The sequence below is a fragment of the Methanobacteriaceae archaeon genome (genome assembly GCA_029219465.1).
GTDB lineage: Archaea > Methanobacteriota > Methanobacteria > Methanobacteriales > Methanobacteriaceae > Methanocatella.
Genome location: JAQXTL010000005.1, coordinates 1 through 57,671, shown reverse-complemented (window position 1 = coordinate 57,671; position 57,671 = coordinate 1). Strand labels below are relative to the sequence as shown.

The window sequence follows — 57,671 nt, the reverse complement described above, 5'->3', positions numbered from 1 at the left end:
AATGATTATTTCAATTATTATTTTGCTTTTAATGATTTCAACATTTATTGGAGCAGCTAACTTTGATCATGGTGTGTTATCAATTGAACCTAACTCACGTAATTTAATTATTTATGCTGATAACTCTCCAAGAGACAGTGCAATTTCTGTTAGAGGCCCATACACTGTTGATGCAGCTATTGAAAATGAAACTAATCAGATACGTATGCCTTCGGATGCTATGATGACGTTAGGTGTAGATGTAAATGATACAATTAAAATCTATAACAGTACTTATGACATTAATGAGTCCAGATTTGGTGAACAGGATATTATAAGATTGCCTCTTGAGGTTAAAAAGAATCTACATCTTGAAGATGGTAATGTAATTCAAAATAGTCGCCTAAAAGAGATATTTGAAAACTCTATTGTTACTCATAATCAGGACCTAAAAAATAATTCCACTATTAAAGAGAAATTTATTGTTACTACTGGTAAAAATTCATCTACCTATGAGATATTTTTAGATAATGAGTCAATTGGAAGTTCATTTGGAGTATTTAAAGACAATGAAGATTACTCAATTTCACTTAATGGAAATTATTTAACTTCCTTTAATTATAAAAATAATTTAAATAAATCCTTTAATTATGAAGGACATAATGTAACAATTGTATTTGAAGATACTAATTCTACTTCAATTAAACAGTTTACTAATAATTTCTTAGATATTAGTTTTAAAAAATAGTATAAATCTAAAAAGAAAAATTTCTTTTAGATTTATTTATCATATGCTTTTACTGCTTCTTCAACATCATCGTAAAGACCTAATGCAGCAAGAGCACCAACTTTTCCTTGTTCGCCAGTAACAGCGATCAATTCAATGTCTAATTCTTTTGCAACAGATTCTGCTGTTTCAACATCCATCATTCCGGATTTTGTAGCAATTGAATATTCTCTTAATTTTTCAGGAATGCTTAATCCTTCTAAAATAGCAATTGCAGTTTTATCGGATAATGTATCTCTTTTGAGAATTTCAATGACTCTGTTTATCAATTCTTCTTTTTTAGATTCTTCAACAGCGAATGTTAAAGCAATTGATACACAATTTTGGGTTTTATGTGGATTGTGTGGGTATAATTGAACAATAATATGGTCTAAGTATTCAAAACCTTCATTAGCAAGTTCCACACCTAAATTATGAGCCATTGTCCATGTAGCACCAGCATCTTTAACGTCAGTATCATCAACACCGATTACTACTTTTTCAAGTTTTGGAGTAACAACTGTAGCTTTTCCAACTTTTGATCCTCCTCCAACTTCAATGAGTTCAATGTATTTAACACCTTCTCCCATTCCTCTGCACATTCCAGCACCAACACCCGCACCTGCAAGACCACTGTGTGTTATTTTAACTTCATCGCCGTCAATAACAATTTCATCAATTCCAGCAGCATTAAAACTTGCTTTAAGGTCTAATGGTGCTTTACCTGCATGGCATTTGTAAACATGTTTATTACCATCACGGTATGCAGAATCAATTAATTCAGAATTGTTTCTGTATTGATTTAACAACCAGTGGGAACCTGAAATGCATGGGTGGTATTCAACGAGTTCTACTTTATCGCCGTCCACCATTGTCAATACTTTTTGGTATGGTGCAATCCAAGGATCGTCAAATTTTTCTCGTAATTCATCAGGTTTTAAGATTTCCATATAATCATCTATTCATCTAATTCGTTTAATCTGTCGCACATTTTAATAGCTGCTTCAACTGCACTTTTAGCGTTTTTAACACGTCTGTGTGCATCTAATCTGGTCATTCCAGGACCAGTAATACCAAGAGCTACTGGAGTGTCGTATTCTAATGCTAAATCAGCAATTTTACGGGAAGCGTGTTGTGCTACAATTTGATCGTGGTCAGTTGCACCTTCAATTACTGCACCTAAGGTAACAATTGCATCAAATTTTCCAGATTTTAATAATTTTTTAATCACGAGTGGCATATCGAATACGCCAGGAACTGCGACTACTTTTGTAATTTCGCATCCTCTGTTCATTGCTTCTGCTTTTGCGAGTTCTAACATCATTTGTGTGATGTCATAGTTAAATTCTGCAACTACTGCTGCTATTTCATATTTTGCCATTTTATCAACCTCTATAATTTTTTTTACATAGCTTTACTGAATAATATGAGAAGGAATCCAGCAACCCCACTCACTACCATAATGAATATAATAAAAAGTGCTGCGAGTTGTATTTTTGTTAATTTTTTGAAATCCATTGTATGTCTCCATTTCTATAAGTTATTTTTGACTTCTTCTGCTACTTCCATAGTGGTAGCTGAGCCACCTAAGTCGCCAGTTAAAATATTAGCGTCACTGAGAACTTTTAAAATTGCATTATCAAATCTGTCTGCTGCTTCATTTTCACCAAGATGTCTAAGCATCATAACTGCTGAGAGCATCATAGCTATTGGATTAGCAATTCCTTGTCCTGCAATATCTGGTGCTGAACCGTGAACAGGTTCAAATAAAGCTGCATCTTCACCAATATTTGCAGATGGTATTAATCCAAGTCCTCCAACAAGACCTGCACCTTCATCGGAGAGTATATCTCCAAAGAGATTTGTAGTTACAATTACATCAAAGCTTTCAGGTTTTGTTATGAGATACATTGCAGTTGCATCTACATAGTAATCCTCAGTTGCAATTTCAGGATATCTCTCAGCAACTTCATAGAATATGTCTTTGAATAAACCGTCACTTTTCTTTAAAACGTTAGCTTTGTGAACACCGGTTACTTTACTTTTATTATTATCTTTTGCATATTTAAATGCATAGTCGATAATACGTTCTTCAGCTTCACGTGTAATAATACGCTTTGCAACAGCTCCATCGTCAGTGTAACTTTCTTCATTTGCAATGTATAATCCTTCAGTGTTTTCACGAACAATCATGAAATCTATGTTATCTGATAAGGAATTAGTATTAGGATATGCTTTTACAGGTCTTAAGTTAGCAAACATTCTCATTTCTTGGCGTATTTTAACAATAACGTCTGCTGCACTTTCTCCTGCTGCACCAAATAAACAAGCATCTGAATTTCTGATGATTTCTAATGTTTCATCAGGAAGTGCACTGCCAGTTTTTTCAAGGCATTCGTCACCAGCTTGTCCATAAACATAATCAAAATCGATATCTAAAGCATCTAAAACATGAATTGCTGCTTCCATTACTTCTTTTCCGATTCCGTCACCAGGAACAACAGCAATCTGGTATTTATCTTTTGTTTTTGAGGTACTCAATTAAACCACCTTGTTCTAAAATTTCTAACATGAATGGAGGTAATTTTCTGAATGTTATGCTTTCACCATTTTTAGATGTAATGGTTGCATTTTCCATATCGACTTCAATTTCTTCTCCATCTTCTACAAGTTTGCTTATTCCAGGAGCTTCTAAGAGTGGAATTCCAACGTTTGTAGCGTTTCTGTAGAAAATTCTTGCAAAAGACTCAGCAATTACAGCTGATACTCCTAAACCTTTAAGAGCTATTGGGGCATGTTCTCTTGAAGATCCGCAACCAAAGTTTTTACCCCCTACGATAAAATCTCCTTTTTTACATTTTTTATCAAAATCAGGGTCTAAACCTTCCATACAGTGAGCAGATAATCTTTCTTCATCAGTATAAATCAAATATCTTCCAGGAATAATGATATCGGTATCAATATCATCTCCAAATTTCCATGCTGTTCCTTTCATTTTATTCACCTGGTGCTACAATTTTACCTGCAATTGCTGAAGCAGCCGCAACAGCAGCAGAGGATAAGAATACTTTTCCGTCAGGACTTCCTTGTCTTCCTTTGAAGTTTCTGTTTGAAGTTGAAAGACTTACTTCGTCAGGTCCGATAATTCCTGTGTGTCCTCCAAGACATGGTCCACAACATGGAGCAGATACAAGAGCTCCTGCTTCAACGAATATCTTAATTAATCCTTCATCTAAAGCTTTCATGTAAATTTCTTGTGATGCTGGAATAACAAGCATTCTAGTGCCTTTGGATACTTTGTTACCTTTTAAGATTTTAGCAGCATCTCTTAAGTCACTTAATCTACCGTTGGTACATGAACCTAAGAATACTTGGTCGATTTCCTGGTCAACTTCACTTACAGGTTTTACGTTATCAACATTGTGAGGACAAGCAATTTGAGGCTCTAAGTCACTTACATCAATATCAATTATATTAAGTGAAGATGAGTCTAAATCGGTTTTAAATACTTGATATGGTTTGTTTGAACGTTTTTCAACATAATCAATGGTTTTTTGGTCAGGTTCGACTAAACCAGTTTTTCCACCCATTTCAATTGCCATATTACATAAAACCATTCTGTCTGAAACACTCATATCAGATACAGTTTCACCAGCAAATTCACAAGCTTTGTAAGTTGAACCATCAGCGCCTACTTGGCCAATAATATTTAAAATTACATCTTTAGCATAGACATTTTCTTTTAATTTTCCGGTAATATTGAATCTGTTTGTTTCAGGAACTTTAAACCATAAGTTTCCTTCAGCAAAAACCATTGCCATATCTGTTGATCCAATTCCGGTTGAAAATGCACCTAATGCTCCATGAGTACAAGTATGTGAGTCTGCACCTACAATAACATCCCCAGGAACTACATGTCCTTTTTCAGGTAAAATTTGGTGACAAACTCCTGCATTAACATCATAAAAATTTTCAATATTATATTCTTCAACGAATTTTCTCATTATTATATGATTATTAGCTGAGTCGATAGAATCTGCAGGAACCTGATGGTCGAATGGAATAACAATTTTTGTTGGATCCCATACATCTTCAGCTCCAATTTTATTAAAAGATTCTACTGAAAGAGGCCCAGTTAAATCATGAGTCATTGCTATATCAATATCTGCTATAACAATATCTCCGGCTTCAACTTTATCATTTCCAGAAGCCTTAGCTAATATTTTTTCTGACATAGTTGGCATAATATAAACCTCTTTATTAATGATAAATATATATTGATTATAAAATATATAATGATTGCTTTATTTTCTAAAAAGCCGATTTTTAATATATTTATATAATATGTATATCAAAAATATACAGTATGAGTAACTCAATTTTTAAAAGATTTAAGAAAAATAAGGCTCCTGTAATTGAGGAGAAACCATCTGTCTATGAAGATAGAATGTTTTGGATTTCAACATTAGAAAGAATTGCTTTTCCAATATTAAATAACTTATCAAAAGACTCTCTTAAGAAAAAAATGCCTGTTGAATCAATTTCTAGTGATAATCATAATATTGCTTATTTTGATGCATTTACAAGAGTATTTAATGGAATTGCACCTTGGTTGGAGCTTGGTGCAGATGGCAGTGAAGAAGGAAAAATTCGTGAAAAATATATATATTTAACTCTAAAATCTATTTCTAATGCCATTGATCCTAAAAGTAATGATTTTCTTTTTGATATAGAACCTAAAGAATCTTTAGTTGATGTTGCTTTATTTGCTCAAGGTTTACTCAGAGCTAAAAATCAAATCTGGAATAATTTACCAATTAAAATACAGGCTAGAATAATTGGTGATCTTAAAAGTACAAGAATTATTGCACCTTATGAAAATCATTGGTTATTATACACTTCTATGATTGAAGCTGCTCTTTTAGAATTCACTGGTGAATGTGATAAGGAACGCTTAGTTTATGGTGTTCGTAAATTCAGAGATGAACTCTATATTGGCGATGGAAGATACTCTGATGGAGAAGACTTTGAAGTAGGTTACTATAACAGTTTATTTATTCACCCTATGCTTAATGACATATTAGGTGTTATGAGAAAATACGGTTTAGAAGAAGGTGAATTCTTAGATGTTCAATTAATGAGGTCTTCAAGATTATCATCTCAACTTGAAAGACTTATCTCACCTGAAGGAACTTATCCTTTACTTGGAAAATATTTATCTTACCGTTGTGGTGTTTTCTATTTGATGTCTCAATCTGCATTACTTAAGATATTACCAAGAAACATTGATGTTGCACAGGTTAGAGCTGCTCTTACAAAAGTTTTAAAAACTCAATTTGGATCAAATAAGAATTTTACTTCACAAGGATGGTTAAATATTGGTTTGTATGGTCCACAAATTGATGTTGCTGAAGATAGTGTTAATACAGGAACACTTTATTCATGCTGTTTTGTATTTTTAGCTTTAGGATTGGACAAGGATGACGCATTTTGGATATCTCCGTCTGCGCCATGGACTAGTCTTAGAGCATGGGAAGGTCAACCAATCCCGCAAGATCAATCTGTTAATTTTTAGTTTAATTCATATAAGTTCCCATAATTATATAATTTAATATCACATGGGACTTTTCTTATTATATTTTTTGTATCAAAGATAACTGGATTTTCCATACTATTTTTAATTAAATCATAGTCTAGTTCTTTGAATTCATCATGATCACAAAGCACTAAAATCAAATCACTGTCTTTTACAACTTCTTCAAAGCTTACAAAGGTAGGATTTTCAATATGAGGGTCATGAATCATAATGTTGTAATCATCACTTAATTTGGAAATAATTTCATATGCGGGACTTTCTCTGTCATCATCAGTATTTCCTTTATAAGAAACGCCTAAAACACCTATTTTACCTTCTTTAATGATTTTTCTTACATTATCACATACGAAATCAGGCATGGATTTATTGGTATCTCTTGCTAATTTAATGATTTTTGCTTGTTGTGGAGCTTTTGCATAAATGAAGTATGGGTCAATAGCAAGGCAGTGTCCTCCAACACCAGGTCCTGGGGAATGTAAGTTTACTCTTGGATGTTTATTTGCCATTTCAATAACATCTAATGCATTAACACCTATTTCAGCACAGATTTTGGCAAGTTCGTTTGCAAGTGCAATATTTACATCTCTAAAAGTATTTTCCATACATTTTGATAGTTCAGCAGTTTTTGCTTCAGTAAGTATTAATTCACCTTCAACAAATTGTCCGTATACTTCACTAGCTTTTTTAGCACATTCAGGAGTTACTCCTCCGATAATACGGTTGTTGTTAACTAATTCATACATGATTTGACCCGGAAGAACTCGTTCAGGACAATGTGCAAGGAACAAGTCTTTTCCAATAGTAAAACCTGCTTTTTCAAAAATTGGTTTTATTTGTTCGTCAGTTGAAAGCGGAGCAATTGTAGATTCAACAATAACTGTATTTCCTTTTTCCAAGAACGGTAAAATTGAGTTACATGCGTCAATAACATAGCTTAAATCACAGCTATAGTTTTCCACAATGTATGGTGTTGGCACAGTAATAATGAATGCATCTGCTTTTTGAGGTGTTAAGCTAGCAGAATATGAATTATTAGCTATTGCATCGTTAATTAGGTCTCCAATTCCCGGTTCTTCAATGTGAATAATTCCTTTGTTTAAATTATCAACCATTTCCGGTGAGATATCTACTCCAACAACTTCACAGTCACTTTTTGAAAAAAGAGCTGCAGTTGGCAACCCAATATATCCTTGACCTATAATACATACCTTCATAATTTTGACTCCGTTTAAATATAAATATAATATTTATTAAAACTAATATTAAAGTTTTAAGTGGTAATATGAAGATTTTAATAACTGGTTCTAATGGAATGTTAGGATTTGACTTAAAAGAAGTTTTATCAGATAAGCATGAGCTAATACTCACAACTTCTAAGACATTGGATATCACTGATAAAAATCACACCTTGGAGTTTATTTTAAGCCAAAAACCTGATATTGTAATAAACTCTGCTGCATACACTGATGTTGATGGCTGTGAAGAAAATAAACAGCATGCTTATGATGTAAATGCAGAAGGTGTAAGAAACCTTGCTTTAGCATGTAAGCAATCTGGCAGTGTTTTAGTTCATATAAGTACAGACTATGTTTTCAACGGTAAAAACGACAGACCGTGGGTAGAAGATGATAAAACAGGACCAATAAGTGTTTATGGAAAAACAAAACTTGAAGGTGAACAAGCTATTAAGGAAATTCTTGATGAATACTTCATTATTAGAACTGCATGGTTATATGGTGTTAACGGTAGAAATTTCCCTAAAACTATGCTTGAACTTGCTAAAAATCACAGTGAAATAACTGTGGTTTATGATGAAGTTGGATCACCGACCTACACTTTGGATTTGGCCAGAGCTATTGGTGAGCTTATTGAAACTGATTTTTATGGTGTTTATCATTTAACAAACTCTGGAAGCTGCTCCTGGTGTGAATTTGCAAGATATATATTTGAAGTTGCAGATGTTGATGTTAATGTAGTGCCTGTTACAGCAAAGCAGTTTGCCCGTCCAGCACCACGTCCAAGCTATTCAGTACTTGAAAATAAAAACTGGACTGATAAAGGATTTAAACCACTTAGAAATTACAAAGATGCAATCAGTGAGTATATTGAGCTGATTGATTTTTAAAATTATATTAGTTATAAAAAATAATATTATGATTAAGTGATTATTATGAAAGGTATTGTACTTGCAGGAGGTTCTGGAACTCGTCTTTATCCTATTACAAAAGCTGTTTCAAAACAATTATTGCCTTTATATGATAAACCTATGATTTATTATCCTATTTCTGTTTTAATGCTTGCTGGGATTAAGGAAATATTAATTATTTCAACTCCTAGGGACTTACCGATGTATAAGGATCTTTTAGGTGACGGTGAAAGTTTAGGAATTAAATTCTCATATGCTGTTCAAGACGACCCTAACGGACTTGCTGAAGCATTTATCATTGGTGAAGAATTTATTGGTGATGATAATGTTGCTTTAATTTTAGGAGATAACGTATTTCATGGACACAGATTTACAGAAATCCTTGAAAGGGCAACTAAACTAGAAGAAGGAGCAGTAATTTTCGGATACTACACAAACAATCCTAAAGCTTTTGGTGTTGTTGAATTTGATAAGGAGTGGAATGTAATTTCAGTTGAAGAAAAACCTGAAAATCCTAAATCAAATTATATTGTTCCTGGGCTTTATTTCTATGATAACGATGTAATTGAAATTGCCAAAAACGTTGAACCTTCCCCAAGAGGTGAAGTTGAAATAACTTCAATTAATGAAGAGTATTTAAAACGTGGAAAGCTTAAAGTTGAGCTATTGGGAAGAGGAATGGCCTGGCTTGATACAGGAACTCATGAAGGACTTCTGGAAGCTGCAAACTTCATTGAAACAATTCAAAAAAGACAGGGATTATACATTGCATGTCTTGAAGAGATTGCTTATTATAAAGGATATATCACAAAAGAGCAATTACTTGAAACTGCAGAAGAACTTAAAAAAACAGATTATGGCGAATATTTATTTAATTTAGCTAAAAAGTGAGTTTTATGGGAAAATTTAATTTTATAAAAACAGACATTGATGGAATGTTTATGGTAGAACCTACTGTTTTTGAAGATGACAGAGGATATTTTATGGAAACATACCATGAACAGGAATTTAAGGATGCTGGTTATGACTTGACATTTGTTCAGGATAATCAATCAAAATCAACTAAAGGAGTATTAAGAGGCTTACACTTGCAAGTAAAATACCCTCAGGGCAAATTAGTCCGTGTTATTAAGGGAGAAGTCTTTGATGTTGGTGTTGATTTAAGAGCTGACTCTCCAACTTATGGTAAATGGTTTGGAGCTATCTTGTCTGATGAAAATAAAAGACAATTGTATATTCCTCCTAAATTTGCTCATGGATTTTTAGTATTGTCTGATGAAGCTGAATTCGTGTATAAATGTACAGAATTCTATCACGGCGAAGATGAAAGTGGAATTAAATGGGATGATGAAGATATTGCTATTGACTGGCCATTAGATGGAATTGATGAAGTAATTTTATCCGAAAAGGATAAACAATGGCTAAGCTTTAAGCAATCTCAAATTAAATATGAGTGATTTTCATGTCAAGAATACTTGTTACCGGTGGAGCAGGGTTTATTGGAAGTAATTTTATCAGATATATGGTCAATAAATACTCTGAATATGAAATTATTAACTTAGATGATTTAACATACTGTGGAAACCTTGAAAACTTAAAGGATATAGAAAATAAGGATAACTATTCTTTTGTTAAAGGAAACATTTGTGATAAAGCAGTAGTTGATGAACTGGTTGAAAAATCAGATTATGTTATTAATTTTGCTGCTGAGAGTCATGTTGACAGAAGTATTAGTGATCCTGAAATCTTTATTAAATCAAATGTTTTGGGAACACAGGTTTTGTTAAATGCAGCTAAACAGTATGGTGTTGAAAAATATATTCAGATTTCAACAGATGAAGTTTATGGAAGCTTAGGAAAAACAGGATACTTCAAAGAAACTACTCCTTTACAGCCAAACAGTCCATATTCTGCTTCAAAAGCAAGTGGAGATTTAATTACCCGATCTTATGGTGAAACATTTGGTTTACCGATAAATATTACTCGCTGTTCTAATAACTATGGTCCTTTCCAGTTTCCGGAAAAACTTATTCCATTAATGATTTCAAACGCATTGGAGGATAAAAAACTTCCAGTATATGGCGATGGTAAGAATGTAAGAGATTGGTTACATGTCTATGACCACTGTCAAGCTATTGATTTGGTTCTTCACGATGGTAAGCTTGGTGAAGTTTATAATATTGGTGGAAATAACGAAAAACAAAATATTGAAATTGTTAAATTAATTTTAAGCCAATTAGACAAAGATGAGTCATTAATTGAATTTGTAACCGATAGATTGGGTCATGACAGACGCTATGCAATTGACTCAAATAAAATCCAAAATGACCTTGGTTGGAGCCCAAAGTATTCATTTGACGTTGGTATTGAACAGACAATCCAATGGTACTTGGATAATCAAAACTGGACCAATCAAATCAAAAGTGGCGAATATAAAGAGTATTATGAAAAAATGTATTCATGCAGATAATTTTTACACTTGAAACTTACCTCTTTTTTTATCTGTTTTGAAAACTTTTTTTAATTTTTTTGTGATATGGTTCCTTATTGTTTTTAATTTTAAACCAGTTCACTAATTTTTCATTATTTTTTAAGATTTAGTTATTTTGTAAATTTAGGATAATTTTATATATTTTATTAATCTTATTAAGATAAGTAGGAAATAATGTTTTATTAAATTATTTGGAGGAATGGTGAGTATGTTAGAGCAGTATTTGCCCTTTTTAGGTTTAATTATTTTTGGAAACATTGAGAATTTAGTATTATCCTCTCAGGGAGTTGTTGCAGGAGTAAATCCTGTTAAATTAGGTGTTGCAAGTATAGTTTGTGTATGTATCTGGTTATTCATTGGTACTTTTGCAACTGGTATGTTTATTCAATATGCACCGTTAATTGATTTTATTGGTGGTTTAGCAATTTTCATTTTAGGTGCTCAAGCAATGATTGAGTCAATAAGAGGCGATTAGAATGGATGAATTAAAACAATTCGCAGGATTATTAATTTTTGGAAATATCGAGAATTTAATTTTAGCTGCTCAAGGTGTTGTTGCTCACGTTAATCCTTTTGTTCTTGGTATTTTAAGTTTAATTGCTGTTTGTGCTTGGCTTGCAATTGGAACATTTGGTACCAAAATTGCAATGAAATATGCTCGTTACATTAATTTCGCTGGTGGACTTGCAATTTTCATTTTAGGTATTAAATCTATGATTGAGTCTGGAGTATTATTTTAAGTAATTTAATATGAGTTATATAGCCCATAAATTTTATGGTGCTTTATTTAATTTATTTAAAAGCACCAAAATTAATAATAACAAAGTTTCATTTATCATTGATTCAAAAGAATCCTTTAAAGGTAACTTAGATTATATTAAAAAGGAATTTGAGAATCGTGGAAACTTTGATTTTCACTATTTTTACAAGGATAAATTTTCTATTAGTAGTTTCAAAAAGCTCTCTAGTTCAAAATTCATATTCCTAAATGACAATTTTTTCCCGCTTGCTTTTATGAATTTCAATCCTGAAACTGTTGTTGTTCAGTTATGGCATGCTCCAGGTGCTTCTAAGAAGTTCGGAGGATCTGTAGATATTCAAAGCAGAGAAATTCTTGAAAAAATCTCTAATAAAACAGATTATTTAATTGTCACTTCAAATAATGTTAAAAAATATTATAAGGAAGCTTTCCAGATATCTGAGAGTAAAATTAAATCATTAGGCCTTCCTCGTATGGACTACTATTTTGAAAATCATGATGTAGACAAATTAAAATCAAAATTTTTAAAAGACAACAATTTCCCAACAGATAAGAAAATTGTATTGTATGCTCCAACATTTAGAGATGATGAAAAATACAATAATGTATTTAATTACTTGAATTTAGATGAATTTAACCGTGTTTTAGGTGATGAGTATGTTTTATCCTTAAGACTTCACCCTAAAATCAAAGACTTCTACAAAGAGGATATTATATCCAAAGGAAGCTATATTGATGCAAGTAATTATGAATGTGAACAGGAATTAATGCTTATAAGTGATATCTTAATTACTGATTATTCGTCTATTATGATAGAATTTGTGGCTTTGGATAAGCCTGCTATATTTTTCACATATGATTTGGATAGCTATTTGTCAAATGAACGTGGATTTTACTATGATTTTGAAAAAACCGTTCCAGGACCAATTGTTTATACCTCTGATGAATTAATAAATGTAATTAAAAATGAGGAATTTGATAAAAGCAAAATATCTGAATTTACTAAGACACAATTTGATGTAATTGATGGTGATTCATCTAAAAGAGTTGTCGACTTTCTATTAAAATAATGGCTGATAAAATGGATAATATTAAGGTTAGTGTAATCGTTCCAGTTTATAATAGTTGTGAGTATATAGGTACCACACTTGATTCAATAATTAATCAGGATTTTGAGGATTTTGAAGTTATTGTCATAGATGATGGCTCTAGCGACAACAGTCTTGAAATAATTGAAGAAAAATTATCCAAATCAAATATAAGTCACAATATAGTTCACCAGGATAATTATGGTGTAAGCTGTGCAAGAAATCGTGGAATTGAACTTGCACGTGGTGAATATATTGTTTTTGTTGACGCAGATGATTATATACAAAAAAATCATTTATCAGAATTATACAATGGAAAAACTGATTTCAGTTTAGTACAGTTAGTTAAAAAAGAAAAAAATAATATTTCTAATCCTTACAAGTTTGAAACTCAATCAATTTCTTGTGAAGATTTTATAAAAATGGAATTGAATATGGAAATTCCTTTCTCATTTTGTCAGTTAATGTATAAAAAAAGTATTATTGATGAGAATAATATCAGATTCACACCAGATGTTGTATATGGTGAAGATACAGAGTTTGCACTTAAAGCATTAGTTTTTGGAGATGTTATTTCCATTAGTAATGAAGCAACATACTGTTATATCCAGCATGAGAATTCAGCTATTAGAACATCTAATTTCAGACGTTTTTATATTGTAGATGTATTTGAAAATTTAGCAAAATACTACAAAAAGCATGGAAAAGATGAATTAGCTGATTTAATAATAACATCAAGAATACCAAAAGCTATTTTTGGAAATATGAATTATTTTTTTGTAAACAATTATGATTTTGATGAAGTACTCTCACAAATGAAAGAATTAGACTTATTTACAAAATTATCCAAGTTTGAAGGAGATTCTAAATTCAAACTTAAAATAAAGTTATTCTTATTAAGTCCAAAGAATTATTATAAAATATGGAAAAAACTTAAAAATTCAATTGATTAATATGAAAGTTTCTGTTGTTACACCTAATTATAATGGGGAAAGATTTTTAAAAACATTCTTAGAGTCCCTTAATGAAGATAGTGAGTATATTGGTGAAGTTATCATTATAGATAACGGGTCTAGTGACTCTAGTATTGACTATCTTAAAAATAATAAGTTCAATTTCCCGTTGGTTTTAATTGAAAACAAAGAAAATGTAGGTTTTTCACCAGCGGTTAACCAGGGGATAAGAAAAGCTAAAAACAGTCTTATATTTTTAATTAACAATGATACAGAAATTAAAAAAGGATCAATTAAAAAATTAATCGATTTAATAACTTCCAGCGATGATATTTTCTCAGTTCAGGCTAAAATGCTTCAATATAACAATAAAGACTTAATTGATGATGTAGGGGATGAATACAATCTTCTTGCATGGACTAAAAAAGTAGGGGAAAATCATAAATCCAGTGAATATGTTGAAGTAAGAGATATTTTTTCAAGCTGTGCTGGAGCTGCAATGTATAATAAATCAATTTTAGAAGAAATAGGTTTATTTGATGATAACTTCTTTGCATATATGGAAGATGTTGATTTAGCTATTAGATCAAGGATTAACGGATATAGAAACCTTTTATGTCCTGAAGCTATTGTTTATCATATTGGAAGTGCAACTTCAGGAAGCAGATATAATGAATTCAAGGTCAAATTAGCGGCCCGTAATAATGTATGGGTAGTTTATAAAAATATTCCAATTCCACTAAAAATTCTAAATTTTGTTTTCCTGTTTTTAGGATTTTTAATTAAATACATATTCTTTTGCAAAAAAGGCTTTGGTAAAACTTACAGGGCTGGGTTACGTGAAGGATTATCTACTAGAAGTAAGATAGATAAGGTTAAATTTGAATCCAAAAATACAAAAAACTATTTTAAACTTGAATTCAGATTAATAATAAACACTATTAAATTTTTAAAAAGATGATTAATATGGACCTTTCAGTCGTAATTGTAAACTATCAAACATTTGAACTAACAAAAAATACTATTAATTCTATTTTTGAAAATGAATGTTCATTTGAATATGAGATTTTGGTAGTTGACAATGCATCCAGTGACGATAGCCTTGCAAAGCTAAAAGAATATTTTGGCGATAAAGTAACATTTATTGCATCAAAAGAAAATAACGGTTTTGCAGCAGGAAATAATCAGGCTTTAAGGATTGCAAAAGGTAAATATGTTCTTCTTTTAAATTCAGATACAATTGTTTGGGAAAATACATTAAATAACATCTACAACTATATGGAAAATCATGAAGATGTCGGTGCATGCGGATGCAGAGTTGTTTTAGAAAACGGTGAACTTGACAAAGCATGTAAAAGGAGTTTTCCAAACGTTAAAAATTCATTTTTCAGATTGTTTCATATTCCAACAAAAAGCAAAGACAATGACTATAACTTAGATAATCTTCCTGATGATGAAATCTATGAAATTGACTGTCTTACCGGAGCATTTATGTTTATGAGAAGTGAGGCACTAAACCAGTCAGGTTTTCTTGATGAAACATTTTTCATGTATGGTGAAGATATTGACCTTTGTTATAGGATTAAAAAAGCAGGCTGGAAGATTATATACTATGGAGAATCTAAAATTACCCATTTAAAAGGTGCAAGCAGTAAAAAACAAAAATCCAAATTGATTTATGAGTTTTACAGAGCAATGTACATTTATTATAAAAAACATCATGCAGACGAGTCTTCATTTATAGTCAATATTGTAGTCTATATTGGGATTGCTGTTTTATGTATTTTAAAGCTATTTTTAAATTTATTTAAAAAGAAAGATTAAATAATTATTAAATTCAAATAATTAATATTAATCAGTTTGGGGGTAGTTTAATGATTAAAGAAAACCAAAAATTATTGAATTTAGCATTGGTTTTAATTGATGTTTTAGTTATTGCATTGGCACTTCTTTGTTCTTTATGGTTAAGATTCAAAACTACTCTTTTTGGACCTCTTGGAGGACATTTAGGATTTGTAAGTTATTTTTTATTCTTTGCTTTTGCAATAATTCCTGTTTATTTAATTTTATATTTCGCGTTTGGCCTTTATAAGCCCCGTAGAACTTATAAAAATATATTTTCAGAAGCTACCCAATTAATTAAGGTAAACATTGTTGCATTTATTGTATTAGTGTCAATTTTGTTTATCATAAATCAACCTAACTTTTCAAGGATTATGTTGATTTTATTAGCTATGATTTCAACTTTCTTTGCAATCATTGAAAGATTTACAATCAGGGCTTTTTTAAGAAGAATACGCATTAACAACAAAAATATTAAGCATATTCTCATTGTTGGAGATAATGAACTAGCTTTCAAATTTGCACGTAAGATTCGTGAAAATCCATATATGGGATTTGTTGTAAGTGGTTTTTTAGGACGCCAAGATCATATTGGACGTGAAATTGAAGGAAGCAGTATCATTGGATCTTTTTCAGATATTGATGCAATTCTTGATAAAAACAGATTTGACAGAGTTGTTTTAGCTATTCCTTTACAATATTATGATAAAATCAATGATCTTGTGGAAAGCTGTGAGAGAGTTGGAATTAAAGCGGAGATTATTCCTGATTATATCAGATATTTCCCTGCTCAGCCTTCTGTAGATATGGTTGATGACATTCCTATTATTAATATCAGATATGTTCCTTTAGATGATGATTTCAATAAATTCTTGAAATATCTCTCAGACTACATCATATCAATAATTGCAATTATTATTACATCACCAATCATGTTAATAACTGCTATTGCAATTAAATTGTCTTCCAAAGGACCTATTATATTCAAACAGGAAAGAATAGGTCATAACGGTAAACCTTTCATGATGTATAAATTCCGTAGTATGAAAGTCCAAGATCCTGATGAGGAAAAGTCTGAATGGACAACAAAAGATGACCCAAGAAAAACCAAAGTTGGGGAAATTATAAGAAAAACCAGTATTGATGAATTACCTCAATTTTTCAATGTAGTGAAAGGTGATATGAGTGTTGTAGGTCCAAGACCTGAAAGACCATATTTTGTTAAACAATTCAAGGAAACTGTTCCTAAATACATGGTTAAACATCAAGTTAGACCTGGATTAACTGGTTGGGCTCAAATTCATGGTTGTCGTGGAGATACCTCAATTAAAAAACGTATTGAATATGATATTGAATATGTAGAAAACTGGCATTTAGGTTTAGACTTAGGTATTATGATTAAAACTGTATTAAAGAAAAATCATAATGCATATTAACTTTTTTTCACTTTTTAACATAGATGCACTTAAGAAATATTTTTATTAATTTATTTTTAATTTTAGTATATGCATTACTTTTCAAATGCTCTCTCTAATAATTTTTATATACATTCTAGTTATAAAATAATAATTAACTTTTCAATGAGGGGTTTGGTATGCAAGAAGAAATTATAAATTTATATGAAAAAATTAGCGATCAACTTTCTGAAGAAGAATTTCAAGCACAAATAGATGAAATTCTCATGGAAAATGATCTTTATGATGAAGTAGATGCCGCTCATATTATTTTAGAAAAATATGGTGTCGATGATGAATCATCTGATGAATCCTGTGATGAAGCTGGAGTAGAAATGAGTGCTGAAATCTTAGAATATTATAATAAAGTTAAAGATAAGATTTCACCAGAAGACTTTTTGAATAGAATGGATTATTATAAAAGTAAAAATGAGCATGCTTCATTTATGAGTGAAGAAACATTTGCTGAAATGGTAGTAGGTGAATATGTCAACGAAGAAATTGAAGTAATCTCTGAACAACCTGATTATGCTGCTGACACTATCGATAAACTTGAAAAAGATATGAAAGATGCAACAGTTTCCGGTAGAGTAATTTCCATTTCAAACCCAAGGTCATTTAAAACACGTAAAGGACAAAGTGGACAAGTCTGTAATGTGGAATTAAAAGATAACACTGGTACAATTAGAACAGTATTCTGGACTCAAAATATCAAGCTTCTTAAGAATGTTAACGAAGGAGAAATTATCCAAATTAAAGGTGTAGATATTAAAGAAGGATATTCAGGTCTTGAAGGTAATTTAAGACAAAGATCCACCCTTATTCATTTAGATGAAGACCCTTCAAAATATCCGGAATATGTTGAAGATATCACAGATATTGCAGATATCCAAGGTGATACTAAAGTTAATATTATTGCTAGAATCGTTAGAATTTCAACTGTTAGATCCTATGAAAAGAATGGTAAGCAAGGAAAAGTTGCATCTATTGATTTACAAGATTATTCCGGTAAAATTACTTACACATTATGGAATAAGAATGTTGAATTAATCCAAGACTTAGGTCTTGAAGATGGTGACACAGTTAAAATTATCCAGGCTCAAGCCCGTGAAAGAATGAACAGGGATGGCGAAAGTGAAATGTCATTAACCCATTGGGACGGTAGGATTATCAAAGGTGATTTCGACGTTCCTGAAGTTACACATGAATTCTCACTTATTGGAGACTTATCTGAAGCACAAGATGTTTCAATTAAAGGAATTGTTTCAAGACTTCAAGATATCAAAACATTTACAAGAAAAACTGATGGTTCTGAAGGTTGTTTAAGAAACTTTGATGTTAGAGATACAACCGGTGAGATTAGAGTTACATTATGGGGAGATGACACTCAATTACCAATTAACAAAGGAGATATCATAAAAATTATTGGCGGTACTGTAAGATTTGATGAATATACTCAAAGCCAATACTCAATGAATACTAACTTTAATACTCAAATTACTATTAATCCTGAAAACTTATCTATGGAAGATTTAGATGCATTCAATGATTTAAGAGAACAATTAAGACCAGTTCCTATTGGTGAAATTTACACTATTGATGATGATGGAATTGAACTTGATGTTGTTGGAAGAATCCTTTCTGTAGATGATACTAATGAATTCCAAAGAGATGATGGAAGTATTGGAATCGTACGTTCATTAACCTTTGCTGATGAATCCGGTAAAGTCAGATTATCCTTATGGAATGAACGTGCTGAAGAAGAATATCTCGTTGGAGACGCATACCAAATTGAAAATGCAAGAACCAGATTAGGAATGTATAGTGTAGACTTAAATATTGGTAGTGGAGCTCGTCTTATTAAATTATCTGAAGAACAAGCTTCTGCAATGTTTATACCAGAATTAGCTACATTAGAAAAAGCATTATATGATTATAAGAAAATTGAAGAGATCGATGAAGATGATACTGATGTCATTATCATAGGTCGTGTCATTGAATTAAACGATGTTCGTACATTTGAAAGAGACAATGGGGATACTGGTGCTGTAAGAAATATTGAAATTGCAGATGAAACTGGTTCTATTAGAATTGTCTTATGGGATGACAATGCTCAAAGAGAATTTGAAATGGGTCAAGCAATTAAATTACAAAATCCTCGTTTCGATTTAGACAGAGACAACCGTATTGAAGCTGTTGTTAATAGAAGCACTGCAATTTTAGAACCAAATGAAAACGAACTTGAAAGATTACCTTCACAAGATGAATTAATGGAAGCAATTTACGTTCCTAAACCTATCGAATCATTAACTGAAGATGATGTTAATGTTTGTGTAACAGGTACTATCCATGATGTGGAAGCTGATAGAGTTATCCGTAAAAGATGTCCTGCTTGTGGAAAAACCGTAGAAGAAACAGAAGATGAATATATCTGTGATTACTGTGGTCATGTATTCGATGATCCTAAATATCTTCTCATGGTTCCTTTAAGGATTGAAGATGATACTGGTTCAATTAAAGTCACTTTCTTCGATAATTTAGCTGAAGAATTGATTGGAATGAACAAAGAAGAAATTATCAGCATTGTTGATGATGGTTACGGAATTGAAGACAAACTTGAAGATTTAGAAGGTCTTACTATTGAAATTTTAGCTAATGTAAGTTTCGATGATTATAATGAAGAAAATAGGTTAAATCCTAAGAAAATTTTATCAAAATACTATTAAATAAACAAAAGGAATGAGAATTATGGTTGAATTAAATGATTTACCAGGTGTTGGAGAAAAAACCGCAGAAAAATTAAGGGATGCAGGATTTGCAGATATGATGAGATTAGCAACCGCTACTGCTAAAGAATTATCTGTAAAAGCAGAAATCGGTGAAGGTGTTGCTGAAAAAGTTATTGAAGCTGCTCGTAAATCTGAAAACATTGATTTTGAAACTGCATTGGAAGTTGATGAAAGAAGAAAAGACGTTGGACATATTACTGTTGGTAGTCAAGAGTTCAATGATTTAATCGGCGGTGGAATTGAAACTCAATCTATTACTGAAGTATTTGGTGAATTTGGATCTGGTAAAAGTCAAATTTCTCATGAATTAGCTGTAACTGTTCAATTACCTGAAGAATTAGGTGGTCTTGATGGTGAATGTGTATTTGTGGATACTGAAAACACATTCCGTCCTGAAAGAATCAGACAAATTGCTGAAGGTTTTGAATTAGATGTTGAAGAAGTTTTAGGAAGAATCCATGTTGCTCGTGCATTCAACTCTTCTCACCAAATCTTAATGGTTGATAAAATCAATGATTTAATTCAAAATGGTAAAAATGTTAAATTAGTTATTGTTGACTCTTTAATGGCTCATTTCAGAGCAGAATATGTTGGAAGAGAGTCTTTAGCAGTAAGACAACAAAAATTAAACCAACATTTACATTCTCTTCAACAAATTGCTAATACTTACAATGTTGCTGTATTTATTACAAACCAAGTTCAAGCTAAACCTGATTCCTTCTTTGGAAGCCCAACAAAAGCTATTGGTGGACACGTTTTAGGACACGCTTCTACTTACAGAATCTGGCTTAAAAAAGGTTTGGCTGGAAAAAGAATTGCACGTTTAGTAGACTCACCTCACTTACCTGAAGGTGAATGTGTATTCAAAATTACTAGCGAAGGTATTGTTAGTTAAATAACTAACTCTATTTTCTTATTTTTTTCAGTAAATTTTAAATATTATAAACATTAATACTTTTTTTATGAATGCAATATCAATTACTATTTTTTCAATCATTATAATGATTGCTGTAGGTTATACTCTTAAAAGAATAGATTTCATATCAGCAAATGATGGAGATATTCTTAATAAAATAGTAATGTATGTTTTAATGCCATGTATGATTTTTAATGCAGTTTATAATGCTGAATTATCTCAATTTTCTCAATTGTGTGTATTGCCCTGCATTATAATGTTTTCATATCTTATTATTGGTGTTATCTCTTATTTAATTTTGAAAAGATTGCATTATGATGATAAAAAAATCTGGAGTATATTGGTTTGTTTAGTAATAGCTAACACAGCTTTTATGGGATATCCGATTAATTTAGGTATTTTTGGTCAGGAAGGACTTTTAAGAGCTATATTTTGTGATGTATCGACATTATGTATATTTTTAGTTTTATCATTTGTCTTGATTTTGAAGTTTGGAGGAACACTAAAAAGTGCTGTTGTTAAAACATTGTTATTCCCATCTTTATGGTCCGTTATTTTAGGTTTAATATTTAATTTTTTAAATATACCAATTGGAAGTGTTTTAGATAATACTATTTCCTATTTGGGACAGGGTGCAATTCCTTTAATTATGATTACTTTAGGACTTTCCATTGATTTTTCAGCTTTAAAGAGAAGTAAATCAATGATCGTGTTTACATCAGCTATGAAATTAATGATTCTTCCGGCTATTACATTTTTAATTGCAAAAATGTTGGGTATAGTTGATTTACAGTTTAAAGTATTAATTATTGAATCAGCAATGCCATCAGCAATGCTTGCTTTGTTACTAGCAATCACATATGATTTAGATTATGAATTAACCTCTGATTGTATATTTATCAACACTGTAATCTCTTTGATTACACTACCTATTATCATTTCGTTTGTATAGATAAAAATTAATTTTTTTTTCAATTATTTTTCTTTTATTCCTATTAAAAATTAATATTTGTTCTTTATTTGACTTTAATAAAGTGTTTTATTCTTAATTTATTTATTGCTCTTAATTTTTCAAATATTTTAGTTCATCATATATAAACGTTACTCTAAATGTTTTATAGAAATCTTTATAAGAGTGTTTTTACTACATAAATATTATCTAATACTATGTAAAATTTTACTACTGTTTTTAAAATTGCAATTTTTTATATATATTAGATATTTTTCACGACTTGTACAAGGTGAATTATATGGCAGAAAATATGAAAGATAATAACGAAGAATTAAGGATTGGTGTTTACGTCTGTCACTGTGGTGTAAACGTTGGTGGAGTCGTAGACTGTCCTACTGTTGCAGAATACGCTAAAGATTTACCAAACGTAGTTCACTCAACTGACTACAAATACATGTGTTCTGACCCAGGTCAAGCAATGATCCAAGAAGATATCAAAGAGAAAAACTTAAACAGAATTGTTGTTGCAGCATGTTCTCCTCGTCTTCACGAACCTACTTTCCGTAGATGTGTAGAAGAAGCTGGATTAAACAAATTCTTATTTGAATTTGCTAACTTAAGAGAACAAGACTCTTGGGTACACATGGATGAACCAGAAGCAGCTACCGAAAAAGCTAAAGATTTAGTACGTATGGCTATTGCAAAAGCAAGATTACTCGAACCATTAGAAGCTACCAAAGTAGCAGTAGATGACAAAGCATTAGTTATCGGTGGTGGAGTATGTGGTATCCAAACCGCATTAGATTTAGGTGATATGGGATTCAAAACCTACATGGTAGAAAGAAACCCAACCATTGGTGGAAGAATGGGACAATTAGATAAAACTTTCCCTACTCTTGACTGTTCAATGTGTATTTTAGCACCTAAAATGGTAGACTGTGCAAAACACGAAAACATCGAATTAATTTCCTACGCAGAAGTAAAAGAAGTTGACGGATACATCGGTAACTTCACTGTAAAAGTAGAGAAAAAAGCTAGATATGTTGATGAAGATCTTTGTACCGGATGTGGAGCATGTGTAGAAGCTTGTCCTATCGAAATCCCTAACTACTACGACGAAGGTGTAGGTATGGTTAAAGCTGCATACATCCCATTCCCTCAAGCTGTACCATTATGTGCAACTATTGACAAAGATTACTGTATTGAATGTATGTTATGTACCCAAGCTTGTGGACCTGACGCTATCGACCACAACCAAGAAGCTTCTGAAATCGAATTAGAAGTTGGTACTATTGTAGCAGCAATCGGTTACGACCCATTCGACCCATCTGGAATTTACCAATACGGATACGGACGTTACACTAACGTAATTACCGCTATGGAAATTGAAAGGATGATTAACGCATCCGGTCCTACTGGTGGACACGTAATCAAACCTTCCGACGGTCTCGAACCTAAACGTGTAGCATTCATCCACTGTGTCGGTTCCAGAGATGAAACTATCGGTAAACCTTACTGTTCCAGAGTATGTTGTATGTACTCTATGAAAAACGCTCAATTATGTATTGATCACGAACCTGACACCGAAGTAACTTGTTACTACATGGATATCCGTGCATTCGGTAAAGGATACGAAGAGTTCTACAAAACCTCTCAAGAAAAATACGGAATTGAATTCATCAGAGGTAAACCTGCACAAATCTTCGAAAACGATGACTTAACCTTAACTATCAGAGCAGAAGATACTTTACTCGGTAAAGTAACTGAATACACTTACGACTTAGTTGTATTAAGCGTAGGTCTTGAACACGCTGAAGGATCTGACGAACTCAGACAAACCTTAGGTGTTTCCAAATCCGCAGACGGATTCTACATGGAAGCTCACCCTAAACTCAGACCTGTTGACACCTTAACTGACGGTGTTTACATTGCTGGTGTAGCACAAGGTCCTAAAGATATTCCTGACTCCGTAGCACAAGGTTCAGCTGCAGCATCCAGAGCAGCTATCCCAATGGCTCAAGGTCAAGTAGAAATCGAACCTATTATTGCAGCTAACGATGAAGCTATTTGTGGTGCTTGTGAAGTATGTGTTGAATTATGTCCATACGGAGCTATTGGTATCGCACACGGTGTAGGTGGAAAAGAATTTGCACAAATTAACTCCGCATTATGTAAAGGATGTGGTACTTGTGTAGGTGCATGTCCATCTGGTGCTATGAACCAACAACACTTCAAAACCGAGCAAATTATGGCACAAATCAGTGCTGCTCTTGAAGACTTAGGTAAATAGATATAGAGATTTTTTCTCTATTTCTTTTTTTTATTTTTTTTAGTAACTTTTTCTAATTTTATAGCTATTTTTTACATAAATTTTTAATAATTTATTTATAAGATTTAAGACATATTTTATACATATTAATTAAAATCGTGATATTTTCGAAAAATTTATATGATTACAATACGAATTTATCAATGATTATTGGTGATACTATGAATGAAATATATAGGACATTTACATCAGAATCAGTAACTCAGGGACACCCTGATAAAATTGCAGATATTGTTTCTGATGCAATCTTAGATGCATATATGGCAAAAGACAAAAACGCACATGTTGCATGTGAAACTTGTTTAACTACTGATTTTTGTATGGTATTTGGTGAAATAACCTCTTCAGTTAGTATTTCAAAAGAGGAAATTGAGCAAATCATAAGAGATACACTTGTTGAAATTGGTTATAACAATCCTGATTTGAAATTCGATGGTCATAGTTGTGAGATTCAAAACAGGCTTCATGAACAATCTGCAGACATTAATCAAGGTGTAGATCGTGGAGATGATGAAACTGGAGCTGGAGACCAAGGAATGATGTTTGGTTTTGCAACTAATGAAACCGAATCCTTAATGCCTTTCCCAATTGATCTTGCTCGTAGATTAACTAATAAATTAACAGAACTTAGAGAATCCGGAGAACTTCCATACTTAAGACCTGACGGTAAAGCTCAAGTATCTGTAAATTATGATAAAGATGGAAATGTTATCTCTCTTGATGCAGTAGTATTATCAACCCAGCATGACGAAACCATGTCTGATAACCAAGAACAATTAAAAGAAGATATCCGTGAAAAACTCTTTAAAGTTATTATTCCTCAAGAATTAATGACTGAAAACACCAAAGAGCACATCAACCCAACCGGTAAATTTGAAATCGGTGGTCCTCACGGAGATGCAGGATTAACCGGACGTAAAATCATCGTTGATACCTACGGTGGATATGCTCGCCACGGTGGAGGAGCATTCTCAGGTAAAGACTGTACTAAAGTAGATAGAAGTGCTTGTTACATGGCAAGATACATTGCTAAAAACATTGTTGCTAGTGGACTTGCATCCAAATGTGAAATCCAATTATCCTACGCAATTGGTGTTGCAGAACCTACTTCTGTTATGGTAGATACCTTTGGAACCGGAGCAGACATTGGAGATTTAACCTTTGAAGAAATTGTACGTGAAAACTTCAGATTAACTCCTGATGGAATTATTGAAACTTTACGTTTAAGAGATACTTCCTACAAACCTACTGCTAAATACGGCCACTTTGGTATTGAAGGTCTTCCATGGGAAGAAACTGATAAAGTTGAAGATTTAAAGAAATATATTAAAAATTAAATAACTTCTTCTTTTACTTTTTTTATTTTTTTATTATTTTTTGTTTTAACTAATTTTTTTGTAATTTTCATAACTGTTATATTAAATGATTTACAAAAATCTAATCATAAATATATAATTGGATAATAGGTGTAGTAAATGACTAATTATCAAGATGAAATTTTAAACTTTGAAAATATCGCTAAAGAACACACTCAATACATGAGAAACAGTATAAACCTTATTGCTTCTGAAAATGTAACTAGTGTAGAAGTTACTGAAGCATTATGTACTGATTTTGCTCACAGATATGCTGAAGGACAAGCTTTTGAAAGACTTTATGAAGGATGTCAATACGTCGATTTAATTGAAGATAAGACTAAAAAACTTTCCTGTCAATTATTTGACTGTGACTATGCAAACGTTCAACCTGTTTCTGGTGTAACTGCAAACCTCGCAGCATTCTTCGGATTTGCAAAACCTGGTGAAAAAGTAATGGCTTTGGAAGTTCCTTCCGGAGGTCACATTTCTCACGCTGACGTTAGTGCAGCAGGTATTCGTGGATTAAAAACTGTTTTCCACCCATTAGACCAAAATGTAATGAACATTGATATTGACGCAATGAATAAGAAAATCTTAGAAGAAAAACCAGAAATCATCTTATTCGGAGGAAGTTTATTCTTATTCCCTCACCCAGTTAAAGAAGCTCGTGAAGCAGCTGACGAAGTCGGTGCAAAAATCATGTACGATGCAGCTCACGTATTAGGTTTAATTGCTGGAGGACAATTCCAACAACCTCTTAAAGAAGGAGCAGACTTAATGATGGGAAGTACCCACAAAACATTCCCGGGTCCACAAGGAGGAATTATCCTTTCCCACGAAGAAAATGCTGATATTATCGACAATGCAGTATTCCCTGGTGTTGTAAGTAACCACCATTTACACCACTTACTTGGTTTAGGTATTGCTACTGCTGAAATGTTAGAATTCGGTGAAGATTACGCTAAACAAACTGTTAAAAACGCTCAAGCTTTAGGTCAAGCAATGTATGAAAGAGGATTTGATGTATTATGTGAAGATTTAGGGTTCACCCAATCTCACCAAATTGCAGTTAACTTAACCAACATCAGATCAGCATCTGATATTGCACGTGAATTAGCTGACAACAATGTTATCTTAAACAAAAACCTCTTACCTGGAGACAACAGGGACAACTCCGATGATCCTTCCGGTATCAGAATAGGTACTCAGGAAATTACCAGAAGAGGATTAAAAGAAAAAGAAATGGATGAAGTTGCAGAATTCATTAGACGTGTTGCTGTTGACAAAGAAGACATTGCTGATGAAGTTGCTGAATTCATGAACCAATACACAAGTCTTGATTACGCATTCTCCGATAGAGATGCATATCAATACCACAAATTATAGATTAAAATGAGAATAGGATTTGCATTTACTGGAGCGGGTCATTTACTTAGAGAATCAGTTCAGGTTGCTGAAAAACTCGCAAAAGACCATGAAGTGACAATATTCTTGTCCGGAGCTGCTGAAGAAGTTCTTAAAATGTATGGTCTTTATGAAAGAGTTGAAAGATTAACCGGTGGAAAATACCGTGAACTTGCTACTGATTCCAATCAAAAATTTTCATATCCAATTACAGGTCGTCTTTCCCTTGGGAAATACGATTTATTAATTGTTTCACCTGCTACAGCAAATACAGTTTCAAAAATAGTTTATGGAATAGCTGATACATTAGTAACAAATGCTGTTGCTCAGTCAGGCAAAGGTGCAGTTCCAGTGTATATGGTGCCTGTTGATATTCATCCAGGACCTATTGATACAGTTCTTCCATCAAAAATGGAAGCTTCTAAATGTCAAAGCTGTGATGATTGTGTTGCATCTTTGGCTTGTGAACAGGGGGCTATTATTCCACATGAAGAAATTGACTTAACAAAATGTATTGGCTGTGGTTTATGTAGAAACACATGTCCGTATGATGCAATTTCTGAAGGTAAAATTATTACAATCTATATGAGGGACATTGATATTGAAAATACTCGTAAATTAGCAAGTATTGACAATATTCAGATATTTGAAGACCCTAATGAAATCTTAGATAAAATCTAAGGTTTTTCTTTTTTTTTATTTAAATTTTAATTTATTATTGATACTCAGCTTCAATAGGTCTTTTTTTGTTTCTAAAATATATTTGGCTTGTTTTTTGGGTTTATAGAATTTCCATGGTTTTAAAGTGGTTTTTTCAAAAATAAGCAGATTTTCATCTAAAAAATATACATCAATTTCAAATCTCATAAAAAGAGTATGAATGCTTGAGTCTTTAAGATTTGTAAAAAGTAGTCCGTCACTAAAATCTTTTTTTAACATCAATCCTTTAAATCTCTTGTAAAAGCTATTTGCATAGGTTATTTTTATATTATATTGTTCATTAGTGGTTTTATTTAAAATCATTAGCTATTAATTTGATTTTAAATTATTTAAGCTTTTAACGATAAAAAAGAAATTATAATGGAAGAAGGTTATTTTTTATATTTCCACTAATTATGTCTTCAAATGCGATTCTAAAGGATTCTTTATCAAAAACTCCAGGCACCATTAACCTTTCGTCTTTATAGGTTATGATATAGTATGGAGTTGTGTTTATTCCGTTTGAGAGAGCTTCATCCATGTCAAGGTCAACTTCAATGGAAAGTGTTTCGGATTCTAAAAACTGGCTTATTTCTTTTTCATCAAGTCCGCATGAAGTAGCTATTTTAACAAGAATATTTTTATCTGAGATATTTTCATTATCAATAAAATTGGATTCGAAGATTTTTAAGATAATCTCCTGGGTTGTTTGTGGATGTCTTCTTTCACAATATTTGACTAGTCTGTGGGCATCCTTGGAGTTTGCAAGTTTCAAATCCATGTAGTTCATATTTAATCCTTCACTTTTTGCAATTTCTTCAATTTCTTCAATTTCGCTTTTTGCATTGTCTGGGGTAGTATTGTTTCTGATTGCATATCTCTCACAGGCATCTGCAACTTCTGTTAGCTTAGGTTCAAGTTCAAATGATTTCATTTCCCAGTTAACATCAAGACTAAGTTCATTACAAACTTCCATTATTCTGTTTAATCCAATATATGAGTATGGACAGTTAAAATCGCTTAAATAAATAATCTTCATTTTTTATCATCTTTTGTTTTTTTAGAATCTTTTTTTGTTATTTTGTATAATTTTACAACATTATCAATGGTTTTAAGAATAGTGTTGTATTTTCTATAAAATCCCATATTTCTAATTATGTTATTATTTTATATCAATTTTTTGAGTATTTACAAAATCATACTTATTTCATATACATACTAATTTTTAATCTACTTTTTTTATGTTAATGCTTTTTGTTAATGTAAAGTATGGTTAAAATAATTTAATCAAATCCGTTATCTATTAAAATAATTAATTGTTTTTTCATTTAAATTGTAGGTAATCTTCTGTCTAATTTGGCGTTTTAGGGGTGTTCCATAAACTTTATTTATTAACTAAAACAAAAAAATATATATTATAAATTATTATTTTTGAGGAGTTAGAATGCCAATACAAGAGGCAGATAAATCATACGATCATGATAAAATAGAAAAGAAAGTACAAAAATTCTGGAAAGAACAAGATACTTTCAAGAAAGTCAATGAGCTTAGAGAAAAAGGTCCAAGATACTCATTTTTAGACGGACCACCATATTGTAGTGGTAAAATCCACTTAGGTACTGCTTGGAACAAGGTTATTAAAGATTCCTATCTTAGATTCAAGTCAATGAACGGATTTAGTTTAAGACGTCAAGCAGGATGGGATATGCATGGTCTTCCTATTGAAAATAAAGTAGAGCATTTAATGGGTATTCAAAGCAAACAAGAAATTGAAGAAGAAATTGGAATAGCAACCTTTGTAGACAAATGTAGAGAGTTTGCAATGGAAAACAAAGTTGCTATGGAACAAGAATTCGATCAATTAGGAGTTTGGATGGACTGGGATGACCCATATATGACCTTAGATCCTAAATACATGGAATCTTCATGGTGGACACTTAAAAGAGCAAATGAGCAAAATTTACTCGTAAACGACCAAAGAGTAATCAGCTGGTGTCCTCACTGTGGTACTGCACTTGCAGCTGCTGAGATTGAATACGAAGAAAAAGTTGACCCTTCAATCTTTATTAAATTCCCTGTAAGAGGAGAAGAAAATACATATTTCTTAGTTTGGACAACAACTCCATGGACATTACCTGCAAACATGGCTATTTGTGCAAATCCTGAATTTGACTATGTTTATGTTTCAAAAGATGGTGAAACCTACATTTTAGCTGAAAACTTAATGGAAGATGTTTTAGGTAAACAAGTTAAAATCCATAGGACCAAAATCCCTGCAGAATCTGAAGATGAAGAAGACCAAATCATCGAAGAAAAAGAAGTCATGTATGAAGTTATCAAAACAGTTAAAGGTGAAGACTTAATTGGAATGAGTTATGACTACATTTTATCTGATGAAGTTCCTATTCACGATGAATTTGAACAAATCGATGCAGTACACACAATTTTATCCGGAGACCACGTAGAACTTGGTGAAGGTACCGGTTTAGTACATACTGCACCAGGTCACGGTCCAGACGATTTTGAAGTAGGTCAAGCTAATGGAATTCCTATTTTCTGTCCTGTTGGAGAAGACGGATGCTTTACCGAAGAAGCTGGTAAATACAATACCAAATTCACTAAAGAAGAAAACGCTCAAATTATCCAAGACTTAGAAGACAAAGGATTAATGTACAGAGCAGAAACTTTAGAACACAGATATGGTGTATGTTGGAGATGTAAAACTCCTATTATCTACCGTGCAACCAAACAATGGTTCTTAAAAGTAACTGACATCAAACAAAAAATGTTAGATGAAATTGCTCGTGTAGAATGGGTACCTAAATGGGCTGGAGAAGGAAGGTTCCATGACTGGGTTGACAACGCTCGTGACTGGACTATTTCAAGACAAAGATACTGGGGTATTCCAATTCCTATCTGGGAATGTCCTGACTGTGGTGAATTAAAAGTAATCGGTTCTCTTAGTGAATTAAAAGAAGAATCCTTAAACGAAATCAATGTTTCTGATGCTGAACTTATCCACAGACCTTATGTTGATGAAGTTGAAGTAAAATGTGACAAATGTGGAAAAGCTATTAACAGAATTCCTGATGTATTGGACGTATGGATTGACTCAGGAGTTGCTGGTTGGGCTTCACTTTATTATCCTGAAGAAAAAGAAAAATTCGAAGACTGGTTCCCATATGACTTTATTACTGAAGGACACGACCAAACCAGAGGTTGGTTCTACTCACAATTAGGAACTGGTGTAATCTCAATGGGTAAAAGTCCGTACCAAAAAGTATTGATGCACGGATTTGTATTGGATGAAAACGGAAACAAAATGTCCAAATCATTAGGTAACGTTGTAGCTCCTGAAGAAGTAATTGAAAAATACGGTGCTGATGTTTTAAGATTCTACTTGTTATGGGCTTCAAAACCATGGGATGACTTAAAATTTGTTTGGGATGAACTTTTAAACATCAACAAAATGTTCAATATCCTATGGAACGTTTATGTATTCTCAACCACTTACATGTCCTTGGATAACTTCAACCCAATGGATTTAACTGCAGATGATATGGAATTAAGATCTGAAGATAAATGGATTATCTCCAGAGCAAATACTTTAGTTAAAGAAGTTGCTGAAGACTTAGATAAATTATTCTTCCATAAAGCAACCAGAAAAATCAATAACTTCATCTTAGAAGATTTAAGCCGTTGGTATGTAAGACTTATCCGTGGAAGAACTTGGGTTGAAAGTGACAATCCTGACAAATTAGCAGCTTACTACAGTTTATACACTGCACTTGTCAAATTAATCTCAGTATTATGTCCAATAGCTCCTCACATCTGTGAAGAAATCTACGAAAACCTTGTAAAAGGTGTAGATTCAGATGCATTTGAAAGTATTCACATGAACGATTGGGGCTATGATGAAGACGCAATTGACACTGAACTTGAAGCTAAAATGGATGTTGTTCGTGATGTAATCGATGCATCTATTAGAGCACGTGATATTGCACAATTCAAACTCAGATGGCCTGTATCAGACATCACTGTTGTATCACAGGATGAAGATGTCTTAAAAGCTATTGAAGAGTTAACTGACATCATTAAAGATCAATCAAATACAAAAGACGTAATCTGCGCTAGTGAATTTGAAAAGTTATCATTCAATGCTAAACCTAACCTTAAAACTTTAGGTCCAAGACTCAAAGGAGACATGGGTAAAGTAATGAAAGCATTAAAAGAAGGTGACGGTAACCAAATTAAAGCTGATCTTGAAGCTAACGGAAGCATTGTTGTTGAAGGTCATGAATTATCCAAAGATGATATTTTATTTGACTCAGAACTTCCTGATGACTTTGTTTCATCTGAATTTGAAGGTGGAAACGTATTTGTAAATACTAACATCACCTTAGAAATTAAACAAGAAGCTATGGCTCGTGAATTAATCAGAAGAATTCAGGATATGAGAAAAGATTTAGACTTAGATGTTGAAGCAAACATCAACGTTAGTGTTGAAACTTCCTCAGAGTTTAAAGATTTAATCGTACCACAATCCGATGTTATTTCTCATGAAGTTAGAGCTAAAAGTTTAATCATCTGCACTAGTGAAGAATGCAGTAAAGATTCTGAAGATTATTCTAAAGAATGGGATATCGAAGGAGAAACAGTAATTATTTCAATAAAAAATTAAGGTGTTTAACATGACTTTAGCTGATTCTGAAATTGAATATATTGAAGGAATCCTCGGTAGGGAAATGAATGAATTAGAAGAAGGAATGCTTGATGTAATGTTTTCAGAACATTGTTCATACAAAAGTAGCAGACCATTCTTAAGAGCTTTCCCAACTGAAGGAAAAAACATTATTTTAGGTCCAGGTGACGATGCAGGACTTGTATCAATCACTGATAAATATGCATTGGCTGTGGGAATGGAATCTCACAACCACCCATCTGCTATTGAACCTTACGGAGGAGCAGGTACTGGTATTGGAGGTATTTTAAGAGATATTATCTCTATGGGTGCAATGCCAATCGCACTTTTAGATTCCCTTAGATTCGGACCTTTGGAAGATGAAAAATCAAGATACTTATTTGAACATGTTGTTAAAGGAATTTCTGATTATGGAAACCGTGTAGGAATTCCAACTGTTGCTGGTGAAATCGAATTTGACGAGTCTTTCAGAACAAATCCTCTTGTAAATGTAATGTGTGTAGGACTTGTTGAAAAAGATAAAATTGTTCGTGCTCAAGCACCAAATATTGGTGATGTATTCCTTTTAATGGGTGGAACAACCGGTCGTGACGGAATTCATGGGGTAACATTCGCATCTGAAGAATTAACTTCTGATTCTGAAACCGAAGACAGACCAGCTGTACAAGTAGCTGATCCATTTACCAAAAAAAGAGTATTGGAAGCTTCCTTGGAAATCTTAGAAAAAATCAATGTTAGCGGTGTAAAAGATTTAGGTGGTGGAGGACTTACCTGTTGTATTTCTGAACTTGTAGACTCCTCAAGCAATGGTGCATTAGTAGATTTACGTGCAATTCCATTAAGAGAAACCGGTATGACTCCATACGAAATCATGCTTTCCGAATCACAAGAAAGAATGGTATTTGTTATCAACCCTGATGATGTAGAACTTGCTAAACAGATTTGTGACAAACACGAAATCTCTTCTGCTGTTATTGGTGAAGTTATTGAAGGAAACAACATGGTTATTTCTGATGATGGGGATGAAATTGCTAACTTACCAACAATCCTTTTAGCAGACCCACCTTCAATTGACAGACCTATTGCAGAAATCCCTGCAGACACTGAGGAAATTGATGTTAAAGATCCACCTCTTTTCAAATCTTTCACACAATTATTATCCAGTCCTAACATAGCTTCAAAAGAATGGGTTTACAAACAATATGACCATGAAGTTCAAGTTAGAACTGTTGTAAAACCTGGTGATGATGCAGCTGTTTTAAGAATCGATGAAAACACAGCTATTGCACTTACAACTGATTCAAACACAATCCATACCAAATTATCTCCATTTGACGGAGCTGCTGGTTGTGTAGCAGAAGCTATCAGAAATGTAATTTCAATGGGTGCAACTCCATATGCAGTTGTAGACTGTTTAAACTTCGGAAATCCTGAAACTCCTGAAATATTATGGCAATTCAAAACAGCTATTGAAGGAATGAGTTTAGTAGCTGAAAAATTCGATGCACCTGTCATTAGTGGAAACGTAAGTTTCTATAATGAAACTGAAGGAGTAAAAATCAACCCAACTCCTGCTGTAGGAGTAATTGGTGTAGAAGACATTGAAAATATCAGAACCTTGGACTTTAAAAACGAAGGGGACAAAATCATCTTAATCGGTAAAACCTATGATGAATTACAAGGTTCAGAATATCACAGAGCTATTCACAACCTCGAAAAAGGTGTCGCTCCTAAAGTCAGAATCGAAGAAGAATTTGCTAACGGTAAAACAGTCTTAGATTTAATCAGCAACGATAAAGATAAAAATATCACTGCGGTACACGACGTATCTGCTGGTGGACTTGCAGTAGCTTTATCTGAAATGGTAATTAAATCATGTCTTGGATGTGACGTTACATTAGTTGATGATGAATTAGATAAAATACAATTGTTATATTCAGAAAGTCATGCTAGATACCTCTTAACAGTAAAAGCAGATGCTGTTGATGAAATCTTATCACAAATTGATGTTGAAGCAAAAGTCATTGGTGAAGTAAAAGGTACTGATTTAGTCATTAATGACCACGAGTTCAAATTTGAAGATTTAGATGATGCATATCATGGGGTTATCGAACAGTACATGGCTTAAATAACTTAATGGGGGAGTTATAATGTTTTTATCTAAATTAGATTCATTGTCTAATGCAATCAAATTAGTTAATGATCATCAAAAAATAACAAAAGTTGAAGAAATTCCATTGTCTGAAGCTCATAACAGAGTTTTGGCTGAGGATATTATGGCATTTCATCACTCACCTCCATTTGATAAATCTGCAATGGACGGTTTTGCTTTAATTGCTGAGAATACCTTTGGAGCATCACAATCTGCTCCAAAAGAATTTAAAGTTATTGATGCAATTGGTGCAGGAGATTTTTCTTCTAAAACAGTTGGTGAAAATGAAGCTATTGTAATAGCTACTGGAGCGCCTATTCCTGATGGGGCTAATGCTGTTTTAATGAAGGAATATACTACTGTTGACGATGATAAATTAACTATCTATTCTCAAGTTACTCCTGGTGAAAATATAAGTCCAAAATCTGAAGATATTAAAAAAGGTCAAAAGGTATTGGATAAACATACTTTCATAAGATATCAGGAATTGGGATTAATTGCTTCTGCAGGTTATGATAAGGTTAAAGTATTTAAAAAACCGAGAGTTAAAGTCATAATCACAGGTAATGAGTTGGTAGAACCTACAAAAGAGGAAATTGATAAAGCTAAAATTATCAATTCAAATCAGTACACTGTTAGTGCAATGGTTGAAGACTCTGGAGCTATCTGTGATATTACTCATGCAGGAGATACATTTGATGAGGTAAAAGAAGCTATTCTTGAAGCTTCTAATGATTATGATGTTATAATAACAACTGGTGGAACAGCAATCAGTAAAGGGGATGTTGTTTTAGATGTTGTTGATGATTTGGGAGAGATTTTATTCCATGGTGTTGCTGTAAGGCCTGGAAAACCTGTTGGTGCAGGTGTTGTTAATGATAAAATGGTATTTACTCTTTCAGGTCAACCTGTTGCTTCCATGAGTCAGTTTGACATGGTTGCAAGAAAATATTTATTTGAAATGCAAGGAAGATCTTTTGATTTCCATCTTCAAAAAAGAGTTTCTGAACTTAAGATACCTTCTCAACTTGGAAGAACTGATTTCATACGTGCATTTGCTGATGATGAAAATGCAAAGCATATCTTGAACAGAGGTTCTGGTATTATTAGGTCAATGGTTGATGCGAACAGCTATATCATTATAGACGAAAATGATGAAGGATGTCAAAAGGACGATATAGTTGATGTAGTCTTCTTTGATTCATTACTTTGGTAGTTCAAAGGTGTATTTAATGAATGGTATTTATTATTATTTTATAGCCTTTGCACTTATTTGGATATTGGTCGCAGTATTTCATGAAAAATTATCAAATCATGGAGTCGAGTTGAATTTTCCAGTTATAATGTGGAAAACTCAAAGACTTAGAGGATTAATATCCAAAATTTCTAATTTTTCACCAACATTTTGGAAATGGTTCATGAATGTTGGTATCGTTGTAGCCTTTGGAGCTATGATTTTTATCACTTATACGCTATTATCATCTATTCCAAATGCTTTTGAAACACCGACAGTTTTAATTTTAATTCCTGGTGTAGATGTTCCGGGTTCTCCGATTTATGTTCCTCTGGTTTATGGTTTACTTGGACTTGCATCTGTTATTCTTGTTCATGAATTTTCACATGGAATCCTTTCTGTTCGTGAAAAAATACCAATTAAATCAATAGGACTTTTATTGTTCTTTATTCTTCCAGGAGCATTTGTAGAACCTGATGAAGAAAGCTTGCGTAAATCTAAAAAATCATCAAGATTAAGAGTTTATGCTGCAGGTTCAGTTGCTAATATTTCTCTTGCATTAATTGCATTAGTTTTATTTTCCCTAGTCTCAGCAGGAATTCCACATTTCTTTGCTGAAGATGGAATAGTAATTGACAGAATTGTTTCAGATTCACCGTCAGAAGGAATATTAAAAGAGGGAATGATTTTAGAATCAATAGACAATCATAAAGTCAATGATTCTCAGACATATTTGAACATTGTTAAATCTTTTAAACCTGGTGATAATGTAACGGTTCAAACAGATCAGGGAAGCTATTCTGTAGTACTGTCTAAAAATCCGACTAACGATTCTGTAGGATTTTTCGGAATTCAAGCAGCTAAACATTTCATGTTAAAAAACAATGACTTAGGACAACTTCCATGGATTTTATTCAACCTTATTGAATTATTTAATTGGGTATTCATATTAAACATGGGAATTGGTTTATTTAACCTACTTCCACTTAAACCATTAGACGGTGGACACATGCTTGAAGTGTTATTGTCCTATAAATTCCATGAACAGATGGTAAAACAGTTTGTTAATGCATTGTCTGGTGTTATGGCAATGATAATTGTATTTTTAATAATGGCTGGTTTTTTATAAAATTAGTATTTAATGATTAGAGTAATTTAAGAGGTTAACTCTTAATTTAACTCCACTTTTTTTATTTAAAAAATAAAATGGGAAAGAATTAAAAAATTCTTTCATTTTAAATCTAGAAGTATCTAGCTAAGATTCCTTCTAAGATTTTGTAGTGACGACCTTCGTCTTTAGAACTTTCTCTAAAGAAGTCAGCTGCAGTTTCGAGACCTGCTTCTTGAGCTTTTTCGGAAGCTGCTCTTTTTTCTGCGTTAGCCATTTTTTCTCCGCCTAACATCCATTCGATGTTTGCTTTGAGGTCATCTTTAATGATTCCGTTCATTTCACAGAATCTTGCAGCGTGTTCAGCTTCTTCCCATGCTAATCTTTTGAATACTTCAGCTAATTCTCCGTAGCCTGCTCTGGATGCTTGTCTGGACATTGCTAAGTAGATACCTACTTCGTTGGTTTCTCCTTCAAAGTTTCCAGCAACTTCTTTTTCAACTACGCTTCCTTTTGTAAGTCCAATTTCATGTTCATATTTAACCATATTATCACCTTTAATTAATTAATTTATAATTCTTTACATGCTTTAGCTAATTTTACACCTAACTCAAAGCTTGCGTTATCTTCTTCAGCGGTTGGTACAAAGTAGATTTCTTGGGTATCTACAACATCAAATCCGCAGTTACCTAATTCTTCAGCGAGTTTTTGAGGAGATCCACCTCTTCCACCCATGGAACCGAAAGTAACAGCTTTTCTTTCAATTCCGGTTCTGTTGAATAAGAGACCTTTTAAGTAGTACATGATGTCCCCAATACTTGGGAATGGTACATCGTTAATGGTAGGATCACCAATAGCTACTCCTTTACTGGTTAAGATACTTTTTACGATTTCAGATCTTTCATCTTCGTGTAAGAAGAAGATTTCTACATCATAACCTTCGGAGATGGCACCTTCTGCAATTTCGTGAGCCATTTGTTGGGTAGAGTAGTGCATAGTGTCGTAAATGATAGTAATTTTATCTTCACATACACCAGTAGCCCAGTTTTGGTAAGCTCCGATAATTTGCATTGGGTCAGTCCAGATTTGACCGTGGGATGGTGCGATCATTTTAATGGAATCGAGTAAACCTAATTCAACAACTTCATTTAATTTTTTGAGTACTAATTTTGAAAGTGGGGTAATTAAGTTTGCGTAGAATTTTTGTGCTGCGTCCATTAAAACGTATTCTGGGATTTCATCAGAGAATCTTTGGGTGTAACATAAGTGTTGACCAAATGCATCGTTAGGGAATAAAATACCGGTTTCGTCTGCAAGTAAGGTAAACATACTGTCAGGCCAGTGTAATAAGAATGCATCTAAGAATGCTAAGGTTCTTCCACCAACATCTAAGGAGTCTCCAGTACCTACGGTAATGAATTCTGCACCTTCGAGTGCTGGGTAATGTTTTAAGAGACCTTTAACTGCAATTTCGGTACAGTAAATAGGTGCTTCTGGGAATCTTTTGTGTAAGTCTACTAAAACACCAGAGTGGTCTTTTTCAACGTGGTTTTGGATGATGTAGTCAACTTTTACATCTCTTCCTTCTTGTGCGAAAGCATTGTCAATACGTGCCATCATTTCTTTAGTTTTTCCTGGGTAAGCATTATCAATAATTGCTACCTCGTCTTCTCCAAATACAATGTATGCATTGTATGTAGTTCCGTCTAAGGTGTAACCGTGATAGGATCTTAAATCCCAGTCAAGTACACCAATCCAGTATACTCCATCAGCTATTTTTTGAGCATTAGCTTTCATTTTATTATTCTCCTATTAAGTTGTAATTCATAAGTTAATTATGAACTGCTAATATTAAGTTTGTATTTATCTGTTATTTATAGTTAACCCAAATACTTCTACATATTACGAACAGTTCGTTAGCAATTTTTAATTACTTACTAATCATTGTACAATTTTTCTATCATTTTTTACAATTTTGATTAAATTTTAGATAATAGATATATTTATTAACTAATAGTTCTCATATATAGTTATACATAAGGAGGGAAGTAATGAACGAACAAAAACCAATACAAATTTTTTCCGATTTATCGGATTTATCTGTTAAGGTTGTAAAAAGTCCAGTTAAGCTTACCATTTTGGAAATGCTTAGGGATAGAGATATGGAATTTGATGAGATTGTTAGTAATACGGGTAAATCAAAATCCACTGTTTCTGTTCACTTAAAAAATTTAAGGGAAACTGGAATTATCTCTTATAAATTGCACCCTGCAGACAACAGAAAAAAAATATTTTATTTAAACTCAAAGTATCTCGGATCTGTTAATTTTTCAGAACCAAAACAGCTTGAAGAAACTCAATCCAATTATTTAATTGAGAATATTGTTGAAGGAGATGGACAATTTTCAACATTATTATTTCACACCCTAAAAGCAATGCTTATTCAGGAAGGAATCAATATTGATCCTATTTTAAAATCAACAGGTAATCAGATAGGAAAATCTATCTATCATAAAATATATGATGATGATTTAGATGTATTTATGAATAATTTATCTAAATTCTGGGAAAGTAAGGGATTAGGTAGATTAACTTTTGAAATCGGACAAATAATTAAAATTACTACATACGACTGTTTCGAATGCGAATTACTTCCAAAAACCGGAAAACCTGCCTGTTATTTAGATACTGGAATAATAGAGGGTTTATTTACTGAATTTTTCAAATTGCCTGTTAGCGTTATTGAAACACAATGTTATACAATGGGTGATGGTAAGTGTGTCTTTGAGATTGAACCTCAAAGTGTAAAAATTCGTTAGTCTCTAAATTTAACAATAGATGTTGTAAGATAAGGTTTTTCGTGAGAAAAGCCTTCAACTATTTTTTCATTTTCACGAGTACAGTTTTGTACTGAGTAAATATCTTTATCCCTTTTATCATTTTTTATTTTTAATTCAAGCTTTGTAGAATTTCTTGATGCTTTCATAAGAACAATAGAATCACTGTATTCTATGACATTGCTGATTCTTTTGTCAATTTTTGGAACAACAGTTAAAATATCATTTTGTTCAACTAAAGCTTCGTTTCTAGCAGCAGCACATGCAGTAAATGAAGTGATTCCAGGTATGGTTTCTACTTCGTAATCATCAACTAATCTTTTTTGTAAGTATGAATAAGTACTAAATATGGATGGGTCTCCAAGAGTAATAAATGCAACATCTCTTCCGGTATTAAGGTATTGTGAGACTAAATCTGCTGCACTGTTCCATATTTTTTCAAGTTCATTTTTGTTTTCAATCATAGGAAAAATAGGTTCAACAATCATTACTTTTTTGTAGTCATCTCTTTTTTCAAGAAGAGGTTTTACAATTGATAATGCAATACTTTCTTTTTCTTTTGCAGATTTTGGTGAAAAAATTACAGGGATACTTTCCAATACTTTTGCTGCTTTTAATGTTAATAATTCAGTATCTCCAGGACCAACACCAATTCCAATCAATTTTCCTTTTTTAGCCATAAAATCACTTTAATTTATAATCATTCATTTAAAAAATTATTTTACAAATGCTCTTTCTATAATTTATTTATATTATTTTTACCTAATATATTTTTAATGTCAAATTCAATTTTTTGTCCAAATTGCGGAATGTTAAAAAGTAACTGTACTTGTGGAAATTACTCTAAAAAGGAATCAAAAGGTTCTAGAAAAGAATCTAAAGGTCCAACTAATTTATTTAGTTTTTCTAAACCAAAACCTAGAAGTTCATCAATATTGGATGATGAGATTCCTGAAGTATACAGTGTTGAAGATCATAGACAAGATGAAGGAACTGCTGCTTACTTAAAAGAGTTATATCCTCATATAGATGATGATATTATTGAAAATTTCCCTTTTGAAGAGCCAAGAACAGGACAGTTGGAAATTATTCAGGATATTAACGATGCTATTAAAAAAGGTTATAAGTACATTATTTTGGAAGCAGGAACAGGTACTGGTAAATCTGCAATAGCTACAACTTTAGCTAAGATGTATGAATCCGCATACATTTTGACAATGACAAAACAATTGCAGGCACAATATTCAGACGAATTTGAATTTCCGTTAGTTAAAGGTAGGAATAATTTCGCATGTTTACATGAGAAACTTGAATTTTCATGTGATATGGGAGCTTGTAAAACTTCTCCTACTTCAAGTAAATTTTTCTGTCCGTATGGTGTTGCAAAAAATCCTACTTTGGATGCAGAATTGGCTTTTGAAGATTCATTTGGTGGAACTGTATTTTATCAGTCTGGTGCCCACTGTCATTACTGGAATCAGAAAGCTAATGCAATTAACTCACCAATTACATTAATGAACTATGATTATGGAATTGTTGAGCTTAATTATGTAAAACACTTCGGCCCACGTTCACTTCTTATTCTTGATGAGGCTCACAATATCGAAAGTAAATTAATGTCTACAATGGAAGTTACTTTGTATAACAGAACACTTGAAAATGATATTAACAAAAGAATATCTCCTGAAACACTAAAAGACGGAGAAATTGAAGATTGGATGATGGAAATTGATGCAATCAGAGATTCCTACGAAGATATTGATTTAAAAGATGTAAGTAAAAATAAAGCAGACAGAATTAGAACAACTATAGGTAGACTTAAAACTTTAAGAAACAATCTTGAAAAAGAGCCTAATAACTGGGTAATTGATACTGAAGAGTCTGGAGTTACCTTTAAACCATTAAGAGTACATCATTATGCTAAAAACAATTTATTGAAGTATGGGGATGTAGTTATTTTTATGAGTGCTACAATTTTATCTCATAAAATGTTTTCAAAATGGTTAGGATTAAATCCAAATGATGTTTATCATATTAAGGTTGATAGTCCCTTTACCAAAGAAAAAAGACCGATTATTCTTAATTTAGCAGGTAAAATGTCTGCTAACAGGATTAAAAATACAGCTCCTAAGACTATTCCTATTTTACAGGAGATTTTGAAAAAACACGAAGGAGATAAAGGATTAATTCATACTCACAGTTATAAATGTCAGCAGTTTATTACAAATAATTTGTATAATTCAAGATTAATTTCACATACTTCAAAAAACAGAGAACAAGTTTTAGATTTCTTTGAGAAAAGTGAAAACCCATTAGTTTTAATTTCACCATCTATGAGTGAAGGTGTGGATTTACCTTATGATAAATGTAGATTCCAGGTTATTTATAAAATGCCTTTCCCATATCTTGGTGATAAGCAGGTTAATATGAGAATGAAACGTGATAAGAAATGGTATGCATATAAAACAGTAATGACTTTAATGCAGGCATATGGACGTGGTATGAGAGCTGAAGACGACTCATGTTATACTTACATTATTGATAGTGATATCAACATGCTATTTAAAAGTCCAATGTATAGATCTTTAATACCTGACTTTTTCAAAGAAGCAGTTGTTAGAGTTAAAAAATAGCGGACCTGGAGGGATTTGAACCCTCGACCTCAGGATCCGAAGTCCTGCGTCATTCCTGACTAGACTACAGGCCCTATTAATAATTATTATTTCTATTGTTTCTAAAATAAAAGAAAAAAATAGAAATAAATGGAAATTAATCAATATCGTCTACTTCAGCAAAAATATCATCAATACTTTCATTATCGAGTTTTGCTTGTCTGTATTCAATATCCTCAATTTCTTCACGAGTCAATCCTTTTTTGCTTTCTTCTTTTTCTTTAGCAGGTGGGATATCATCGATGTTTTCAGTGATAGGTTGGAGTGGTTTTTTATTAGAATCAGATGATTTTTTAAATTTAGTTTTAATGTCCTTTATATTGAATTCACCAATTTTGTATGAATCTTTATCTAAAGGAATATTGCTTTTAGGAATAACATTTTTGTTTTCTTTTTCCTTAGCTTCTTCTTTTTTAACTTTTTCCTGTGCATCAATAGAGTTAATACTATTGGTTATTCCTGTTAAAGGATTTCTGACATTGAATACTTTGTAGATTCCGTAAGCTAAGAATATAATTCCAAATCCAAGGGCAAGTACTGAAATAATATTTGTTTCACCAGCAACAACATTATCAATTACTCTATCACTAGCAGATTGGAATATAAATATTGAAGCTATTAGTAATACAACACCTAAAACAGCGCTGAAAATTCCTAAAATAGGAGTCCTGCCAATTTTAGCATTAATGATGTATTCAAAGTTTTCACTCATTTCACTAATGATGTCTTCTGGTTCTTCTAGTTCTTCAACTAAATCATCTAATTTTTCTTCTTTTGGAGTATTGATTAAAAAATCTTTATCGATAGGTGCATCTTCTAAATTTACAACATCGGCTTTATTATTATCCGGATGATAAATATACTCATCATCGATATCTAATTTATCAAATTCACTGGAATCTTCAAGATAATTAATTAATTCTTTATCTTCCTGTGGATCTTCTGAAGGATTATCCTCTTTGACATTGTCAATCAAATCCTTTAAATTAGAAATCCTATGTTCTTTTTCTTTAGAATCTTTCATAAAACACCCTCAGTCATATGCTCTCCAAGTATGTTTACATTTAACGCATGTGAATATACGAGTAGGAGCTTCATCAGCACTACGAGTTTGTAATAATTTGTATGTTGCAATGTTATGTCCACATTCTGGACATACTTCTTCTGTTCTTGGGCCAACGTCTACGTCTTCACCCAACATTTTAACATTATCTTCAGTCTCAACTTTCTTTGAAACTGTATAATCATTATTATTGGAGTCTTCTTTAGTGTAACCGCAACCGTTACATTTTAAAATGTTACCATTTGGAAACATCATTGCTCCACATTCTGGACAAAATTCCATTTAACTCCTCCTCTATAATTTAAATATTAATTTATATTACAATGATTTTTTTTTTAAATTATTTAAATATAACCTTATTTTTTATTTTTAGCTTTATTTAAGCAGTCTTTTATTATTTTCTTATGGTCAAATGCAAGGTCTATTTCATTTATTTCATCATCTGAAAATATGCCAATATCTATTGCATCATCATCTGCATTTCTATCATCGAAATTTCCTTTTGCAGTATATACTACACTTATAGTATGACCTCTTGAATCTCTGTTAGGGTCAGAATAAACATTGACTAAATCTATGAGTTCAACATCAATGCTTGTTTCCTCTTTTGCTTCTCTTATAGCAGCAGACTCTACTGTCTCACCATAGTCAACAAATCCACCTGGTAGCGCCCAATAATTTTTAAAAGGATTATTTTTTCTTTTAATTAAAATAAAATTAAAATTATCATCAAAAATAAAAATATCGGTAGTTATAGATGGTTTTTTGTATTTACTCATTAAACCACTTAAAAATAAAGTATTGAAGCTTATTCTAAAGCTTCATCAATAAGTTTTTTTAAATCTGCACTTTGACTGTGGAGTTCTTCTGCAGCTTTTTTCAATGCATTTCTTGGTCTTTTTCCTTTTTTGGTTTTAATTGTCATTTCTGGTTTTCCAGTAAGAGGATGATCAATATTGTAAACTGCATACTCAACATCAGGGTTTTGCATTAAAATGTGTCTTAATGCATTGCAAACTCCATGACTTTCATCTTTTACAACAAAAGTTAATTCTAATGTTTTATCTTCAATTATTTCAAAATTTTCCATCATTTTATCAACCTAATTAATCATTAATGTAGTTTTTAGAAACTTTACGTTTTTCTTTCTTGTTACAACTATTACATTGAACTTCGTCAGCTTTTTGTGTAGTGTGCATGTAATCTCTACAACGAGTACACATAGCTTTTAGGACACCGCAATCATCATCAGTACTGCCTAAATCAACATTGTCTCCAGTAACTTTAACAACTTTTGCTTGAATGATATCTCCTATTCTAAAAGCATCAGATAATTTCTCTAAATAATCTTTTTTTGCTTGTGAGATGTGTATAGCACCCATATAAGGCAATGCTAATGGTCTTCCATTGTCTTTAATACATTCAATTTGAACATTAGCTCTTTGTGGTTTGATGTCGGTTATTTGACCATAAACTATGTCTCCAACTTTTAAAAGAGCAGGTTTTGCATCTGACACAACAGAAATTACCTTCATTTTTTGATTAATTTTAACATTTCCAAGTACTGATGATTTAATATCTCCATCGTCATCATAAGTACCCTCTCCTGGAAGATATTGTTCAATTATTCCTAATTTATCTCCAGGCATTACAATTTTATCTTCTTCTATTTTCATATTAAAATCACCAAAATAAAGAGTTTATAAAAATTTCTTTAATATAATAATTTTATTTAAATTAATATTTAAAATTATTTATAGCGTTCATGGAATAAAATTTCGTCTAATTGGTAATTTTCCCATTCTCTTTTATCTAGAACTATTTCAAGTTCCTGTGGAGTTAATAATGGTTTTTTATACATTTGGGAATCATCAATTGCAATTCTTGGACATGCACTTACAACAAATGCATCTAGTTCTAAGTAAGGAAGCAAGACGTCTGGTGAAACATTATCTACTAATATGATATAGGCTTCCATATTTGCATCTTCTAGAATCTTTTTAATCTCTTTTGCTAATGTCATTCTGTATTGGCCTTCTTTTGTAGATACTAAAATTCCCCATTTTTTAGCACTGCGGGCCTTTGTGATTCTTGCAAATCTGATTCTTAAGATTCTGTCTGCAAATTCATTCATGCTTCTAATTTCACCATTGTATGGGTCTAGAGCAAGAACGGGGGTATTTGAGAATAATTTAATTCCCAATGCGTGAAAGTTTCCGTTTCCAATAAATAGGATTATTTCAACATCCAAATCTTTGATTGATGAGAAATTACATCCTAAAACTTGCCCTTTTCTGGTTGATGGTGAGGAACCAAGAATAACTTCTTTTCCATTGTCCTCAAGGAAATCTTTAGTTTCATTTAAAAGATGCAGGTGCTGTGTTGTTGTAACAAGCCCTATTCTGTAGTAGTCTTTTAAATGTTCTAAGGATTTCTCAAGATCTTTTTTAATATCAATATTTGAATATGCTTCAATGAATAATGTTGGAACTTCATATTTTAAAGGAAGTGGTGTGTGTCCATAATGAACAATCAAGTCCACAGACCCTTTCATTTTGTAATCACTAACATCACATGCTCCAAAACATGGGTCACCTGAAATGATGACTGTTGCATCAGTTTCTTCTTCGATTTGTCTGGCTATTTTAACAGCCTGCATTTTCAAACCTTCTGGAAACTGAAGACCAACAGTTTGAGCATCTATGGATGTTATTTTTCGGATTACTTTATCTAAATCCATATTATACATTGACATTTTAATCTTCGATTGTTTCTTGGATAACTACTTTGCCGTCGATAACATCTAATTTAATGATGGATAATACATCAACACCAGTTTCTTGTTTAACGATTTCTTTTCCTGCACCTTTTTCAATTACAGCAACTGTTGATTTGATATCGAGACCTAACTCTTTTAAGGTGTCTAATAATGCTATTAATGTTCCTCCAGTACTTACCACATCATCAATGAGCAATATTTTTTCACCAGCATGTAAATCGTTGATATAAAGGTTTGATGAACCGTATCCAGTTTTTTGGTGTACTTTTGTTTCTCCTTCAAGACCATATTGTCTTTTACGAATTACAACGAATGGAATGTCTGTTGCAAGGGATAATGCAGTAGCTAAGTGGATTCCCATTGCTTCAACAGCTACAATTTTATCAACATCTAAATCTGCATGTTTGTATACAGATAATGCTAATTCTCTAAGCATCTTCGGGTTCATTGCTGGAACACCGTCGCTTATAGGATTTACAAAGTAGTTGTACTCACCTTTTTTTACAATTGGTGATGTTTCTAAAGATTTTTTTACTTCTTCTAACATGATATCACAAATTATTAAAACTTTGTTATATATAAATATAGACTAATATAATTATATAAGTTTGCTAATTAGAATTAATATAAGTGATTAATATGCTTGGAAATTTAGGTGAAAATCTTACTAATACAATGAAGAAATTAGTAGGAATGTCAGTTATTGATAAAAAAACTATTAAAGAAGTTGTAAAAGACATTCAACGTGCTTTAATTCAATCTGATGTTAATATTAAGTTAGTTCTAGATTTATCAAAGAAAATTGAAACCAGGTCTCTTGAAGAAAAGCCTCCAAAAGGTATTACACCAAGAGAACACGTTATAACAATTATTTATGAAGAAATGGTAAATCTTTTAGGTAGTGAAACTGTTGGTTTGGATATTAATGAAAGACCTTACAAAATTTTATTCTTAGGTCTTCAAGGTAGTGGTAAAACAACCACCATTGGTAAATTATGCAGGTTCTTACAAAAGAAAGGTTTCAACCCTGCAGTTGTATGTACAGACACATGGAGACCAGCAGCTTACGTTCAATTAAAACAGTTAACTGAAGAAATGGACGTTCCTTTATATGGTGATCCTGATAATAAAGATGCTTTAGACCTTGCTAGAAAAGGGTTACAAGAGTTTAAAAACAGAAAAGTTATTATTTTCGATACTGCTGGTAGACACAAACAGGAAGAAGATTTAATTGCTGAGATGGATGAATTAGATGATATTATCAATCCAAATGAAGCTATTCTTGTTATTGATGGAACAATTGGTCAACAAGCAGGTGAACAGGCTAAAGCATTCTCAAAAGCTACTGATATTGGATCAATTATTATTACAAAATTAGATGGTTCTGCAAAAGGTGGGGGTGCAATGTCTGCTGTTGCAGAAACAGGAGCTCCAATTAAATTCATCGGTACTGGTGAGAGAATCGACGACTTTGAGTTGTTTGATCCAGAAAGATTCATCTCCAGATTGCTTGGTATGGGGGATATAAGATCTCTTATTGAAAAAGCAGAAGAAAATATTGACGAGGATATTGCAGAAAAAACAATGAACAATATGCTCACCGGTAAATTCACATTGGTTGATATGAAAAACCAATTTGATATGATGAATAAAATGGGTCCTATGCAACAGGTTTTAAATATGATTCCTGGAATGGGAAATAAAATCCCTAAAGAAGCTTCTAAAATGACTGAAGACAAAATTGCATCTTACAAAATCATGATGTCTTCAATGACCGAAGAAGAAATGTTAAACCCTAAAATAATTAAACAATCCCGTGTTCAAAGGATTGCTAGAGGATCTGGTGTTTCTGAAAGTGAAGTAAAAGAGCTTTTAAAATATTATAACAACACCAAAAAGACCATGAAAGGAATTGGAAAACGTGGTGGTCGTTTAGGTGGCGGTGCAATGAACCGTATGATGGGTCAATTCATGAATAGATAGTATGTACGAATTAGCAAAACAAATTTTAGAACAAACAGATGGTAAAATCTGTAAAAATTGCCTTGGACGTAAATTATCCAAAACAATCGAAGGCAAAAATAACATTGAAAGAGCAGATAAAGTCTGTGAAGAATTAGACATTAATTTAGATGATGTTGATTGCGTAATCTGTGATAATATCTTTGATAAACTCAATGATGATTTGTATAAAAAAATTGATGATAAAATCAACCAATTAGGAGTTGAATTTGATACTTTCCTCGTTGGATCAAAGATTCCTAAAGATATCCAGGAACGTGATGACGAGTTATCTGCTAAATTTAATTTGACTGTTGAAACACTTAAAAAAGAAGTTAACAGATTAATTGGTTTAAGACTCTGGGAAATCTATGATAAAGAAGCAGAGTTTGAAAGCCAAGATATTGTATTTAACATTGATTTGGTGGAATCTAAAGTCAGAATTCAAATCAATCCGTTATATATTGAAGGAAAGTACAACAAACTTCAAAGAGGAATTCCACAAACCAAATGGCCATGTACAAAATGTAAAGGAAGAGGCTGTGAAGAATGTAACTTCACAGGTAAACAGTATCCTGAATCCGTTGAAGAATTGATTTCCGAGCATGTATTAAAATTAACCAAGGGTAAGGAAGCTAAATTCCATGGTGCTGGTCGTGAAGACATTGATGTATTAATGTTAGGTTCTGGAAGACCGTTTGTACTTGAAATCAAGGAACCAAAAATAAGAAAACTTGATTGGGAAAGTGTTGAAGCAGATGTAAATGAAATGAATGAAGGAAAAACTTCATATCATAATTTACACTTATGTAAAAGAAACAGAAAAGCGGAGATTAAACAATCATCTCCTGATACATATAAAGTTTATAATGCAATTGTTGAGTGTGATGAGAAATATGATGTATCAAAACTCGACGAATTGCCAAAATTAGATGAAATTCATCAACAAACTCCACTTAGAGTATTAAGAAGACGTGCGGACAAAGTACGTGTTAAACATGTTAAAGAATTGTCATACGAAATAATTGACGATACACATTTCAGTATCCGTATTAAAACTGAAGGTGGATTATACATTAAAGAATTAATCTCTGGTGATGAGGGAAGAAGCCAACCTAATATAAGTGAAATTTTAGGTGTAAAGGCTATTTGTGAACAATTGGATGTAATAGAAGTTAGTGAGAAGTAGATAATATGGCTGAAGAATTTACACATTTAACAGAAAATGGAGTACACATGGTTGAAGTCGGTGGAAAACCAGATCAAAAAAGAAGAGCTATTGCAAGTGGAAGCATCTTTTTAGATAAAAATACCATTAATTTAATTCAAAATGAAGAAATCAAAAAAGGAAATGTTTTAACTACTGCTCAAATTGCAGGAATTCAAGCTGTTAAAAACACATCTTCAATTATTCCTCTTTGCCATCCGTTGGCTTTAACTGGTATTGAACTTGATTTTGAAGTAAAAGAAGACGAAATAATAGCTACATGCGCTGTTAATACATTAGGTAAAACTGGTGTTGAGATGGAAGCTATTACTGGTGTAAGCGTTGCTTTATTAACTGTTTGGGACATGGTTAAGGCTGTTGAAAAAGATGACGACGGACAATACCCTGATACCAGAATCAGTGATATTAAAGTAATCAAAAAAGAAAAAATTTAAACTATATATACTATGAACAAAATAACTATAAACATTATTTTTATTAATTAATTATATACGTGGGATTATTATGGCGAAAAAAGATAAAATTTCTATGCCTCAAACAGGTGCAGGTTTAGTAAGATATTTTGATGAAGAAAGTCTCGGACCAAAACTTTCTCCAGAGCACGTTATTGTTGCTACTGTTATCATGGCTATTTTGTGCTTTGTTTTAAGGTACTCAGCTTAATTATTGTTTATTTTAAACAATACTATTTTTTTTATTTATTTTTGATACTATGTTAACTAAAAGAATTATTCCTTGTCTAGATTGTGATTTACAAGTTCCTGAAGGTAGGGTTGTAAAAGGAGTTGAATTTAAAGAAATCAAATATGCTGGAAATCCAGTAGACCTTGCAACCAGATACTATGAGGAAGGAGCAGACGAAATTGTAGTTTTAGATATTACTGCTTCTCATGAAAGACGTGCTACAATGGCCGATGTTATTGACAGATTAACAGAAAACGTTTTCATGCCAATATGTGTTGGTGGAGGAATAAGAAAAGTTGAAGATTATACTAAAATGCTTAGAGCAGGTGCAGACAAGTGTTCAACCAATACTGCAGCAATCAAAAATCCTAAGCTATTAACAGAATCTTCAAAAGTTGTAGGATCACAGGCAGTTGTAATTGGAATCGATGCTAAAAGAAGATATGTTGATCATCCTGATGATGCTCCTGATAAAACCGTTATTGAAACTGAAAAAGGTTTCTGCTGGTTTGATTCAAGTATTTATGGTGGTCGTGAATTTACTGGTATTGATGCAATTCAATGGGCTCAGGAATGTCAGGACTTAGGTGCTGGTGAAATTCTCCTAACAAGTATGGATGGAGATGGAACTCAAAACGGATATGATATTGAGTTAAACAAAGCTATTAACGATGCTGTTGATATTCCAGTTATTGCTAGTGGTGGTGTTGGAGAGCCAAAAGATATTTTAGATGTCTTTGAAAAAACTGACGTTAGTGCAGCTCTTGCAGCAAGTATTTTCCACTTCAATCAATATTCTATTGGTGAAGTAAAAGAATATTTAAAAGAAAATAACGTGGCTGTTCGTTTATGATTATTAAATCTCCGATTGATTTGGAATTAACACAGATTTCTGGTCAGACATCCCAACCACCTTGGGAAAAAATTGATGATTCCTATAAACAGGCTATTTTAATCAATAACAAACCAGTTTTAGTTAATGTTAAACAATCCGGAGAATTCTTAGAATTTAATTACCAAGGAGATATTTCTCAAAATGAGGTTATATCTTCTCTAAACTATATTTTTGATTTAGATTTTAACTTAGATAAATTTTATAAATATTTGGCAAATCATGAAGAACTTTGCCAGATGTCTGATTTTTGCTCAGGATTAAGACTATTTTTAGCTCCAAATCCCTTTGAGTGTATTATATCCTCAATTTGTTCAGCAAATAACTCTATTAAAAGATGGACAAAATCAATTTCAGAAATTAAACATAATTGGGGAAATAGCTATAATGAGTTTTATACTTTTCCTGAAGTTTCTTCATTTCAAAACATATTTTTAGATGATGAAGAAGAAGCCCAATTAACTTCCGGTGACATCTCAAAATGCAATAATAATTTGAAATCATGTGGTGTAGGCTATAGAGCACCATATATGAGAAAAGCTGCTGAGATGTTTACAGATGAAATTGACCTTTTGGAAATTCCAAAAATGAGCTATGATGAAGCTTTTGAGACAATACTGAAAGTTCCTGGAGTTGGTCCAAAAGTAGCTGACTGTATTTTACTTTACGGATTTAACTTTAGACAGGCTTTTCCAAGTGATGTATGGATAAAAAGAATTGTTTCTCATTTATACTTTGATGGTAAGGACATTAGTGTTACCAAGGTAAGGGAATTTGGAATGGAAGAATTTGGAGATAATGCAGGTTATGTTCAACTGTATATGTTTCATTATGCAAGAAAATCCGGTTTAATGGCTAAATTAAAATAGGTTATGCTATAAATTATTAAGCAATGAAACTCAAAAACATCGTTTTAATTGTAGCAACCTTAACATCATTTTTTGCAGTATTTTTATCTTCTGCGGTAATGGTGGCAGTTCCAAGTTTAGCATCTGAATTTGGCATGAGTAATATTGTTCAAAACTGGGTTACTATGCTATTCTTTTTAGCAGTAGCTATTTTTACAATTCCTGCAGGTCAGCTATCGGCTAAATTTGGTCTTAAAAAGTCAATGGTATTCGGAACAGCAGTTTATATAATAAGTTCTATTGTAGCTATTTTTTCAATAAACTCTGAAATGTTTTTATTATGTCGTTTAGTCCAAGGTATTGGTGTATCATTTTTAAATGTTGCTTCCATGGCTATGGTTGTATCTGCATTTGATCCTCAAGAACGTGGTAAAGCTATTGGAATCAATGTAACTGGAGTTTATCTTGCAACATCAACTTCTCCTGTTGTTGGTGGATTTTTAAACTTCCAGTTCGGATGGAGATCTATATTTTTAACATCAGTTCCTTTTTTAGTCTTGATTTTAATTTTACTTATAGTTGAAGTCAAAGAAGAATGGGCTACAATGGCAGATGTCCCAATAGATTGGAAAGGTTCAATTGTATATTCATTAGGAATTTTACTCTTCATCTATGGATTTACCCGTTTGGATGAAAGTATTGGTATCATATTAACAGTTGTCGGTTTAGTTGTACTAGCAGTATTTATTGCTATTGAACTTAGACAGAAATATCCTGTATTTGACGTGAAATTCTTTAAAAATCCAAAATTTGCATCTGCTAACTTTGCAGCGCTAACAGCTTATCTTGCAACATTTGCAGTAACAACAATTGTAAACTACAATCTTCAATACATTAGAGGATTTGACTCTCAAATGGCAGGTTTGGTGCTTTTGGTTGCTCCTGTAATTCAGGTAATTATGGCTCCAATTTCAGGAAGACTTTCTGATAAGATAAATCCACAAAAACTAGCTGCTGTTGGTATGCTTTTTGGTGCAATTTCTCTTGGAATGCTTGCAATGCTTAACAATTCAACACCACTATGGTTCTTGATTGTTGCAATGATAGCTCATGGTTTAGGTTTTGGAATATTTTCATCTCCAAATACAAATGCGATTATGGGTTCTGTTCCGCCTAAAGACACTCCTGTTGCATCTGCATCTGTTGCTACAATGCGTGTTATCGGTCAAACAATGAGTATGGGAATGTTAACTTTGGTATTTGCATTTGTGATGGGTAATGTACCAATTGTAGAGAAATATTTCCCTCTTTTAATTACAAGCTCTCAGATAACTTGTTTAATTTGTATGGTGTTGTGTGTAGCATCTATTTTTGCTTCACTGGTTGGTATTAAATCTAAAAATTAAAAAAAAGTTGAAAGATAAGAATTTATCTTTCTTCTACAGTTACTTTGTTCATTTTGTCGCCTTGGCGAATAGCGTTAACGACATCTTGACCTTTAATAACTTGACCGAATACAGTGTGTACTCCGTCTAAGTGAGGTTGTGGAGAGTGAGTAATGAAGAATTGGCTTCCACCAGTGTCTTTTCCTGCGTGTGCCATAGATAATGCACCGGTTCCGTGTCTGTGTGGGTTTCCTTCAGTTTCACATTTAATTGTGTAACCAGGACCACCAGTACCGTTTCCTCTTGGACATCCACCTTGAATTACAAAATCAGGAATTACTCTGTGGAAAGTTAATCCATCATAAAATCCTTCTTTAATTAATTTTTCAAAGTTTTCTACAGTTCCAGGTGCTTCATTTGGGAATAATTCAAGTTCAATGTTCCCTTTATCGGTTTCAATTATTGCGACTTTCATTTTATCACCTAATTTTTAAATAATATTAATATTATAAATATTAATGATTAAATAGTTTATGGAATGATAAAATGAATACTAAAGACTTAATTAAAATAGAAGATGACTATTTCATAAACACTTTTACCAGACAACCGGTCGTACTTGACCATGGTGAAGGTGTTAGAGTAACTGATATTGATGGAAATGAATATTTAGATATGTTTGCAGGTATCGCTGTAAGTGCTTTAGGTCACAATCATCCTAAACTTGTAAAAGCTATACAGGATCAAGCTGCAAAACTCATTCACATTTCAAGTATTTACTATAATGAACCAGCTTTGGTATATGCTAAAAAATTAGTTGATGCAACTAACTTTGACAGAATCTTTTATGCAAACAGTGGTGCTGAAGCTAATGAAGGAGCTATTAAGTTAGCTGTTAAATACACTGGAAAAAGTGAAGTAATATCTACTGTTGATTCATTCCATGGAAGAACAATAATGACCCTTGCAGCAACAGGTCATGAAGAATATCACGAACCATTCAAATCATTATTACCAAACGGATTTGTAAATGTTCTATATAATGATATTGATGCTATTAAAGAAGCTATTAATGAAAACACCGCAGCTATTATTGTTGAACCTATCCAAGGTGAAGGTGGAGTAAATGTTCCTGATGCAAATTACTTAAAAGAAATTGAAGCAATCTGTAAAGAAAACGGTATTGTATTTATTGTAGATGAAGTACAAACTGGATTTGGAAGATGTGGAACATTATTTGCACACGAATTATTCGGTGTTAAACCAGATATCATGACTATGGCTAAAGGAATCGGTGGAGGAGTCCCAATGGGAGGAATCTTAGCAACCGAAGAAGTAGCTAGTGCATTTGTACCTGGAGACCATGGAACTACCTTTGGTGGAGGACCTCTTGTATGTGCAGCAGCTAATGTAGTCTTCGATGAGTTAACCAGTGAAGGATTCTTAGATAACGTTAATGAAGTTGGTGAATACTTCATTGATGAATTGAAAAAATTAGATAAGGATGTCATTGAAGACGTTCGTGGTAAAGGATTAATTGTTGGTTTACAATTAACCAAACCTGGTGCAGAATATGTTGACAAACTCAGAGAAGCAGGATTCTTAATTAACTGTACTGCTGGAAATGTTTTAAGATTTGTTCCACCATTAACAATTACTAAAGCTGACATTGATGAATTTGTTAAAGCTTTAGATGAAATTTTATAAGGTTATCATCAGATAACCCAATTTCTTTTTTTTAATACTTTTTTTAGGGATGCAGATAGCTCCAAACTTTTTAATTTATCAAGATTTGCCCACATAAACTCGGTGTGCTCTTCACTTATTTTAACATCACCTGAAACATCATCAAGATACATCATTAACTGTACGGTTCTTTTATTTGAATAATCGTTTTGTACCGCTTCGCAAAGGTCTCCAACTTTACAATCAAGATTTGTTTCTTCTTTAATCTCACGAACAAGTGCCTTAGTAAAGTATTCGCCATCTTCAACTTTTCCGCCTGGAAGTTCCCACATCTCAGGATCTGTTTTTGATTTTGGATGTCTTTTAACAATTAAAATCTCATCGTTTTTGTTTTTAATTACTCCTCTAACAGTAAGACCATAAAATTTCTCCATATTTTTTGCCTCATGAAGTGTTTTAATCATATTTTTAATTTGAAATTTAAAGTATTGAATAGCTATTTGTTGTTTAGAAAAATTTAAATATATTAAAAGAAATAACTTAAAAACATAATGCAACTTTTTTAGGAGTTTTTATTATGGATTTAAATATTAAAGTTAACGAAAAAAACCACCTTGATATTGGTGGCGCAGATGCAGTCGATATTGCAGAAGAATTCGGAACTCCCACCTATGTCATTGATGAAAATAGGATAAGAGACAATTATAACAGATTTTATTCTGCTTTTTCTAAATATTACTCTGATTTTAAAGTATTTTACGCATGTAAAGCAAATACCAACCTCGCTGTAATGAAAATTTTAGAAAGTGAAGGTTGCTGTATTGATGCAGTTTCCCCTGGAGAAGTTCACATATCCAAAAAAGTCGGATTTTCCGGTGACAGAATCTTATTTACTGGTAACAACATCACCAATGATGAATTAAAATATGTTCATGATGAAGGTGTTGTCTTAAACATTGATTCAGTTTCTGCTCTTAACAGATTATCTAAAATGATTAATCCTGAAGGAGTAAAAATCTCATTTAGAGTAAACCCAATGGTAGGTGCAGGTCACCACGACCACTGTATTACTGGTGGAGTAATGAGTAAATTCGGTATTATGGAATCTGAAGCTGTAGAGGTATACCAAAAAGCAAAAGAATTAGGATTTGAACCTGTTGGTATGCACTCTCACATCGGATCTGGTATTTTAGACCCAGAACCATTCAAATTAGCTATTGAATCTACAATGGATATTGCAGGTAAAGTTCACCAAGATGCTGGAATTGACTTTGAATTCGTTGATTTTGGTGGAGGTGTAGGTATTCCATATACTCCTGAAGAAAATATTGTAGACTTAGACAAGTTTGCAGAAGTAAACATCGGTTTATTCAAAGAAAAATTAGAAGAATATGATATGAATAATCCTACAATGTATCTCGAACCCGGAAGATACTTAGTTGGAGATGCTAGTGTACTTTTAGTAACTGTAAACAGTTTAAAACAAAGTTACAGAAAATTCATCGGTGTAGATGCAGGTTTCCACACTCTCTTAAGACCTGCAATGTATGAATCATACCACCACATTGTAAATGCAAGCAAAATGGATGCTGAAGATACTCAAACTGTTGATATTGCAGGTAACGTTTGTGAATCAGGAGATTTATTCGCACGTGACAGACCAATGCCTGATGTAGAAGAAGGAGATGTATTAGGTATCTTAAACGCTGGAGCATATGGATTTACCATGTCTTCAAACTACAACTCAAGACCTCTTGCATCAGAAATCTTAGTAACTGATGGTGAATGCTCAGTTGTACGTGAAAGAGAAACCTTCGAAGACTTATATGCAAAACAAAGCATTCCACCACACTTAGAATAAGCTGGTAATATTATGGATTTAAAAGGATTAAAATTTTCAAAAATGCATGGAATCGGTAATGATTTTCCAATTATTGATGAATCAAAAGAAAAAGTAATCTCTGAAGAAGATAAACCTGAAGCATGTAGAATATTATGCCACAGAAACTTCGGTGTAGGTGGAGATGGTGTTTTATTCGTAGAACCGTCTGACGTTGCAGATATCGGTTATAGGATGTTTAATCCTGATGGAAGCGAAGCTGAAATGTGTGGAAACGGTATTAGATGCTTTGGTGATTTTGTCTACAGAAAAGGTATTTTAAAACAGGAAAAAATGACTGTTGAGACAAGAGCAGGAATTAAAACAATTGAAATTACCTTGGATGATGATGAACCAGTATTATTCAGAGTGGACATGGGATTATCAACATTCAAAACTCCTGAAATCCCAATGATTAGTGATGCTGAAGAGTTCTTGGACGGTGAATTGGAAGTTTTAGATACAACTTTCAATGCAACTGCTATTAGTGTTGGAAATCCTCATGCAATTATCTTTGTTGATAATGTGGATGAAATCGATATCAACAAGTATGGTCCAGCTATTGAAGCTCATGAAGTATTCCCTGAAAAAATTAATGTTCACTTTGTTGAAGTTATTTCTAAAAACGAAGGTAAAATGATTACTTGGGAGAGAGGTGCTGGTGTAACACTTGCATGTGGTACTGGAGCAACTTCTACAGCTATTTCCGGATTTAAATTAGGTTTATTTGATAGTGATGTATTACTTCATTTGCCTGGTGGAGACTTGAAGTTCAATGTCTATGAAAAAGATGATGAACTTGGAGCTTTCATGGAAGGTCCGGCACAATTAGTTTACGACGGAGAATTCTAATTCTCCTTTTTTTGAGTCTGTAAAATTTTATAGGCTTATTTGATTTTAAATTTTTTACAGTTGAAGTTTCACTTCGATGAAAATTCGTTCTAATTTTTCTTTAATTTAAATTTTAATGGCTAAAAAATAGTAAATTACTTAAATAAG

General features: G+C 32.4%; 56 protein-coding genes and 1 tRNA gene (1 of these 57 running past the window's edge). 36 read left to right on the top strand and 21 right to left on the bottom strand.

Translation table 11 applies throughout. The features are described 5' to 3' along the window. Positions 1 to 727: the end of a glycosyltransferase gene (locus PUD86_04600; protein MDD6776552.1), read on the top strand. The gene continues 965 nt to the left of window position 1, outside the view; the window shows 727 of its 1,692 coding nt (coding positions 966-1,692); its start codon lies off the left edge, out of view; its stop codon occupies positions 725 to 727. Between the two features lie 32 nt (positions 728 to 759). Here PUD86_04600 and PUD86_04595 read toward each other — a convergent pair whose 3' ends face one another. The 5 genes from PUD86_04595 to hacA all read right to left on the bottom strand — a co-directional run bounded on the left by PUD86_04595 (position 760) and on the right by hacA (position 4,989). Continuing rightward, positions 760 to 1,695, bottom strand: coding sequence for a DUF1743 domain-containing protein (locus PUD86_04595; GenBank protein ID MDD6776551.1), 936 nt, complete (start codon positions 1,693 to 1,695; stop codon positions 760 to 762). An 8-nt stretch (positions 1,696 to 1,703) separates the two neighbouring features. Continuing rightward, the gene (ribH, locus tag PUD86_04590) at positions 1,704 to 2,126 is read right to left on the bottom strand and encodes a 6,7-dimethyl-8-ribityllumazine synthase (GenBank protein ID MDD6776550.1); all 423 of its coding nucleotides are present in this window, start codon (positions 2,124 to 2,126) and stop codon (positions 1,704 to 1,706) included. Positions 2,127 to 2,278: 152 nt separating this feature from the next. Next, the gene (locus tag PUD86_04585; protein MDD6776549.1) at positions 2,279 to 3,286 is read right to left on the bottom strand and encodes an isocitrate/isopropylmalate family dehydrogenase; all 1,008 of its coding nucleotides are present in this window, start codon (positions 3,284 to 3,286) and stop codon (positions 2,279 to 2,281) included. Then, a complete protein-coding gene (locus PUD86_04580; protein MDD6776548.1) occupies positions 3,261 to 3,740 on the bottom strand; it encodes a 3-isopropylmalate dehydratase small subunit in 480 nt (159 codons plus the stop codon). Before PUD86_04580 ends, PUD86_04585 begins: the two co-directional genes overlap by 26 nt. A gap of 1 nt (position 3,741) precedes the next feature. Next, on the bottom strand, positions 3,742 to 4,989 hold the full coding sequence (gene hacA, locus PUD86_04575; GenBank protein MDD6776547.1) for a homoaconitase large subunit: 1,248 nt from the start codon (positions 4,987 to 4,989) through the stop codon (positions 3,742 to 3,744). A 122-nt stretch (positions 4,990 to 5,111) separates the two neighbouring features. Here hacA and PUD86_04570 point away from each other — a divergent pair, with 122 nt between their 5' ends. After that, positions 5,112 to 6,320 (top strand): DUF2264 domain-containing protein, encoded by a 1,209-nt coding sequence (locus tag PUD86_04570; protein ID MDD6776546.1) that lies wholly within the window; start codon positions 5,112 to 5,114, stop codon positions 6,318 to 6,320. On the opposite strand, the gene PUD86_04565 is transcribed toward PUD86_04570, so the two are convergent. Continuing rightward, the gene (locus tag PUD86_04565) at positions 6,317 to 7,555 is read right to left on the bottom strand and encodes a nucleotide sugar dehydrogenase (protein ID MDD6776545.1); all 1,239 of its coding nucleotides are present in this window, start codon (positions 7,553 to 7,555) and stop codon (positions 6,317 to 6,319) included. The genes PUD86_04570 and PUD86_04565 overlap by 4 nt on opposite strands. A 68-nt stretch (positions 7,556 to 7,623) precedes the next feature. On the opposite strand from PUD86_04565, the gene rfbD reads away from it, so the two are divergent. The 18 genes from rfbD to PUD86_04475 all read left to right on the top strand — a co-directional run bounded on the left by rfbD (position 7,624) and on the right by PUD86_04475 (position 27,504). Continuing rightward, positions 7,624 to 8,466, top strand: coding sequence for a dTDP-4-dehydrorhamnose reductase (gene rfbD / locus PUD86_04560; protein MDD6776544.1), 843 nt, complete (start codon positions 7,624 to 7,626; stop codon positions 8,464 to 8,466). Between the two features lie 45 nt (positions 8,467 to 8,511). Beyond that, complete coding sequence (gene rfbA, locus PUD86_04555) at positions 8,512 to 9,378, top strand: glucose-1-phosphate thymidylyltransferase RfbA (protein ID MDD6776543.1); 867 nt, start codon at positions 8,512 to 8,514, stop codon at positions 9,376 to 9,378. 5 nt (positions 9,379 to 9,383) lie between these two features. Next, positions 9,384 to 9,944, top strand: a complete 561-nt coding sequence (rfbC, locus tag PUD86_04550) for a dTDP-4-dehydrorhamnose 3,5-epimerase (GenBank protein ID MDD6776542.1) — start codon at positions 9,384 to 9,386, stop codon at positions 9,942 to 9,944. Positions 9,945 to 9,949: 5 nt separating this feature from the next. Next, positions 9,950 to 10,957 carry a dTDP-glucose 4,6-dehydratase gene (gene rfbB, locus PUD86_04545; protein MDD6776541.1) on the top strand — a complete coding sequence of 336 codons (1,008 nt, stop codon included), beginning with the start codon at positions 9,950 to 9,952 and terminating at the stop codon, positions 10,955 to 10,957. Positions 10,958 to 11,186: 229 nt separating this feature from the next. After that, positions 11,187 to 11,453 (top strand): hypothetical protein, encoded by a 267-nt coding sequence (locus PUD86_04540; protein ID MDD6776540.1) that lies wholly within the window; start codon positions 11,187 to 11,189, stop codon positions 11,451 to 11,453. A 1-nt stretch (position 11,454) separates the two neighbouring features. Continuing rightward, positions 11,455 to 11,718: a hypothetical protein gene (locus PUD86_04535; protein MDD6776539.1), complete on the top strand. Its 264-nt coding sequence runs from the start codon at positions 11,455 to 11,457 to the stop codon at positions 11,716 to 11,718. Positions 11,719 to 11,728: 10 nt separating this feature from the next. Then, positions 11,729 to 12,808 (top strand): CDP-glycerol glycerophosphotransferase family protein, encoded by a 1,080-nt coding sequence (locus tag PUD86_04530; GenBank protein ID MDD6776538.1) that lies wholly within the window; start codon positions 11,729 to 11,731, stop codon positions 12,806 to 12,808. Positions 12,809 to 12,819: 11 nt separating this feature from the next. Then, a complete protein-coding gene (locus tag PUD86_04525) occupies positions 12,820 to 13,779 on the top strand; it encodes a glycosyltransferase family A protein (GenBank protein ID MDD6776537.1) in 960 nt (319 codons plus the stop codon). 1 nt (position 13,780) lies between these two features. Beyond that, the gene (locus tag PUD86_04520; GenBank protein ID MDD6776536.1) at positions 13,781 to 14,740 is read left to right on the top strand and encodes a glycosyltransferase family 2 protein; all 960 of its coding nucleotides are present in this window, start codon (positions 13,781 to 13,783) and stop codon (positions 14,738 to 14,740) included. A gap of 5 nt (positions 14,741 to 14,745) precedes the next feature. Then, positions 14,746 to 15,603 (top strand): glycosyltransferase family 2 protein, encoded by an 858-nt coding sequence (locus tag PUD86_04515; GenBank protein ID MDD6776535.1) that lies wholly within the window; start codon positions 14,746 to 14,748, stop codon positions 15,601 to 15,603. Between the two features lie 50 nt (positions 15,604 to 15,653). Then, complete coding sequence (locus PUD86_04510; protein MDD6776534.1) at positions 15,654 to 17,057, top strand: undecaprenyl-phosphate glucose phosphotransferase; 1,404 nt, start codon at positions 15,654 to 15,656, stop codon at positions 17,055 to 17,057. A gap of 158 nt (positions 17,058 to 17,215) precedes the next feature. Beyond that, positions 17,216 to 19,801: an OB-fold nucleic acid binding domain-containing protein gene (locus tag PUD86_04505; GenBank protein ID MDD6776533.1), complete on the top strand. Its 2,586-nt coding sequence runs from the start codon at positions 17,216 to 17,218 to the stop codon at positions 19,799 to 19,801. A gap of 22 nt (positions 19,802 to 19,823) precedes the next feature. Further along, positions 19,824 to 20,759: a DNA repair and recombination protein RadA gene (radA, locus tag PUD86_04500; GenBank protein MDD6776532.1), complete on the top strand. Its 936-nt coding sequence runs from the start codon at positions 19,824 to 19,826 to the stop codon at positions 20,757 to 20,759. 67 nt (positions 20,760 to 20,826) lie between these two features. Then, on the top strand, positions 20,827 to 21,732 hold the full coding sequence (locus PUD86_04495) for an AEC family transporter (GenBank protein ID MDD6776531.1): 906 nt from the start codon (positions 20,827 to 20,829) through the stop codon (positions 21,730 to 21,732). A 298-nt stretch (positions 21,733 to 22,030) separates the two neighbouring features. Next, entirely contained in the window at positions 22,031 to 24,022 is a 1,992-nt protein-coding gene (locus PUD86_04490) for a CoB--CoM heterodisulfide reductase iron-sulfur subunit A family protein (protein MDD6776530.1), read from the top strand. A gap of 200 nt (positions 24,023 to 24,222) precedes the next feature. Then, positions 24,223 to 25,398: a methionine adenosyltransferase gene (metK, locus tag PUD86_04485; GenBank protein MDD6776529.1), complete on the top strand. Its 1,176-nt coding sequence runs from the start codon at positions 24,223 to 24,225 to the stop codon at positions 25,396 to 25,398. A gap of 138 nt (positions 25,399 to 25,536) precedes the next feature. Beyond that, positions 25,537 to 26,805, top strand: a complete 1,269-nt coding sequence (locus PUD86_04480) for a serine hydroxymethyltransferase (GenBank protein MDD6776528.1) — start codon at positions 25,537 to 25,539, stop codon at positions 26,803 to 26,805. A 6-nt stretch (positions 26,806 to 26,811) separates the two neighbouring features. Next, positions 26,812 to 27,504, top strand: a complete 693-nt coding sequence (locus tag PUD86_04475; protein ID MDD6776527.1) for a dihydromethanopterin reductase (acceptor) — start codon at positions 26,812 to 26,814, stop codon at positions 27,502 to 27,504. 15 nt (positions 27,505 to 27,519) lie between these two features. On the opposite strand, the gene PUD86_04470 is transcribed toward PUD86_04475, so the two are convergent. Beyond that, positions 27,520 to 27,846, bottom strand: coding sequence for a DUF192 domain-containing protein (locus tag PUD86_04470; GenBank protein ID MDD6776526.1), 327 nt, complete (start codon positions 27,844 to 27,846; stop codon positions 27,520 to 27,522). Positions 27,847 to 27,898: 52 nt separating this feature from the next. Then, positions 27,899 to 28,561: a DsbA family protein gene (locus PUD86_04465; protein MDD6776525.1), complete on the bottom strand. Its 663-nt coding sequence runs from the start codon at positions 28,559 to 28,561 to the stop codon at positions 27,899 to 27,901. 405 nt (positions 28,562 to 28,966) lie between these two features. On the opposite strand from PUD86_04465, the gene ileS reads away from it, so the two are divergent. Genes ileS through PUD86_04445 form a run of 4 tightly spaced genes read left to right on the top strand, consistent with a single transcriptional unit; the run spans position 28,967 to position 36,739 of the window. Beyond that, positions 28,967 to 32,203 carry an isoleucine--tRNA ligase gene (ileS, locus tag PUD86_04460; GenBank protein ID MDD6776524.1) on the top strand — a complete coding sequence of 1,079 codons (3,237 nt, stop codon included), beginning with the start codon at positions 28,967 to 28,969 and terminating at the stop codon, positions 32,201 to 32,203. Positions 32,204 to 32,213: 10 nt separating this feature from the next. Beyond that, on the top strand, positions 32,214 to 34,352 hold the full coding sequence (purL, locus tag PUD86_04455) for a phosphoribosylformylglycinamidine synthase subunit PurL (GenBank protein MDD6776523.1): 2,139 nt from the start codon (positions 32,214 to 32,216) through the stop codon (positions 34,350 to 34,352). A 22-nt stretch (positions 34,353 to 34,374) separates the two neighbouring features. After that, positions 34,375 to 35,592 carry a molybdopterin molybdotransferase MoeA gene (locus tag PUD86_04450; GenBank protein ID MDD6776522.1) on the top strand — a complete coding sequence of 406 codons (1,218 nt, stop codon included), beginning with the start codon at positions 34,375 to 34,377 and terminating at the stop codon, positions 35,590 to 35,592. 16 nt (positions 35,593 to 35,608) lie between these two features. Then, the gene (locus PUD86_04445; GenBank protein MDD6776521.1) at positions 35,609 to 36,739 is read left to right on the top strand and encodes a site-2 protease family protein; all 1,131 of its coding nucleotides are present in this window, start codon (positions 35,609 to 35,611) and stop codon (positions 36,737 to 36,739) included. Between the two features lie 112 nt (positions 36,740 to 36,851). On the opposite strand, the gene PUD86_04440 is transcribed toward PUD86_04445, so the two are convergent. Together PUD86_04440 and PUD86_04435 are read right to left on the bottom strand one after the other, a co-directional pair. Further along, positions 36,852 to 37,265 (bottom strand): ferritin family protein, encoded by a 414-nt coding sequence (locus PUD86_04440; GenBank protein ID MDD6776520.1) that lies wholly within the window; start codon positions 37,263 to 37,265, stop codon positions 36,852 to 36,854. Between the two features lie 23 nt (positions 37,266 to 37,288). Further along, positions 37,289 to 38,515, bottom strand: a complete 1,227-nt coding sequence (locus PUD86_04435; protein ID MDD6776519.1) for an FprA family A-type flavoprotein — start codon at positions 38,513 to 38,515, stop codon at positions 37,289 to 37,291. A 254-nt stretch (positions 38,516 to 38,769) separates the two neighbouring features. On the opposite strand from PUD86_04435, the gene PUD86_04430 reads away from it, so the two are divergent. Beyond that, positions 38,770 to 39,537: an ArsR family transcriptional regulator gene (locus tag PUD86_04430; GenBank protein ID MDD6776518.1), complete on the top strand. Its 768-nt coding sequence runs from the start codon at positions 38,770 to 38,772 to the stop codon at positions 39,535 to 39,537. On the opposite strand, the gene cobI is transcribed toward PUD86_04430, so the two are convergent. After that, on the bottom strand, positions 39,534 to 40,235 hold the full coding sequence (cobI, locus tag PUD86_04425) for a precorrin-2 C(20)-methyltransferase (protein ID MDD6776517.1): 702 nt from the start codon (positions 40,233 to 40,235) through the stop codon (positions 39,534 to 39,536). The genes PUD86_04430 and cobI overlap by 4 nt on opposite strands. A 96-nt stretch (positions 40,236 to 40,331) precedes the next feature. On the opposite strand from cobI, the gene PUD86_04420 reads away from it, so the two are divergent. Next, on the top strand, positions 40,332 to 42,188 hold the full coding sequence (locus PUD86_04420) for an ATP-dependent DNA helicase (GenBank protein ID MDD6776516.1): 1,857 nt from the start codon (positions 40,332 to 40,334) through the stop codon (positions 42,186 to 42,188). Here the strand turns inward: PUD86_04420 and PUD86_04415 are convergent. From PUD86_04415 to hpt, 8 genes are all read right to left on the bottom strand, one after another. After that, positions 42,189 to 42,262, bottom strand: a tRNA-Arg gene (locus PUD86_04415). 62 nt (positions 42,263 to 42,324) lie between these two features. Further along, positions 42,325 to 43,251: a DUF3185 family protein gene (locus PUD86_04410; GenBank protein ID MDD6776515.1), complete on the bottom strand. Its 927-nt coding sequence runs from the start codon at positions 43,249 to 43,251 to the stop codon at positions 42,325 to 42,327. Between the two features lie 9 nt (positions 43,252 to 43,260). Beyond that, complete coding sequence (locus tag PUD86_04405) at positions 43,261 to 43,572, bottom strand: transcription factor S (protein MDD6776514.1); 312 nt, start codon at positions 43,570 to 43,572, stop codon at positions 43,261 to 43,263. A 74-nt stretch (positions 43,573 to 43,646) separates the two neighbouring features. Next, entirely contained in the window at positions 43,647 to 44,069 is a 423-nt protein-coding gene (locus PUD86_04400) for an NUDIX hydrolase (protein ID MDD6776513.1), read from the bottom strand. A 29-nt stretch (positions 44,070 to 44,098) separates the two neighbouring features. Beyond that, complete coding sequence (locus PUD86_04395; GenBank protein MDD6776512.1) at positions 44,099 to 44,383, bottom strand: DNA-directed RNA polymerase subunit L; 285 nt, start codon at positions 44,381 to 44,383, stop codon at positions 44,099 to 44,101. A 13-nt stretch (positions 44,384 to 44,396) separates the two neighbouring features. Next, positions 44,397 to 44,966, bottom strand: a complete 570-nt coding sequence (locus PUD86_04390; protein ID MDD6776511.1) for an exosome complex RNA-binding protein Csl4 — start codon at positions 44,964 to 44,966, stop codon at positions 44,397 to 44,399. Positions 44,967 to 45,040: 74 nt separating this feature from the next. Beyond that, complete coding sequence (dph2, locus tag PUD86_04385; protein MDD6776510.1) at positions 45,041 to 46,045, bottom strand: diphthamide biosynthesis enzyme Dph2; 1,005 nt, start codon at positions 46,043 to 46,045, stop codon at positions 45,041 to 45,043. A gap of 1 nt (position 46,046) precedes the next feature. After that, positions 46,047 to 46,616: a hypoxanthine/guanine phosphoribosyltransferase gene (hpt, locus tag PUD86_04380; GenBank protein ID MDD6776509.1), complete on the bottom strand. Its 570-nt coding sequence runs from the start codon at positions 46,614 to 46,616 to the stop codon at positions 46,047 to 46,049. Positions 46,617 to 46,702: 86 nt separating this feature from the next. Here hpt and PUD86_04375 point away from each other — a divergent pair, with 86 nt between their 5' ends. The 7 genes from PUD86_04375 (at position 46,703) to PUD86_04345 (ending at position 53,128) form a co-directional block, all read left to right on the top strand. Further along, positions 46,703 to 48,052: a signal recognition particle protein Srp54 gene (locus PUD86_04375; GenBank protein ID MDD6776508.1), complete on the top strand. Its 1,350-nt coding sequence runs from the start codon at positions 46,703 to 46,705 to the stop codon at positions 48,050 to 48,052. Beyond that, positions 48,045 to 49,259 (top strand): tRNA pseudouridine(54/55) synthase Pus10, encoded by a 1,215-nt coding sequence (locus PUD86_04370; GenBank protein ID MDD6776507.1) that lies wholly within the window; start codon positions 48,045 to 48,047, stop codon positions 49,257 to 49,259. The genes PUD86_04375 and PUD86_04370 overlap by 8 nt, the downstream gene beginning before the upstream one ends. 5 nt (positions 49,260 to 49,264) lie before the next feature. Then, positions 49,265 to 49,732, top strand: a complete 468-nt coding sequence (gene moaC / locus PUD86_04365; protein MDD6776506.1) for a cyclic pyranopterin monophosphate synthase MoaC — start codon at positions 49,265 to 49,267, stop codon at positions 49,730 to 49,732. Between the two features lie 70 nt (positions 49,733 to 49,802). Continuing rightward, complete coding sequence (locus PUD86_04360; protein MDD6776505.1) at positions 49,803 to 49,961, top strand: preprotein translocase subunit Sec61beta; 159 nt, start codon at positions 49,803 to 49,805, stop codon at positions 49,959 to 49,961. 49 nt (positions 49,962 to 50,010) lie between these two features. Beyond that, positions 50,011 to 50,835, top strand: a complete 825-nt coding sequence (gene hisF / locus PUD86_04355) for an imidazole glycerol phosphate synthase subunit HisF (protein ID MDD6776504.1) — start codon at positions 50,011 to 50,013, stop codon at positions 50,833 to 50,835. Continuing rightward, positions 50,832 to 51,743: a DNA glycosylase gene (locus tag PUD86_04350; protein MDD6776503.1), complete on the top strand. Its 912-nt coding sequence runs from the start codon at positions 50,832 to 50,834 to the stop codon at positions 51,741 to 51,743. Before hisF ends, PUD86_04350 begins: the two co-directional genes overlap by 4 nt. A gap of 23 nt (positions 51,744 to 51,766) precedes the next feature. After that, positions 51,767 to 53,128 (top strand): MFS transporter, encoded by a 1,362-nt coding sequence (locus PUD86_04345; protein ID MDD6776502.1) that lies wholly within the window; start codon positions 51,767 to 51,769, stop codon positions 53,126 to 53,128. A 22-nt stretch (positions 53,129 to 53,150) separates the two neighbouring features. Here PUD86_04345 and PUD86_04340 read toward each other — a convergent pair whose 3' ends face one another. Then, positions 53,151 to 53,582 carry a peptidylprolyl isomerase gene (locus tag PUD86_04340; GenBank protein ID MDD6776501.1) on the bottom strand — a complete coding sequence of 144 codons (432 nt, stop codon included), beginning with the start codon at positions 53,580 to 53,582 and terminating at the stop codon, positions 53,151 to 53,153. 71 nt (positions 53,583 to 53,653) lie between these two features. Between PUD86_04340 and PUD86_04335 the strand changes: the two genes are divergently transcribed. Then, positions 53,654 to 54,814, top strand: coding sequence for an aspartate aminotransferase family protein (locus PUD86_04335; protein MDD6776500.1), 1,161 nt, complete (start codon positions 53,654 to 53,656; stop codon positions 54,812 to 54,814). A gap of 8 nt (positions 54,815 to 54,822) precedes the next feature. Here PUD86_04335 and PUD86_04330 read toward each other — a convergent pair whose 3' ends face one another. Then, positions 54,823 to 55,227 carry an NUDIX domain-containing protein gene (locus PUD86_04330; protein MDD6776499.1) on the bottom strand — a complete coding sequence of 135 codons (405 nt, stop codon included), beginning with the start codon at positions 55,225 to 55,227 and terminating at the stop codon, positions 54,823 to 54,825. A 143-nt stretch (positions 55,228 to 55,370) separates the two neighbouring features. Here PUD86_04330 and lysA point away from each other — a divergent pair, with 143 nt between their 5' ends. Together lysA and dapF are read left to right on the top strand one after the other, a co-directional pair. After that, entirely contained in the window at positions 55,371 to 56,654 is a 1,284-nt protein-coding gene (lysA, locus tag PUD86_04325; protein MDD6776498.1) for a diaminopimelate decarboxylase, read from the top strand. Between the two features lie 12 nt (positions 56,655 to 56,666). After that, a complete protein-coding gene (gene dapF / locus PUD86_04320) occupies positions 56,667 to 57,524 on the top strand; it encodes a diaminopimelate epimerase (GenBank protein MDD6776497.1) in 858 nt (285 codons plus the stop codon). Positions 57,525 to 57,671: the final 147 nt, after the last annotated feature.

Excerpts from the sequence above, each read along its gene's own strand:
- PUD86_04595 (MDD6776551.1), bottom strand. The coding sequence starts at position 1,695 with ATGGAAATCTTAAAACCTGATGAATTACGAGAAAAATTTGACGATCCT.
- ribH (MDD6776550.1), bottom strand. The coding sequence starts at position 2,126 with ATGGCAAAATATGAAATAGCAGCAGTAGTTGCAGAATTTAACTATGAC.
- PUD86_04580 (MDD6776548.1), bottom strand. The coding sequence starts at position 3,740 with ATGAAAGGAACAGCATGGAAATTTGGAGATGATATTGATACCGATATC.
- hacA (MDD6776547.1), bottom strand. The coding sequence starts at position 4,989 with ATGCCAACTATGTCAGAAAAAATATTAGCTAAGGCTTCTGGAAATGAT.
- PUD86_04570 (MDD6776546.1), top strand. The coding sequence starts at position 5,112 with ATGAGTAACTCAATTTTTAAAAGATTTAAGAAAAATAAGGCTCCTGTA.
- PUD86_04565 (MDD6776545.1), bottom strand. The coding sequence starts at position 7,555 with ATGAAGGTATGTATTATAGGTCAAGGATATATTGGGTTGCCAACTGCA.
- rfbD (MDD6776544.1), top strand. The coding sequence starts at position 7,624 with ATGAAGATTTTAATAACTGGTTCTAATGGAATGTTAGGATTTGACTTA.
- rfbA (MDD6776543.1), top strand. The coding sequence starts at position 8,512 with ATGAAAGGTATTGTACTTGCAGGAGGTTCTGGAACTCGTCTTTATCCT.
- rfbC (MDD6776542.1), top strand. The coding sequence starts at position 9,384 with ATGGGAAAATTTAATTTTATAAAAACAGACATTGATGGAATGTTTATG.
- rfbB (MDD6776541.1), top strand. The coding sequence starts at position 9,950 with ATGTCAAGAATACTTGTTACCGGTGGAGCAGGGTTTATTGGAAGTAAT.
- PUD86_04540 (MDD6776540.1), top strand. The coding sequence starts at position 11,187 with ATGTTAGAGCAGTATTTGCCCTTTTTAGGTTTAATTATTTTTGGAAAC.
- PUD86_04535 (MDD6776539.1), top strand. The coding sequence starts at position 11,455 with ATGGATGAATTAAAACAATTCGCAGGATTATTAATTTTTGGAAATATC.
- PUD86_04530 (MDD6776538.1), top strand. The coding sequence starts at position 11,729 with ATGAGTTATATAGCCCATAAATTTTATGGTGCTTTATTTAATTTATTT.
- PUD86_04525 (MDD6776537.1), top strand. The coding sequence starts at position 12,820 with ATGGATAATATTAAGGTTAGTGTAATCGTTCCAGTTTATAATAGTTGT.
- PUD86_04520 (MDD6776536.1), top strand. The coding sequence starts at position 13,781 with ATGAAAGTTTCTGTTGTTACACCTAATTATAATGGGGAAAGATTTTTA.
- PUD86_04515 (MDD6776535.1), top strand. The coding sequence starts at position 14,746 with ATGGACCTTTCAGTCGTAATTGTAAACTATCAAACATTTGAACTAACA.
- PUD86_04510 (MDD6776534.1), top strand. The coding sequence starts at position 15,654 with ATGATTAAAGAAAACCAAAAATTATTGAATTTAGCATTGGTTTTAATT.
- PUD86_04505 (MDD6776533.1), top strand. The coding sequence starts at position 17,216 with ATGCAAGAAGAAATTATAAATTTATATGAAAAAATTAGCGATCAACTT.
- radA (MDD6776532.1), top strand. The coding sequence starts at position 19,824 with ATGGTTGAATTAAATGATTTACCAGGTGTTGGAGAAAAAACCGCAGAA.
- PUD86_04495 (MDD6776531.1), top strand. The coding sequence starts at position 20,827 with ATGAATGCAATATCAATTACTATTTTTTCAATCATTATAATGATTGCT.
- PUD86_04490 (MDD6776530.1), top strand. The coding sequence starts at position 22,031 with ATGGCAGAAAATATGAAAGATAATAACGAAGAATTAAGGATTGGTGTT.
- metK (MDD6776529.1), top strand. The coding sequence starts at position 24,223 with ATGAATGAAATATATAGGACATTTACATCAGAATCAGTAACTCAGGGA.
- PUD86_04480 (MDD6776528.1), top strand. The coding sequence starts at position 25,537 with ATGACTAATTATCAAGATGAAATTTTAAACTTTGAAAATATCGCTAAA.
- PUD86_04475 (MDD6776527.1), top strand. The coding sequence starts at position 26,812 with ATGAGAATAGGATTTGCATTTACTGGAGCGGGTCATTTACTTAGAGAA.
- PUD86_04470 (MDD6776526.1), bottom strand. The coding sequence starts at position 27,846 with ATGATTTTAAATAAAACCACTAATGAACAATATAATATAAAAATAACC.
- PUD86_04465 (MDD6776525.1), bottom strand. The coding sequence starts at position 28,561 with ATGAAGATTATTTATTTAAGCGATTTTAACTGTCCATACTCATATATT.
- ileS (MDD6776524.1), top strand. The coding sequence starts at position 28,967 with ATGCCAATACAAGAGGCAGATAAATCATACGATCATGATAAAATAGAA.
- purL (MDD6776523.1), top strand. The coding sequence starts at position 32,214 with ATGACTTTAGCTGATTCTGAAATTGAATATATTGAAGGAATCCTCGGT.
- PUD86_04450 (MDD6776522.1), top strand. The coding sequence starts at position 34,375 with ATGTTTTTATCTAAATTAGATTCATTGTCTAATGCAATCAAATTAGTT.
- PUD86_04445 (MDD6776521.1), top strand. The coding sequence starts at position 35,609 with ATGAATGGTATTTATTATTATTTTATAGCCTTTGCACTTATTTGGATA.
- PUD86_04440 (MDD6776520.1), bottom strand. The coding sequence starts at position 37,265 with ATGGTTAAATATGAACATGAAATTGGACTTACAAAAGGAAGCGTAGTT.
- PUD86_04435 (MDD6776519.1), bottom strand. The coding sequence starts at position 38,515 with ATGAAAGCTAATGCTCAAAAAATAGCTGATGGAGTATACTGGATTGGT.
- PUD86_04430 (MDD6776518.1), top strand. The coding sequence starts at position 38,770 with ATGAACGAACAAAAACCAATACAAATTTTTTCCGATTTATCGGATTTA.
- cobI (MDD6776517.1), bottom strand. The coding sequence starts at position 40,235 with ATGGCTAAAAAAGGAAAATTGATTGGAATTGGTGTTGGTCCTGGAGAT.
- PUD86_04420 (MDD6776516.1), top strand. The coding sequence starts at position 40,332 with ATGTCAAATTCAATTTTTTGTCCAAATTGCGGAATGTTAAAAAGTAAC.
- PUD86_04410 (MDD6776515.1), bottom strand. The coding sequence starts at position 43,251 with ATGAAAGATTCTAAAGAAAAAGAACATAGGATTTCTAATTTAAAGGAT.
- PUD86_04405 (MDD6776514.1), bottom strand. The coding sequence starts at position 43,572 with ATGGAATTTTGTCCAGAATGTGGAGCAATGATGTTTCCAAATGGTAAC.
- PUD86_04400 (MDD6776513.1), bottom strand. The coding sequence starts at position 44,069 with ATGAGTAAATACAAAAAACCATCTATAACTACCGATATTTTTATTTTT.
- PUD86_04395 (MDD6776512.1), bottom strand. The coding sequence starts at position 44,383 with ATGATGGAAAATTTTGAAATAATTGAAGATAAAACATTAGAATTAACT.
- PUD86_04390 (MDD6776511.1), bottom strand. The coding sequence starts at position 44,966 with ATGAAAATAGAAGAAGATAAAATTGTAATGCCTGGAGATAAATTAGGA.
- dph2 (MDD6776510.1), bottom strand. The coding sequence starts at position 46,045 with ATGTCAATGTATAATATGGATTTAGATAAAGTAATCCGAAAAATAACA.
- hpt (MDD6776509.1), bottom strand. The coding sequence starts at position 46,616 with ATGTTAGAAGAAGTAAAAAAATCTTTAGAAACATCACCAATTGTAAAA.
- moaC (MDD6776506.1), top strand. The coding sequence starts at position 49,265 with ATGGCTGAAGAATTTACACATTTAACAGAAAATGGAGTACACATGGTT.
- PUD86_04360 (MDD6776505.1), top strand. The coding sequence starts at position 49,803 with ATGGCGAAAAAAGATAAAATTTCTATGCCTCAAACAGGTGCAGGTTTA.
- hisF (MDD6776504.1), top strand. The coding sequence starts at position 50,011 with ATGTTAACTAAAAGAATTATTCCTTGTCTAGATTGTGATTTACAAGTT.
- PUD86_04350 (MDD6776503.1), top strand. The coding sequence starts at position 50,832 with ATGATTATTAAATCTCCGATTGATTTGGAATTAACACAGATTTCTGGT.
- PUD86_04345 (MDD6776502.1), top strand. The coding sequence starts at position 51,767 with ATGAAACTCAAAAACATCGTTTTAATTGTAGCAACCTTAACATCATTT.
- PUD86_04340 (MDD6776501.1), bottom strand. The coding sequence starts at position 53,582 with ATGAAAGTCGCAATAATTGAAACCGATAAAGGGAACATTGAACTTGAA.
- PUD86_04335 (MDD6776500.1), top strand. The coding sequence starts at position 53,654 with ATGAATACTAAAGACTTAATTAAAATAGAAGATGACTATTTCATAAAC.
- PUD86_04330 (MDD6776499.1), bottom strand. The coding sequence starts at position 55,227 with ATGGAGAAATTTTATGGTCTTACTGTTAGAGGAGTAATTAAAAACAAA.
- lysA (MDD6776498.1), top strand. The coding sequence starts at position 55,371 with ATGGATTTAAATATTAAAGTTAACGAAAAAAACCACCTTGATATTGGT.
- dapF (MDD6776497.1), top strand. The coding sequence starts at position 56,667 with ATGGATTTAAAAGGATTAAAATTTTCAAAAATGCATGGAATCGGTAAT.